Genomic DNA, 56,256 nt, shown 5'->3' with positions numbered 1-56,256 from the left:
GCCGCGCAACTCAACGACCCCCAAAGCACGCTCTCCGATACCCTGAGGGCCACCGCCCATGCCATCGAGGAGAGCCACATCAGCCTGCGCCAGATGCTGGCCCTGGTGGGCGAACAGGGCATGCTGCTGTTTTGCGTGCTGCTCACCGTTCCCTTCCTGCTGCCGGTCTCCATTCCCGGCGTCAGCACCCCCTTTGGCCTGCTGATCCTCTTCATCGGCATCGGCATCACCCTCAACCGGGTGCCCTGGCTACCCGCCTTCCTGATGGAGCGCCGCTTCGCCGCCGAGCACCTCAAGCCGACCCTGCACAAGGGGGCGGATCTGCTGGCCCGCATCGACCGCTTCATCCGCCCGCGCCTGCTCATCCTGACCGGCAGCGTGACCATCAACCGCTGCAACGGCCTGCTCATCATGCTGGCCGCTCTGCTGCTGATGCTGCCGCTGGGCGCCATTCCCTTCACCAACGCCATGCCCGCCTGGGCCATCCTGCTGCTGGCCATCGGCATGTTGCAGCGGGACGGGCTCTTCGTCGCCCTCGGCTATGCCCTGGTCGCCGCTACCCTGGTCTGGTTCAGCGCCCTGGCCATCGGCCTGCTGATGGCGGGGCAGAATATCTCGACCCTGTTTGGCTGATCTGGCCAGGCCAAATGAAAGAGGGCGACCCCGGGTCGCCCTCTTTCCTGTTCACTGCGCCCCTCAGGGTGCCCCATCGTGGGCCACCCGGTTGCGCCCGCCCCGCTTGGCCCGATAGAGCCACTCGTCCGCCCGGGCCAGCACGGTGCCAAGATCCTCTCCCGGCCGGATCAGGGTGGTGCCCAGGCTCACGGTCACCGGGGCGGGATCCGGCGCCATGGCCGCCACTGCGGCGCGGATCCGCTCCGCCACCTTCAGCAATATCCCCTCATCTATCTGCGGCAGCAGGATCAGAAACTCCTCGCCACCGCTGCGCACGAAGAGATCCTCCCCCCGCAACTGGGCAGAGACGCACTCGCAGACCCGGCACAGGACCTTGTCACCGGTCTGGTGGCCGAAGCGATCGTTGATCTGCTTGAAGTGATCGAGATCCAGCATGATGAGGCCGGTGAGATGCTGCCCCTGCACCCTGTGGTGATACTGGTCGAAGAAGAAGTGGCGGTTGTAGAGGCCGGTGAGCTGATCCGTCTCCCCGAGCCGCTTGAGCCGCTGTTGCAGCTCGTGCTGGCGGGTGATGCTGCGGGTCATCCAGGCCACCGCCCGCTTCCCTTCATATAAAGAGGGCAAGGGCGCTATCTTGCCCTCGAAACGCTGCATTCCCTGGGGCCCGGCGTCGGCGTCGATGCCGTCCACCTCGGCGGGGGAGAGGTCATACTCCACCACCTGCACCTGGCCGCTGGCGAGGGCCTGAGCCACCTGCGCCATCACCCACTGCGCCTTGTCCTCGGGCAGCACGTCCAGCAGTTGTCTGCCGATCAGCGGGTTGCCGTTCTGGTAGGACTGCTGCTCCATCCCGCCGATGTACTCGATGTAGTAGCCATCTTCGCTGAGGATGAAAACGGGATCCGGCAACTGGGCCATCACTTCGTAGAGTTGTGCCACTGAGAGCGCCATCCGAGCTCCTTGCTATCCGTGGGAGTGGGTCCCTGTACTCCTGTTATACAAGACTCATGGAGTATCGCACAGGGGCAGAAAGTTGCCTGCCGGGCGGGAAGGATGCGGTCGGTGACGTGTTCACCGGACAAGCCTCCGGCAAAGTGAATGGTAGCAATCGGGGATGCTGTCAGAACCAGGGTTGTCAGACAGTCAGGAAGGTATTTTTTCCTTCAGGCAGTGCGACATGCCAACCCAGTGACGTCAGGGGCGCCACAGGGGTATTCCCGCCCCCGGACAAGGGGGCAAGGCCGGATCCCGGTCAAGAGGGATCCGGCGAGCCGGCATCAGCGGGCAGCGGATCGGCTGGCGTTCCAGAGCAGTTCACCGCTCTTGAGATCCATCAGGCTCATGGCGAGCCGGTAGCGGCCCCCTTCAGAAAGGAGATCCCCGTAGAGCATGTAACCCGCCCCGGTCTGGCGACCCAGACGCACCAGGGAGGCGGGGTTCATGCCCCCCTGCTGGTATTCGAGCTGACCCGTGATGGCCGCCACCTGGCCCGGGTCTGCGAAACGAAAGCCGCTATTGGCCTGAATGCGCTGGATCATGGCCACCGCCAGGGGCTGGGTGCTGAAGGGCTCACCTGTACCGTTCTGGGGCGCCATCAGCAGCAGTACCGGGCTGCTGCCCGCCAGTGCCTGCACATCGGCGGCCTTCAGGAAGTCATCGGCCAGGGCGACCGCCAGCCCCGTCGGTGCCACGGGTTTGGGAGCAGGCACCGGCTCGGCCTTGTCAGGCTCGGCCACGGGTTTCTCTGGTTTGGTCACCGGCTTGTCCGGCTCGCCGACCGGCGCAGGCGTCCCCCCATAGGGATTGACCGCACATCCGCCCAGCAGCAGGGCACCCACCATCAACAAGGAACGCAGCTTCATCTTTTCTCTCCGCCAGAAGTCCGCAAGGCGCACTTCGTCCATCATCCATTTTGACGGAGCCAGACTCCGCCGCCCCTCCATGCTAGAGACAAACCCGCCCCGGGTCGATGCGCACATGGGCAGGGGGCGACAGAGACTGGCGAAGCGGAGGGCACAAAAGGGTGGCAAGGCTCCACCCGATTCCGTTAGGGTAGCCAGAGCCCAGACCCCAGAGGAGCCCCCATGCACGGACCCGATCCCGCCAATCCCCACCCCATGAACGGCTTCCCCCAGGTGTGCTTTATCAAGAACACCATCAAGGGGCCCAATATCGAGGTGGGTGACTACACCTATTACGACGACCCGGAGGATGCGGCGGGCTTCGAGCGCAACGTCCTCTACCACTTCCCCTTCATCGGCGACAAGCTCATCATCGGCAAGTTCTGCGCCATTGCCCGCGGGGTGAAGTTCATCATGAACGGCGCCAACCACCAGACCTCCGGCTTCTCCACCTACCCCTTCTTTATCTTCGGCAACGGCTGGGAGAGCGCCGCCCCCGCCCCGGGCAGCCTCCCCTACAAGGGGGATACCGTCATCGGTAACGATGTCTGGATTGGCTATGAGGCCCTGCTTATGCCGGGGGTCAAAGTCGGCAACGGCGCCATCATCGCCGCCCGCTCCGTGGTCACCGGCGACGTGCCCGCCTACGCCGTGGTCGGCGGCAACCCCGCCAGGGTGATCCGCTATCGCTTTGACGACGACACCATCGCCCGCCTCAACGCCATCGCCTGGTGGGACTGGCCGGTAGAGCAGGTCAGCCGCAACCTGCCGCTTATCAACGGCGGCGAGATAGCCGCGCTGGAAGCGGCAACCCGTTAGAGACAACCACCATCAAGCAGGAAGCACTATGCAACTCACCCCACCCCAACCGCCTCAGGACGATGAGATCGAAGCGCTGCGCATTGGCCTCTCGGGCTACAACAAGGATCACGCCGGCACCCATCTGCGCGAGCGGATCGCCAGCTTTATCAAGGATGAAGAGGGCAAGGTTCACGGCGGCATCATCGCCGACATCAAGTGGGGCTGGCTGCACGTCGACTGGCTCTGGATCGACGAACGCATCCGCCGCGATGGCTGGGGCGGCCGCCTGCTCGGCGCCATGGAGCAGTACGCCCAAAGCAAGGGCATCACCAACTACCATCTGGAAACCACCAGTTTTCAGGCCCTCCCCTTCTACCAGAAGCAGGGTTACGAAGTCTTTGGTCAGCTGCCCGATATGCCGCCGGGGCATATCAGTTACTTTCTGAAAAAGCAGTCATAAGCCGATGAGCGGCCGCAACAGCCCTGTAATAGACAAGGCGCCGGATAGCTGGAGTCTCTCCTTCTACAGACGCCTTGCCTTGATCTTTGCGCTGCTTGCAACCAGCTCCAGCGCCTTTGCCCTGTCACTACACGATCTGGATCCTGCGTTTGAGCGGTGCGAAGCCATCAAGTCACAACACAGCGCCACACTGCCTGTCAAAAGTGACCCCTTCTGGTCACTGGAGAGGGGACAACAAGTAACCGTGCTTATCTATCTGCATGAGAAAAGCATGGAGCGCTGCACCGCAGCAGAAGTGGATGCGCTGGCGCTCAAGGCGTTCCATCAAGCCGTAGAGGGAGACAGCAGTTTTCTCGACACCCTGATCAAGGCGAGAACCACCACGCTAACTCCCGCCCAGCAAGCTCGGTTGCAGCAAGTCGGCCAAGCAGAGCTGGATAGATTGGCCGGGATGAAAGAATTTGCTCAGCCCTTCTCGCTAACCAATTACCTCAAGCAACTACCCTAAGCACCATCTCGCATATCAACTGCACCCTCCACTATCTACCGGGCGGGCACGGTCTTGGTTACCCTCTTATTCGCTGAGGCGAGCACGCTTGTCCAGGCCGCGAGACAGGATGTCGAGCGAGCGGCGCCGGGCCATGGATGGCCCGTCGGCGCGTGCAGTCGGACAAGCGGGTGAGCCGAAGGAACCCGACGAAGTCGGGCGAATAAGCGGGGGAGAAGACCTTTGGTGACTTTGGGTCTTTCCAAAGTCACTCGCCTCGGCCCGAAGGGCGGGCGAAACCCTTCGAGGCCAGCGGCCTCGCGTCCTGCACGGCAAGGCCGTGCCACCACACAACGCCTCCTGCCGCCAACACCATGCCTCGGAACGGACGATTACGCCTGACGGCTAATCGACCCTACGATGGAGATGAAATGCCGCATAAAGACCCCTCCCCAGCCCTCCCCTTCGCAGGGGAGGGAGCCAAAGCATCGGCACCAGCAAGGTGTGTGGCCGAACGGCGCCCAATCGTTATGCCGGGCGCCACCCGGTAAAGGGGGGCGTGGCCGCCCCTATCGGCCCAGGAAGGGTTCCCAGTCCTTGAACACCGGCTGCAACCCCGCCTGTCGCACGGCGGCGGCCACTTCCCCCACCGGGCGGTCGTCGTGGATGGCGAACTGCTCCAGCTCCTCTTTATCCCCCTCGGCATACCCCCCCGGCTGGGTGCGCGACTCGGCCGACATCTGGGTGATGCCAAGGCGCACCGCGCCGTTGCGAAACGTAGCCGACTCGCGGGTGGAGAGGGACAAATCCAGCGTGGGCGAGAAGAGGCGCCAGGCGCAGATAAGCTGGGCCAGCTGACGATCCGACATGACCACGGCAGGCTCCAGCCCACCGGCGCAGGGGCGCAGGCGCGGGAAGGAGAGCGAGTAGCGGCTCTGCCAGTGATGGCGCTCAAGCCAGCTCAGGTGCTCGGCGACAAAGTAGCTGTCGGCGCGCCAGTCCGCAGAGAGACCGATGAGCGCCCCCAACCCTATCTTGTCGATACCGGCGCGGCCGAGCCGATCCGGCGTGGCGAGCCGCCATGCGATGTCCCGCTTGTTGCCGCGCAGGTGATGGCGGGCGTAGGCGGGGGCGTGGTAGGTCTCCTGATAGACCATGACCGAATCGAGGCCGAGGGTCTTCAGTTCGGCATATTCATCCTGCGAGAGGGGCTGCACCTCCATCCCCACCGTGCTGAAGTGACGGCGGATGATGGGCAACACCTGCCGAAAATAGGCGAGCCCCACCTTGTGCTCGTGCTCGCCGGTCACCAGCAGCACGCTGTCAAAACCGCGCGCCTTGATGGCCAGACACTCGCGCTCAATCTCCTCGCTATTCAAGGTCTTGCGCTTCAAGCGATTGCTCATGGAGAAGCCGCAGTAGGTGCAGTCGTTGGCACACAGGTTCGACAGATAGAGCGGCACATAGAAACCGATGGTGTTGCCAAAGCGCTGGCGGGTCAGGCGCTCGGCCTCGGCTGCCATCTGCGGCAGATACGCCTCGGCGGCCGGGGAGATCAGCGCCATAAAATCGGCCAGAGTGCGGCGCGGCGCGCTCAGGGAGCGTGCCACATCGGCGGCAGTCTTGGCGCGGATCTGCATGCCGATATCGTCCCACTCAAGCTCCTGCCATCTATCGAGAAAACTCTCCGACTTTCTCTCAACCCCCTCCCGGCCTCCCCCTTCACAAGGGGGAGGTGTTAATCCGCCCCCCCGACCTCCTACTTCACAAGAGGGCGGAGTCGACACTCCCTCCCCTGGCAAGGGGAGGGTCGGGGTGGGGTCATTGGCATGCTGACTCATAATGCCCCCAGAAAATCGGTAAGCGGGCTGGAGGCCTGGGCCTGCAGGGCGCGGGCGCCGAGGCCTGCCTTATAGGCGCTGCGCCCGGCAGTGCAGGCCAGCGCAAAGGCGTGGCCCATGGCGACCGGGTCGCCGCTCACCGCGATGGCGGTGTTGACCAGCACGGCATCGGCCCCCAGCTCAAAGGCGGCGGCCGCATGGCTCGGCGCACCTATGCCCGCATCCACCACCACAGGCACATTGGCTTGCTCGACGATGATGGAGAGAAACTCCCGGGTCACCAGCCCCTGATTGGAGCCGATGGGGGCGCCCAGCGGCATCACGGCGGCGCAACCCACCTCTTCGAGCCGTTTGCACAGCACGGGGTCGGCACCGCAGTAGGGCAACACCACAAAACCCTCTTTCACCAGTTGCTCGGCGGCTTTGAGCGTCTCGATGGGGTCAGGCAGCAGGTAGCGCGGGTCGGGGTGGATCTCCAGCTTGAGCCAGTTCGTCCCCAGCGCCTCGCGGGCGAGATGGGCGGCAAATACCGCCTCAGCGGCGGTCTTGGCCCCCGAGGTGTTGGGCAGCAGCTTGACACCGAGTTGCCGAAGGGGCGTGAGGATATCGTCGTGGGCCTTGCCCGGTTCGAGCCGCTTGATGGCCATGGTCACCAGCTGGGAGCCGCTCGCCTCGATGGCGGCGGCCATCAGTTCCGGGCGGGCAAACTTGCCGGTGCCGGTAAAGAGGCGCGAAGAGAAGGTGTGATCGGCAATGGTCAGCATGTCAGCCTCCTGCCACTGCGATAAGAAGAGATGAGGCCCCGCCGCAAAGCAGAGCGCTCGAAGATGGGACTGCGAGCATCATGGGTCAGCCTCCCGCAATGGCGGTGAAGAGGTGGAGTTCATCCCCGTCATTGAGACGGGTCTCGGCCCAGCGGCCTCGGGGCAGCACGGCGCCGTTAAGGGCTACCGCCACCCCCTGAGGGGAAATCTCCTGCACCGCCAGCAGCTCAGTCAGGCGCAGGCCGGTGGGCAGCGTCAGCTCGATATCGTTCAATCGGATCTTCATGGTTAATTCTCCAGGGCCGGGTGGGTGCTGCCGCAGACCGGGCAATCGGGATCGGGAGCCAGCGTGAGGGTCTGCCACTGATGGGTCAACGCATCGAAGCGGCGCAATGTGCCCGCCACCGGGCTCGGCATCCCGAGCAGCAGTTTCAGTGCCTCCAGCGCCTGCAAAGAGCCCATCACCCCCACCAGCGGGCCGGTGACGCCGCTGGTCTCGCAGCTTTCCCTGATCTCGGTATCCAGCGGATAGAGGCAGGCGTAGCAGGCGTGATCGCTGCTGGTGCGCGTCATCAGCTGCCCCTGCCAACCCACTGCGGCGGCACAGACCCAGGGCTTGCCCTGAGCAACGCAGGCGGCGTTGATGGCCTGGCGGGTGGCGAGGTTGTCGCAGCAGTCGACAACCAGATCCACCTCGGCCACAAACTCCGGCAGGCTGGCGGCATCGAGGCGCTGATTAATGGCAATCAGCTCCACCAGCGGGTTGTGTTGGCTAAGGCGCTCGCGGGCCAGTTCGGCCTTGGAGTGGTTGACCGCCTCGCTATCGAACAGGATCTGGCGCGGCAGGTTGCTGGAATCCACCGTGTCGCCATCAGCCAGCCACAAGGTGCCCACCCCGGCGCCGGCCAGATAGAGGGCGAGCGGCGAGCCGAGCCCGCCGAGGCCCACGATCAGCACGGATTTATCTTTCAGCCGCGCCTGACCGGCTTCCCCAATTTCCGCCAGCATCAGCTGGCGGCCGTAGCGCAGATACTCTTTGTCACTAAGAGAAGCGGCATCAGAGCGCATGTTCAGCCTCCCGTATCACGCTGGCCGAGAGCGGCTCATCCCCCGCCCCCACGGCGGCGAGCAGCCGTTCGGTCGCGCCCTGCCAGTCATCGCTCGCCGTGATGGCCGAGACCAGCGCGATGCTGCCGACCCCGCTTGCCTTGACCGCCGCCACCCGCTCCTCGCTGATGCCACCGATGGCCACCGTGGGCCACTGCGCCATCAGGGCGCGGTAGTGGTGCAGCCGCGCCAGCCCCTGAGGGCGCGAAGGCATCGCCTTGGTGTTGGTCGGGAAGATATGGCCCAGCGCGATATAGGAGGGGGCAAGCTCGCGGGCCCGCATCAGCTCGAAGTAGCCGTGGGTGGAGATGCCAAGACGCAGCCCCGCCGCCTGAATGGCGGCGAGATCGGCGGTCTCCATATCCTCCTGCCCCAGATGCACGCCCCAGGCGCCCGCCTCGATGGCTTGCTACCAGTAGTCGTTGATAAAGAGCCGCGCCCCATGGCGGCGACCGAGCGCGACCGCATCACGAATAGCCGGCGCTACCTCTGTGGCGGGCAGATTCTTGATCCGCAGCTGGATGGTCTTGACCCCGGCCCCCAGCAGGCGTTTGAGCCACTTGACCGAGTCCACCACCGGATAGAGGCCGAGGTTGTGTTCGGTCGGCGCAAAGGGGCCCTGCGGCAGACGGGCGCTGCTCGCTTCATACAATCCAAAGCGGCGATCGAGCGGTGAGCCCGCCAGCACGGCACGGGGGAAGTGGGCAAGATCGGCGGGCCAGCCGAGATGGGCGATGGGCCCCGGGCCTGCCCCCACCCCCTGTGCCGCCGCCAGCCCCTGTTGCAGGTAGGCACGCGCCAGGGTGATGGCGTCCTCCACCGGATAGTCCTGCGCCACCACGGCGGCGATGGCGCTGGCGTAAGCGCAGCCGGTGCCGTGGCCGTGGCGGGTATCGAGGCGTGGCGCGGCGAGCCAGAATTCGCGGCTCTCGTCCTGGTAGTAGTCGAGGCAGAGATCCCCGCCCCATTCAAGGTGGCCCCCCTTGACCAGCACGGCGCGGGCGCCGAGTTCGCGCAGCCGCCGGGCGGCGAGGCGCACCAGCTCGGGACTGGTGGCGGGCAGGCCGGTCAGGGCTTCCAGCTCGGGACCGTTGGGGGTGATGAGCGACAGACGTGGCAGCAGGTGCTCGCGCACCGCCACCAGCATGCCGGGCTCCGCCATGGGGGTGCCGGTGCTGGCGATGGCCACCGGGTCGTAGACCACGAAGGGAGCCTCGACGGTCGACAGGCGACGGGCCAGCACCTCCACGTGCAGCCGGGTCGGCAGCAGGCCTATCTTGATGGCAGCGGGTGGCAGATCCAGCCCCAGGGCATCGATCTGGGCGGCGAAGGTCTGCATCAGCACGGGGTCGACCATCTTCACCGCCACCGAGTTCTGGGCCGTGATGGCGGAGATGACGGAGCAGCCGTGCACGCCGAGGTCATGCATCGTGTGCAAGTCGGCCTGAATGCCGGCCCCGCCGCCGGAGTCGGACCCGGCGATGGTCCAGACCACGGGGCGGGCCTGCGTCACAGGCGACAGGTCGGCGGGGCTGACAGCCCCGCGCTCGCTGCTCACGCCTCCTCCCCTGCGGCCTGCTTCAGGGTCGCCGCCTGATGGTAGATCTCGCCGCCGGTCTCCTTGAAGGTTTCCGCCATGCGGGCCATGCCGCTCTCAACGTCGGCCTGCTTGAAGGTCTCCGTCTCCTTACGGGCCATGCCGCTCTCCACCTCGGCCACCACCCGCTCCTGCTGACCGTCCATGCCGACCAGCTTTATCTCTACGGCTTCCAGCTTGGCAGCGTAGTCGCGCACGTCCTGGGTGATCTTCATGGAGCAGAACTTGGGGCCACACATGGAGCAGAAGTGGGCCACCTTGCCAGACTCCTGAGGCAAGGTCTCGTCGTGGTAGGCGCGGGCGGTGTCGGGATCCAGGGCCAGGTTGAACTGATCCTCCCAGCGGAACTCGAAGCGCGCCTTGGACATGGCGTTGTCGCGGATCTGGGCCCCCGGGTGCCCCTTGGCCAGATCGGCGGCGTGGGCGGCGATCTTGTAGGTAATGAGCCCCTGCTTCACGTCCTCCTTGTTGGGCAGGCCCAGGTGTTCCTTGGGGGTCACGTAGCAGAGCATGGCGCAGCCGTACCAACCGATGAGCGCGGCGCCGATGCCGGAGGTGAAGTGATCGTACCCCGGGGCAATGTCGGTGGTGAGCGGGCCCAGGGTATAGAAGGGCGCCTCGTGGCAGTGCTCGAGCTGCTCGGTCATGTTGCGCTCGATCATGTGCATGGGCACGTGGCCGGGGCCCTCGATCATCACCTGCACGTCGTACTCCCACGCGATCTTGGTCAGCTCGCCCAGGGTGCGCAGCTCGGCGAACTGGGCCTCGTCGTTGGCGTCGTAGACGGAGCCCGGACGCAGACCGTCACCCAGCGACAAGCTCACGTCGTAGGCGGCGCAGATCTCGCAGATCTCGCGGAAGTGCTCGTAGAGGAAGTTCTCCTTGTGGTGCGACAGGCACCATTTGGCCATGATGCTGCCACCGCGCGAAACGATGCCGGTGAGGCGCTTGGCAGTCATCGGCACGAAGCGCAGCAAGACGCCGGCGTGGATGGTGAAGTAGTCCACCCCCTGCTCGGCCTGCTCCAGCAGGGTGTCGCGGAACAGCTCCCAGGTGAGGTCTTCGGCGATGCCGTTGGTCTTCTCCAGCGCCTGATAGATGGGCACGGTACCGATGGGCACCGGGCTGTTGCGCAGGATCCACTCGCGGGTCTCGTGGATGTAGCGGCCGGTGGAGAGATCCATCACGGTGTCGGCGCCCCAGCGGGTGGACCACACCAGCTTCTCCACTTCCTCTTCGATGCTGGAAGTGACCGCCGAGTTGCCGATGTTGGCATTGATCTTCACCAGGAAGTTGCGGCCGATGATCATGGGCTCCGCTTCCGGGTGGTTGATGTTGCTGGGGATGATGGCGCGACCGGCGGCCACCTCATCGCGCACGAACTCGGGGGTGATGTTCTGGGGCAGTCTGGCGCCAAAGCCCTGACCCGGGTGCTGGGTGCGCAGGAGCTCGGAGCGCACTCGCTCGCGGCCCATGTTCTCGCGGATGGCGATAAATTCCATCTCGGGGGTGACGATGCCTTGGCGGGCATAGTGCAGCTGGGTGACCCGGCGGCCCGGCTTGGCACGGCGGGCCTTATGTTGCGAAGAGTGCAAATGTTCGAAACGCAGGTGATCCAGCCCCTCGTCCGCCAGCCGCTCCTGAGTGAAGGCGGAGCTCAGCCCGTCCAGCGCGTCGGTGTCAGCACGCTCCTGCACCCAGTCTTCGCGCAGGCGCGGCAGACCGCGGCGCACGTCGATGGGGGCGGCCTCTTCCCCATAGGGGCCCGAGGTATCGTAAACCGGCACCGGCTCGTTGGGCTCGAACTGGGGAGCGTCCTTGGTGCCGCCGACGAAGGTGTCGGCCAACTGGATCTCCCGCAAAGGCACCCGGATGTCAGGGCGAGAACCCTGGATAAAGATGCGGCGGGAGTTGGGGTGAGCCATCCCCTTGAGGTTGTCGATAAAGGTCTGGGCGCTGGAGCGCTGCTCGCGGCGGCTGGATTTGGTGGTATCAGAAACATTGGTAGACATAGCAAAACTCACATTAACTGGTTGAAGTTATGGGTGTTTGCTTGTCTGGAGTTCGAGGAGAAGATGAACTTGCGGCGGGGTGTGCTCGGGGGAGTGAGCCGGGCATGGATCTTCCCTGCTCTGCCGTCCCGGTGTTTCCCTAGTCTGGAAACCCGGCGCCCTAAGGACAACCGGACGGGACAACCTCCCCCTGTGCGCCTGTGCCAGCCAGAGGCGGTCTGCCTCCAGCTGGCGGGAAGGTGTGCCTTCCCCGGCGCGGTAACCCGCAAGTTACCCTTGTTTCCCTTCGCAGGTCTTAACCTGATCAGGTTCCACGGATCCCGAATTAACGGTCTCAGCTTAGCGTCGTTCGACGGTCAGCACTCCGACAAGATGTGCGCCAGTATAAGTGGGGAAATTTAAAGTACAAGCCATTAACAAGGGGAAAGAGAGAGAGGTCTCACTCTTCGGCGTCGAGGGGATCCTCGGGGTCGGGAATGAGGATATCGGTGAGGCGGCCCTCTTCATCCCGGCTCAGCACCAGGCGGCGACCCGGTTGCAGATCGGCGGCGCTGCCGTTGATCCAGCGAGTATCAGCATCAAACACCAGCACGCCGAGTTCCTGTAGCAGCAATGCCTGCTGATTGTGGGTGAGCAGTCGATCCTCCGCCCGCCGCCAGTTGGCCCCGAGCGCCGGATCCGGCGCCCCGTCGAGCACCCGGATCGTCTCGGCGACGCCGTAGCGGCTCTGGATCGCGAGGTGCATGCCGGGCACGAGCCCGTCCGGCTGCGCCACGCCGTGCAGTTCGGCACTGCCGAGCTCCAGCTCAGCCCCCTGGAATTGCAGGCGCACCCCGTCGTTGTGCTCCAGCTCCACCAGCCAGAGCTCGGCGTCGTCGGCAAGGGTGCAGAAGGGCAACAGCAGCAGGCAGAGTGCGGTTCGGGTCATGGCTGGCGGTCCGGGGTCACGGGGTGAGGTTTAACTATGGCCCCGGACGGGCAATTTTTCCCGGTCCTCCCTGACCGGTCAGTCATCCTCCCGGCACTGGCTCAGGCGCATGCCGTCAAACTTGCACTCCAGCTCCAGCCAGCGTCCCTCGAACGGGGAGAGGCTCCCATCCGAGGTGACATAGCCCCAGATCCGTCCCCCTTCCACCGGCCCTTCCAGTTCCATCTCGTCCTCCTCTTCCAGCGCCTCCACCTCGCGAACGAGCCGCCGCGCCCCTGCCGCCGTCTCCTGCACGACCCCTTCCAGATCGACCCAGGTCCCGCCGAGATCGTCCTCATCCAGGCCATCCTTGAAGCGGGTGCGCTCATCGATCACGAAGGGAATGCCATTGACCATCAACTGGCCAAGCTGCCAGGTGGTGCGGCCCGTGAGCTTGAACTCGGCCGCCTGCACCAGACCAAAAGGCAATAGAATCAATAACCAGAAGGCGCAGAGAGACTTCTTCATCGGGGATCCTCGGGGTTACACTGGCACACAGGATGTCCCATCCGGTGTGAAATGGCCGTGAAATAGCGGCACAGACCAGGAGATCAGAGCATGAAAATACTGGTGGTGGAAGACAGTCCCCAGGTGGCGGAGACCATCATGGACTATCTGGCGCTGGCCGGGCACAAGGTGGACTGCGCCTATCATGGCCAGGCGGCCCTGCAACTGCTGGCCCAGGAGCGCTTCGACGTCATCATCATGGACGTCATGATGCCGCGCCTCGACGGCCTGCGTACCGTGGAGCGGCTGCGTGCGGACGGCATCGCGACCCCGGTGCTCTTTCTCACAGCCCGTGACAGCCTGGAGGACAAGCTGGCAGGCTTTCGGGCGGGGGGCGACGACTATCTGGTCAAGCCGTTCGCCATGGAGGAGCTGGAGGTGCGCCTGGAGGCCCTCAGCCTGCGTGGCCCCAGAGGGGACATGGGCGTGCTCTGCTTTGGCGATCTGACGGTGGATCCCGCCAGCGGCCGCGCCACCCGCGCCGGCGTCGAGCTCAAACTCGGCAAGATCCCGTTCCAGATCCTCACCCTGCTGGTGAAGCGCGCGCCACAGCTGGTGACGCGCCAGGAGGTGCTCGACACCGTCTGGGGCGACGAGGAGCCCGACTCCGACGCCCTGCGCAGCCACATCTATGCCCTGCGCAATGTCCTCGACAAGCCCTTCCCCACCCCCATGCTGGAGACCCTGCACGGCCAGGGCTACCGGCTGGTGACCCCATGACGAACCCGACGCCGCCCCTTGCCTCCGGTCTGCCGAGCCTGCGCCGGCGCCTGGTGCTGGCGCTGGGAGGGGCCGGTCTGCTGCTGCTGGTGATCCTGAGCCTGCTGATGGTGGTGGCCGAGAACAAGATGGAGGAGCTGAGCCTGCGCCACTGGCTGGAGGCGGAGGCAACCCGCTATGACGACGACTGGTTGCGCCTCGGAATGGCGGCCCCCGCCCCCAGCCCGCGCCAGTTCTCCAGCTACTGGACAGAGGCGGGCCGCCTGCCCGCCTGGCTCAAGGCCTACCAGAGCCCCGGCTTCTTCGAGCATCAGCTGGGCCGGGAGGACAAGCACTTCCTGGTACGCGCCCACCCCTCGGGTCAGGGGCTGCTCTATCTGGTGTTCAACGACGATGCGGACGACTACCTGGACCCTTACGAAGCCAAGCTGCATCTGGTGACCCGCCTCATCGGCCTGACCCTGCTGCTGGGGAGCCTCGCCTTCGGCATCTGGCTGGTGCGTCACATCACCAGGCCGCTGGAGCGGCTGCGCCAGCGGGTCGCCCACCTCACCCCGGATCAGGGGGACTTCGTGCCCGATGCCCCCTGGCAGGAGCTGCGAGAGATAGAGCAGGCGCTGCTGGCGGGCAAGCACGAGGTAGCCGCCGTGTTTGCCCGTGAACAGGAGTTCAGCCGCTTTGCCAGCCACGAGCTGCGCACCCCCAACATGGTAATCCAGGGATCCGCGGCCCTGCTCGGCAGAGTAAATGACCTGCCCGCCCCGGCAGCCCGCGCCGTCAGCCGCATCCGCGCCGCCGCCGACGAGATGGCCCTGCTCACCGAAACCTTCCTGCTGCTGGGACGCAAGGAGGCCGTGGAGCGCCCGCCCCAGCAAGTGGCGCCGCTCATTCGCCGGGAACTGACCCGCCTCGCCCCCCTGCTGCAACGGGAGACGCTGGACATTCGCCTGCAACTGGACGAGGAGAGCGAGGTGCAGGCCCCCCTCTCCCTGCTCGCCATCGCCCTCGGCAACCTCTTGAAAAACGCCCTGAGCTACGCCGAGGGGCACATCGAGATCACCCTGCACGAGCAGGTGCTCACCATCAGCAACCCCACCGCCGCCGCGCCGGATCAGATCCTCGGCTACGGCTGCGGTCTCACCATCATCCAGCGCATCTGCGAGAAGCTGGGCTGGCAGATTGAGACCCATCTGGTGGAGGGGGTCTTCAGCGCCCGGCTGGTGATGATCCCCGGCGCCCCCGGGGCGGCATAACCCCCTCATTCCCGGCCCTTCTTCCCGGCTGTTCAACACAGTGGGAGAAGGGAGACACTTCCCGGTAAGCCCGCTGCCTTCCAGCCCCCCCCAGATAGCAACAAGGCGCCCGAGGGCGCCCTGTGTTTACCTGTCTGACACTCGTTTGGGGCTCATTCCGCCGGCTTGTGCTTGCGGCTCGCCTTGAGCTCGAGGAACTCGATGATCTTGCCCGCCACGTCCTTGCCGGAGGCAGCTTCCACCCCTTGCAGGCCGGGGGAGGAGTTCACCTCCAGCACCAGCGGGCCGCGGGCGCTTCGCAGGATGTCCACCCCGGCCACGTCCAGCCCCATGATCTTGGCGGCCTGCACGGCGGTGGCACGCTCTTCCGGCGTGATCTTGATGGCTTCGGCGGTGCCGCCCCGGTGCAGGTTGGAGCGAAACTCCCCCGGCTGGGCCTGGCGGCGCATGGCGGCCACCACCTTGCCGTTGACCACCAGGCAGCGGATATCGGCGCCGTTGGCCTCGCGGATGTACTCCTGCACCAGGATGTTGTTGTTGGTCTGGATAAAGGCCTCGATGACGCTCTCCGCGGCCTTCTGGGTTTCGCACAGCACCACGCCAATCCCCTGGGTGCCCTCCAGCAGCTTCACCACCAGGGGGGCGCCCCCCACCATGGTGATGAGATCCGGTACGTCGTGGGTGCTGTGGGCATAGCCGGTCACCGGCAGGCCGATGCCGTGACGGGAGAGCAGCTGCATGGCGCGCAGCTTGTCCCGGGAGCGGGAGATGGCCACCGAGCTGTTGAGAGCCATGGTGCTCATCATCTCGAACTGGCGCAGCACGGCGGTGCCATAGAAGGTGATGCTGGCACCGATGCGCGGGATCACGGCGTCATAGCTCTCCAGCTCCCGTCCTTCGTAATGGATGGAGGGGCTGTGGGAGGCGATGTTCATGTAGCAGCGCAGGGTGTCGAGCACCTCGACCTGATGCCCACGGGCCCGGGCCACCTCGACCAGACGGCGGGTGGAATAGTTGTTGGGCTCACGGGATAAAATGGCAATATTCATGGAAATGGCAGACCTGATAATCGGACTGGAGAGTATAAGGTGCCATGAACGACTGGCAACGCCAATCCTTTCCCCTCACCATGCGTGGTTCTGCAAGAACGGGCAAAAACCGAGAGTGCCGCACTCAAGACGGACCAAAGCCAGAGACCGTTCTGCAAGACAGCGCCAGCCACCAGCCCTCATGCCGGATGGCGCCAGCGACGTCAATGGGGGCCGCGCAGCCCTTGCTGCAACTCAAGCAGCAGGGCGACCTCCTGCAAACGGCGCGCCGTGGTGTCGGCCCAGCCTCCCAAAGGCACAGGGGCCAGCAGGGTCTGGGCGATGCAGTGGCGATAGAGGGGCCCCTCATGTTGCCAGCCCCGCATCCCGTCGACGTCGTGATGGTGCAGCCACTCCAGGTTGCCGCGGCGAAGCAGCTCGATGCGCCGCCCGTCTTTGAAGTGCAGGCAAAGCCCCTTCTTCTCCACCCCGGGACCGGCATACTTGTCGAGCCAGAGGGTCAGGGGCACCCCTGCCGCCTCGCCGCGCAGGCAGGCCCGCCCCTCGGCGGTCTCCAGATCCCCGCGCCGGATGGGCTGCCCCAGCCGGTCGCAGACGCCCTCCGCGATCAGATGCAGGCGGTCGTCCCCACCCAGGGCCACCAGCAGTTCCCGGATCATCGCCAGCAGATGGGTGCCGATGTCGAGGATCACCCCGTCTGGATGGCGCAGGACCCGCCGATCCGGCTCGCCGGTGGCGAAGTTGAGGGCATAGGGATGCCCCGCCTCGTCCAGGCCGCAGGGTTCCAGCAAAAAGCCCTCCACCGCGCTGATATCGGCGAGGGTGGCCAGCCCGACCCCGGCGCAGCCTGGTTCCCGAGGCTGCCAGCCTTCATCCAGTTTGCCGCTCAGCAGCAACTGCTGGACGGCATTGCGGGCCATCCAGTGATCCAGTGCCAGCACCCTGGCCGCGACCTCGGGGTCCGCCAGCAGGGCGTGCAGGCGATCGTGCTGGGCCAGGGTGGCCACCACGGGTTTCTCCACCAGGATGAGGGGAATGGCGCTGGCCAGTGCCTGTTCCAGCACGGGCAGATGCAGCAGGGAAGGCGTGGCGATCACCAGCCGATCCAGGGGTTCGGCCAGCAGGGCTTCCAGGGTCGGCGCAGACATGACACCGGGCAGGGTGATGGCGGGATCAAAACCCCATATCTCGGGATTTTCCGCCAGGGCGGCAAGTGCAGGCAGATAGGCTGTCTGCACCACGGCCCCCAGACCGACAAATCCAATCTTCATGGCAACCTCGATATGGCGTGCGTACCCGGCGCCTGCCCCGCACCGCGTGAGACGGGGCAGACGGGGATCAATGCAGGTTGGGCCCCAGCCAGCGTTCGGCCTCTGCCAGGGTCATCCCCTTGCGCATGGCGTAGTCTTCCACCTGATCCTGCTGGATCTGGGCCACGGCGAAATACTTGCTCTCGGGGTGGGAGAAGTACCAGCCCGACACCGCTGCCCCCGGCCACATGGCGTAGGACTCGGTGAGCTGCATGCCGATGGCCTGCTCCACGTCCAGCAGCTCCCAGATGCTCCCCTTCTCGGTGTGCTCCGGGCAGGCCGGGTAGCCCGGCGCCGGACGTATCCCCTGATAATTTTCGCGAATCAGTTCCTCGTTGCTGAGCGCCTCGTCCGGGGCATAGCCCCAGTGCACTTTGCGCACCTGCTCGTGAAGGTATTCGGCAAAGGCCTCGGCGAGGCGATCGCACACCGCCTGGATGAGAATGGCGTTGTAGTCGTCGTGGTCCGCCTTGTAGGCCTTGGCGATGGCCTCCTCGCCGATGCCGCCGGTCACCGCGAAGGCACCGATCCAGTCGGGCTTGCCGCTCTCTTTCGGCGCCACATAGTCCGCCAGACAGTAGTTGGGGAAGCCCTGCTTCTCGCTCTGCTGGCGCAGGTGGTGCAGCACTTTTTTCACTTCAGTGCGGGACTCGTCGGTGTAAACCTCGATGCTGTCCCCCACGGCGTTGGCGGGGAACAGGCCGACGATGCCGGCGCAGCGCACGCTCTGATCCTTCTCCAGCTGGTCCAGCATGGCGTTGGCGTCGGCGTAGAGGCGCGTCGCCTCCTCCCCCACGACTTCATCCTCCAGAATGCGGGGGAACTTGCCCGCCAGCTCCCAGCTCAGGAAGAACGGCGTCCAGTCGATGTAGGGGCGCAGCACAGAGATGGGCACGTTTTCGAAGGTCTGCACGCCGGGCTCCCGGGGCGCCGGGGGCTCATAGCCCACCCAGTCCAGCTGATGGCGGTTGGCCCGGGCATGGGCCAGGCTGACCGGCTTGGAGCGCGGCTGCTTGCGGGCATGCTGATCCCGGGCAATCTCGTACTCCTTGTCGATGCGGGCCACGAAGGCGGGCTTGAGCTCCGGGCTCAGCAGGCTCTGGGCCACCCCCACGGCGCGGGAGGCGTTGGAGACATAGACCACGGGCTCGGAGTAGTTCTGCTCTATCTTCACCGCGGTGTGGGCCTTGGAAGTGGTGGCACCGCCGATGAGCAGCGGCAGCTTGAACCCCTGACGCTCCATCTCCTTTGCTACGTGCACCATCTCGTCCAGGGAGGGAGTGATCAGGCCCGACAGGCCGATGATGTCGGCGTTCACTTCCCGGGCCGTCTTGAGGATGGTCTCGCAGGAGACCATGACCCCGAGATCCACAATCTCGAAGTTGTTGCACTGGAGCACCACCCCGACGATGTTCTTGCCGATGTCGTGCACGTCGCCCTTGACGGTGGCCAGCACGATTTTGCCGTTGCTGGAACCGCCGGACTTCTCCGCCTCGATGTAGGGCTGCAGGTAGGCCACCGCCCGCTTCATCACCCGGGCCGACTTCACCACCTGGGGCAGGAACATCTTGCCGGCGCCGAACAGATCGCCCACCACGTTCATGCCATCCATCAGCGGCCCCTCGATGACGTGCAGCGGCTTCTCGGCCTGGGCGCGCGCCTCCTCGGTGTCCTCCTCGATAAAGTCGGTGATCCCCTTGACCAGGGCGTGTTCGAGCCGCTTGCCCACCGGCCAGCTGCGCCACTCCTGATCCCGCGGATCCTCCGCCTGGGCACCCGCGCCGCGATACTTCTCTGCGATGGCCAGCAGCGCCTCGGTGGCGTTGTCGTTGAGGTTCAGCACCACCGCCTCGACCTTCTCTTTGAGCTCGGCCGGGATGTCTTCGTAGATGGCAAGCTGGCCCGCGTTGACGATCCCCATGTCCATGCCGTTCCTGATGGCGTGGTAGAGGAAGACGGCGTGGATGGCTTCGCGCACCGGCTCGTTGCCACGGAAGGAGAAGGAGACGTTGGAGACGCCGCCGGAGATCATGGCGTGGGGTAGGTGCGTTTTGATGTCCTTCACCGCTTCGATGAAGTCCACCGCGTAGTTGTTGTGCTCGTCGATGCCGGTCGCCACCGCGAAGATGTTGGGGTCGAAGATGATGTCTTCCGGCGGGAAGCCGACGCGGTCCACCAGAATGCGGTAGGCGCGCTGGCAGATCTCGAACTTGCGGGCCCGGGTATCGGCCTGGCCCACCTCGTCGAACGCCATGACGATGACGGCGGCGCCGTAGCGGCGCAGCAGTTTCGCCTGCTCGATGAATTTGTCCTCCCCCTCCTTCATGGAGATGGAGTTGACCACCGGCTTGCCCTGCACGCACTTGAGGCCCGCCTCCAGCACCTCCCACTTGGAGGAGTCGATCATCACCGGCACCCGGGCGATGTCCGGTTCCCCGGCGATGAGGTTCAGGAAGCGCACCATGGCCGCCTCGGCGTCCAGCATCCCCTCATCCATGTTGATGTCGATGATCTGGGCGCCGTTTTCCACCTGCTGCTTGGCGACATCCAGCGCCTCGTCGTAGAGCCCTTCTTTTATCAAGCGCTTGAACTTGGCCGAGCCGGTGACGTTGGTCCGCTCACCCACGTTCACGAACATGGACTCCGCCGTGATGATGAGAGGCTCCAGGCCCGACAACCGACAGGCCACCGGCAGATCCGGCAGGGCGCGGGGTGTGATGCCCGCCACAGCGTCCGCCATGGTGCGGATGTGGGTCGGGGTGGTGCCGCAGCAGCCGCCCACCAGGTTGAGAAAGCCGCTCGAAGCCCACTCGCGGATATGCTCCGCCATCTCGACCGCGTCCAGGTCGTACTCGCCAAACGCATTGGGCAGACCGGCGTTGGGGTGGGCGCTGACATAGGTCTCGCTGATGCGGGAGAGCTCCTCCACGTACTGGCGCAGCTCGTCCGGCCCCAGCGCACAGTTGAGGCCGAAGGAGACCGGTTTGACGTGGCGAAGGGAGTGGTAGAAGGCCTCGGTGGTCTGGCCCGAGAGGGTACGACCGGAGGCGTCCGTGATGGTGCCGGAGATCATCACCGGCAGGCTGTAACCCAGCTCCTCGAACACCAGGTCCACCGCGAAGGCGGCCGCCTTGGCGTTGAGGGTGTCGAAGATGGTCTCGATCAGGATGATGTCGGCACCGCCCTCGATCAGGGCGTGGGTCGATTCGGTGTAGGCGGCCACCAGCTCGTCATAGGTGACGTTGCGCTTGCCCGGATCGTTCACGTCCGGCGAGATGGAGGCGGTACGGTTGGTGGGACCCAGGACCCCCGCCACAAAGCGCGGTTTCGCCGGGTCCTTGGCTGTCCACTCGTCCGCCACGGCGCGGGCCAGGCGGGCCGCCTCCCGGTTTATCTCGGCCGAGAGCGCTTCCATCTCGTAGTCCGCCATGGCGATGCGGGTGGCGTTGAAGGTGTTGGTCTCGAGGATGTCGGCCCCGGCGGCACAATACTGGTCGTGGATCTCGCGAATGACGGCTGGACGGCTCAACACCAGCAGGTCGTTGTTGCCCTTGATGTCGGTATGCCAGTCGGCAAACCGCTCCCCCCGATAGTCCGCCTCACCGAGTTTGTAACCCTGGATCATGGTGCCCATGGCCCCGTCGATGATCAGGATCCGCTCCTTGAGACAGGCTTCCAGCCTGGTTGTGACATCCGCTTTCTTGTTCGACTCTCTGCTCGACACCGCTCGTACCCCTTACATCCATGCAACTGCGTGATGCCCATCCTAGCAGCAATCAAATTAAATGGAAATCTAGCCGTCTATCTGTCCGTGATGACGATTAAATATAACCATAAATAGGTAATGAGCATGATCTAACCCGGGAGTACCCTATGCCCGTCCTCAAGAGGGATACGTGCTTGCTGTTTACCAAAGAGAAAAATAACTATGAGCGTCTACTACACACTCTGCTTCCTGGCAGCGTTGGCGATCTTCATCGCCTTTGCCAACCAGTATGTTGTGAAGATCCAGACCACCATCGCCATCACTGCGGGCTCCATGCTGATCTCCGCGCTGCTGGTGCTGTTTGGCAAACTGGGTTGGTTCAATCTGGAGCCTCTCGCCATCAAGACCATGGAGAGCATCGACTTCCAGAACTTCCTGTTGAAGGGGATCCTGGGCTTCCTGCTGTTCGCCGGCGGCCTTGGCATCAACCTCAAGGCGTTGCGTAGCCAGAAGTGGGAAATCACCATTCTGGCCATAGCCGCCACCCTGCTCTCCACCTTCCTCATCGGCTACGGCTTCTGGTTCATCGCCAAGCTGCTGGGCTGGGACCTGCCGCTGGTCTACTGCATGCTGTTCGGCGCGCTGATCTCCCCCACTGACCCGATTGCCGTACTGGCCATCGTCAAGAAGATGAAGGCGCCACCCCAGATCGCCATCCAGATCGAAGGGGAATCCCTGTTCAACGACGGTGTCGGCCTGGTGATCTTCGCCACCGTGTTTGCCGTGGCCTTTGGCGGCGTGGAGCCCACCTTCGGCAGCGTGGCCGGTCTGTTCCTGCATGAGGCTCTCGGCGGCATCCTGTTCGGGGCCGTGCTGGGTCTCATCGCCCACGTGATGATCAGCGCCACCGACGACGGCTCCCTGGAGCTGCTGCTGACCCTCTGCATCCCGACCGCGGGCTTCGCCTTCGCCAACATGATCGGCGTCTCCGGCGCCCTGGCCATGGTGGTGACCGGCATCATGATCGGCAACTGGACCCGTCATTCCGGCTTCTCCGAGCAGAGCCAGCACCACCTGGATCACTTCTGGGAGTTGATGGATCAGTTCCTCAATGCCCTGCTGTTCCTGCTGATCGGTCTGGCACTGGTGCTGCTGGATCTGGCCTGGCGCGACTGGATCCTGCTGGTCATCGCGGTGCCGCTCTGCCTCGCCGCCCGCTTCATCAGCGTCTCCCTGCCCTATGTGGCGTTCCGCAAGTTCCGCAGCTACAACACCTTCTCGGTGCGCATCCTCACCTGGGGCGGCCTGCGTGGCGGCCTGGCCATGGCCATGGCCCTGGCACTGCCATCCGGTGTCATGATGATCCCGGAGCACAACGTCGATCTGCGCCAGGTGATCCTGGTGATGACCTACTCGGTGGTGATGTTCTCCATCGTGGTACAGGGCATGACCATTACCCCCATGATCACCGCCGCCAAGAAGGCCTGTGGCGACGCCTGAGCCCGTCCCTGACCGGCAATGAAAAGGGCTCCCTCGGGAGCCCTTTTGCCGTCCCCGTGGCAGTGAAAAACAGGGAATGACTGGGTGAACGCACAATTAGTGTTTGCTTTTTACACATTTCGAGGAGATAATGCGCGCCGGCTAGTTAATCAGCCCTGATTATGTTCGCAATGCTTCACCTCACGATGAATCCTGCCAGTACCCGCATAACCTTCTTCTGATTTACTCGCCTTGAGAACCGTTCAGGCTGTCTGCCTGCGTTGCCCGGCTCTCACGGTGCAGACCCGATCTGCCCACTCCCAAGTAGCATCATGCATCCGCGTGGTCCTTGGCGCCTTCCTTGAAAGTGCAGACGCCCCTGAACCGGGCTGGGTATTCCTGCGCGCTCGTCCGCCATCGTGCTGACCGCGCCCATTGACCTGACATTTGCCAATACAAGGAGCAAACACTTAATTTATATAGAGAAATACCATGATGAAACACGTACAGATCCGCAAACCCCTGCGTCGCAGCAAACCCATCAACCTGCCCGTGCAAGAACACGACGACGATGCGTTCCTGATCCAGTTCAGCACCCGCTTCAGCGGCGGCTTCGCCATCTCCTGTGATGGCATCGCCGGCGAGTTCTCCATCGAAGAGCTCAACTGACCTTGCCTGCCCACCGGCAGCGCCCGATGCAGACAGGCCGCAACTCACGGCGGCCTCCTTGCCTGACGTCATAGTCGCATGGCCCCGCTCCCAGAGCGGTGGCTAGACCCCGCAAGTCTCCTTGTCCGGCGCCTCCAGCAGCAGGCACTCCTCCTCGCCGGCTCCCAGCCTGACCCGTTTGCCCTGACTCAGCCCCAGCTTGGCGAGTAGCCGGACCGAGCGCTCATTGCCCGGGGTGACGATGGCGACCACCCGCTCGATGCCGAGCCGTTCACGGCCATCTGCCATGGCCGCCCGCGCGGCTTCGATGGCATAGCCCTGGCCACGCCAGGCGGGCAGGAAGGCATAGCCGATGTCTTCACAGGGCAGGGTATCGCGCTTGATCAGACCGCAGATGCCGAGCCTGGCCCCGTCTTCCCGCCGCACCACCAGATAGAGTCCGTGACCGTGGCGGGCATAACTGACCGCAGGCCCCTGCTGGATGTAGTTTTCGGCATCCGCCAGGGTACGCACCCCGCGATCGCCGATGTAGCGGTGAAAATCACCATCGTTGAGCAGTTCGAGAATGAAGGGGGCATCGACAATGGTCAGTTCGCGCAGTTCCAGGCGCTCGGAGAGGATCATGACATGGGCTCGTTCGGCAGAGAGAGTGTCCAAGACTGCTCCCGCCCCGCTTCCTTGGCAAGACCCGGAGGATATTTTCGCCCCCGGGAGCCGCGTCCCCGCTATACTGCCCACCCCATGGAACAGGCAGGAGAACGGCCATGACCGATACCCCCGAATTTTTTGATGAAGAGACACTGCTGGAGATGGTGGAGAACCAGCTCGCCGACGGCCATCCCCTCCAGGTGAAAGCCACCCTGATGCGCCTGGTGATGAAGGGCACCCCGCGGGAAGAGGCGCTGCAATACATCGCCTGCGCCCTGGGCGCCGAACTCATGGCCATGGAAGCCGAACAGGGCCCCTTCAACCTCGTCCGTTACGGCGAGTTTCTCGACAGCCTGCCCGAGATGCCCTGGGCCGAATGACCCGGGCCGATTAGGCAAGCCCCGGCGCCAGCCATTATCATTACTGCCACCACCAATGACGGGAGTATGGGGATATGCGCTGGCAAGATCGCCGTGAGAGCAACAATGTGGAAGACCGACGCCAGCAAGGCGGCGGCAACGGGGGTCGCGGCCTGCCCATCGGCGGCAAGGGGCGCCTGATCCTGCTGGTGGTGGTCATGGTGGCGGGGTACTACGGCGTGGACCTCGGCCCCCTGCTGCAGGATCCGGCCCCGCAGAGCCAGCCCCAGCGTCAGAACTCGTCCCAGGCTGCAAACGATCCCCTCGCCCGCTTCACCTCGGTGATGCTCGCCTCCACGGAGGACGCCTGGGGTGAGATGTTCCAGCAAAGTGGCAACCACTATCAGGCCCCCAGACTGGTGCTCTATCGCGGTGCGACCCGCACCGGCTGCGGCCAGGGGCAGTCGGTGATGGGGCCCTTTTACTGTCCGGCCGACAGCACCGTCTACATCGATCTCTCCTTCTATCAGGACATGCGCGACAAGCTGGGGGCCGACGGCGACTTCGCCCAGGGCTATGTGATCGCCCACGAAGTGGGCCACCACGTGCAGAACCTGCTCGGCATCTCCACCAAGGTGCGCCAGCAGCAACAGGGGCTGAGCCAGGTCGCCCAGAACCGGTTGTCGGTCAAGCTCGAACTGCAGGCGGACTGCTTCGCCGGGGTCTGGGGCCACTATATGGAAAAAGAGCAGGTGCTGGAACGCGGCGATCTGGAAGAGGCGCTCAACGCCGCCCAGGCCATCGGCGACGACAGGTTGCAGCAGCAGGGTCAGGGCCGGGTCGTTCCCGACAGCTTCACCCACGGCACCTCGGCCCAGCGCCTCACCTGGTTCAAACGCGGTTTTGACAGCGGCAAGCCCGCCAGTTGCGACACCTTCGCCGCCCGCTGAAGGGGGCAAACGCAAAGGGGCCGATTCCTCACGGAGCCGGCCCCTTTCCTTTCTCACCCGAGGGGGTCTTCCCTCATTCGGGATCCTCCGCCAGCAGATCGGTGAAGACGAAGCCGTCTCGCAGCACAGTTTCCCCCACCCGGATGGGCAGGGGATGCAGGAACATGGGGCCGTCCCAGGCCAGGGTGTGAAATTCCCCGTTCTCGCCGCAGGGATCCACCCCGGCGGGCAGGGCAGCCAGGAAGGCCGGGCCGAATTCATGACCACCAAACCCGGCGTCCAGCTTGCCCGGATCCAGGGTGCAGACCCTGGCCTTGAGCCCGGCGTCGATCATCGCCTGCGCCAGCTCGGTCGTGTCGCTGCCCCAGAGCGGGAAGAGCGGCGTGATGCCGGTCCCCGCCAGTTGCCGCTCCCGATAGGCGCGCACATCCTCAAGAAAGAGATCCCCGAACGCCATGTGGTAAATGTCCTTGACCTGCACATCGGCGATGAAGCCCGTCATGATGCGCCCATACTCCTCGTTGCTGCAGGGCCAGGGCAGGTCGATGGTGATCAGCGGCAAGCCCACGCACTCAGCCTGTGCCAACAGCAACTGCTTGCGCACCCCGTGCATGGCCACCCGCTCGAACGCCTGGTTGAGGGTGGTGAACAGCCCCACCACCTCGATGGCCGGATCCTGGCGCAGGCGATGCAAGGCCCAGGCGCTGTCTTTTCCGCTGCTCCAGGAGAGCAGTACCTTTTTCTTCGTCATGATCTCTCCAGCTACTTGCCGCACCGTGCTGCAAGACAGTGTTGCGAATTGTGCGATTTACATTGCGGGACACAAAAGCATACCCTCGTGGGTGAGCGTATCCCCGCAGCACACCGGGGAGAATAACTAAAAAAACGATGGGAAACATAAGGATATGAGTAAAGTCAGCACATCGCACGACCACGGTCGCCCCCTCAATCGACAGGATTACAAGACTCTGAGCCTGGCGGCGCTGGGCGGCGCCCTCGAATTCTACGACTTCATCATCTTCGTCTTCTTCGCCGTGGTCATCGGCGAGCTCTTCTTCCCGGCCGACATTCCCGAGTGGCTGCGCCAGTTCCAGACCTTCGGCATCTTCGCCGCCGGCTACCTGGCTCGTCCCCTGGGGGGCATCATCATGGCCCACTTTGGCGATCTCATCGGCCGCAAGCGGATGTTCACCCTCAGCATCATCCTGATGGCCTTGCCGACCCTGCTGATCGGCCTGTTGCCCACCTACGCCGTGCTCGGCATCGCCGCCCCCCTGCTGTTGCTGCTGCTGCGGATCCTGCAAGGGGCCGCCATCGGCGGGGAAGTCCCCGGTGCCTGGGTCTTCGTGGCCGAACACGTGCCCGCCCGCCGGGTCGGTGTCGCCTGCGGCACCCTCACCGCGGGGCTGACCGCCGGCATCCTGCTCGGCTCCCTGGTGGCGACCGCCATCAACCGTGGCATGAGCCCGGGCGATGTGAGCGACTGGGGCTGGCGTCTGGCCTTCGTGCTCGGCGGCGTGTTCGGCATCGTCGCCATGTACCTGCGCCGCTGGCTGCACGAGACCCCGGTCTTCGCCGAGATGCAGGCCAACAAGTCCCTGGCCGAGGAGCTGCCCCTCAAGACGGTACTGCGTGAACACAAGGGCAGCGTCGTCGTCTCCATGCTGCTGACCTGGCTGCTCTCCGCCGGCATAGTAGTGGTGATCCTGATGACCCCGACCTATCTGCAGAAGGTCCACGGCATCAGCCCGGCCGATGCCCTGACCGCCAACTCCCTGGCCATCGTCGCCCTCACCCTGGGCTGCATCGTCTATGGTCGCCTGATCGATGCCATCGGCAGCGGTCCTACCTTCATCCTGGGCTCCCTGCTGCTGGCCGGCGCCACTTATACCTTCTACCACAGCCTGGCAGTCGGCACGGATCAGCTGGTGCCCCTCTACATGCTGGCGGGCTTTGCGGTGGGGATCGTCGGCGCCGTGCCCTACGTCATGGTCAATGCCTTCCCGCCGGTGGTGCGCTTCTCCGGGCTGTCGTTCTCCTACAACGTGGCCTACGCCATCTTCGGCGGCCTCACCCCCATGCTGGTCACCCTCTGGATGAAGGAGGACGTGCTGGCCCCCTCCCACTATGTGGTCAGCCTGGCCGCCCTCGGTTTCGTGCTCGGCATCTGGCTCTGGCTGCGCCAGCGCGGCCAACGCCAGGCCACCCCGCAGGCCGCCTGATCCTTCCCAAGCAAGCCCCGCACTGTCGGGGCTTGTTCTTTGCGGATATCATCGACCGGGTGGCGGTCCGCTGCGGACCTGCCAGCTCACCCCAATCCGTCCATCTGCCCGAGGTCCACTATGTTCTTCCAGGTCGTCTTTCTCGCCTTGCTGGCCCTGCTGCCCATGGTCAACCCGCCCACCACGGCCACCCTGCTGCTGGGATTGAGCAAGGGCATGTCCCGCGAGCACATCCGCCGCCAGATCAACCTGGCCGCCCTCTATCTGTTCGCCACCCTGTGCGTCAGCTTCTTCATCGGGTCCTCCATCCTGGATCTGTTCGGGATCTCCATTCCCGGCCTGCGCCTGGCCGGTGGCCTCATCATCGCCTTCATCGGCTTTCGCATGCTGTTCCCCTCGCCAAACCAGTCTGCGGGGGTCGAGGCCAACCAGAATATCGCCTTCGTGCCCCTCACCATGCCCAGCATGTGCGGACCCGGCACCATGGCGCTGGTGATCAGCGGCGCGGCCCAGATCGCCGAGCTGCCGGCCGAGGCCGATCGCGTCGTCATCTATGCCGCCATGGTCACCGCCTTCGCCCTGATGAGCCTGATCAGCTGGGGTGTGCTCAAGCTGGCAGATCCCGTGTGCAAGATCCTGGGAGCCACCGGCATCGACGCCATGACCCGCATCATGGGTTTCCTGCTGGTGTGCATGGGTATGCAGTTCTGCATCAACGGCGTCAAGGAGGTGGCGCAGGATCCCGTCTTCCATGGCCAGGTGATGGAACAACCCGCTGCAGCCTTGCCGACCCATGCCGGATCTACCGCCCTCGATCATCTCGCCGTGCCGCGCCAGCCCTGATTGAAAACGGTGTCATTTTTCGTGCAAATCCCTCCTGATCTTGCGCCTGATCATATTGCCTTCATCTTGATGGGGTAGTCTGGTTTTTGTACAGGCAGGGTTCAGAAGGTTGCCGCTAGCGTGGCATGTGCTGACCCCATCACTTGAGGAGATATGCAAATGGAAAAGATGCTGACCGAGATTGGAAGCTACAGCCTGTTTCATGAGTATCTGAACGTGGTCGGTGCCGCCAGCCCCGCGCTGACCCGGATCAAGACAGGATGGGAGTTCAAGCGAAAGGATCGCCTGCTCGCCCAGATAAGGGTGGATGACCACGGCCACGCCCGCTTCTTCATCGACGCCCGCGCCATTTCGGTCAACTGACCCGACCCCTTTCCCAGCCCCGGCGCCTGCCGGGGCTTTTTATTGCTTGCGCCTTCCAATAAAAACCCCGGCGCCGGGCCGGGGTTTACAAAGGTGTATGACCTTACTGGGTACCGCCCACTGTGAGCTGATCCAGCTTGAGGGTGGGCTGGCCAACGCCGACCGGCACGCTCTGCCCCTCCTTGCCGCAGACCCCGACCCCGCGATCCAGCGCGAGATCACGGCCCACCATGGAAACCTGGCTCATCGCCTCGGGGCCGTTGCCGATCAGGGTCGCCCCCTTGATGGGCGCGGTGATCCTGCCATCCTCGATGAGGTAGGCCTCGGAGGCGGAGAAGACGAACTTGCCGGAGGTGATGTCCACCTGGCCGCCACCGAAGTTGGGGGCATAAATGCCCTTCTTCACCGAGGCGATGATCTCCGCTGGATCGTACTGACCCGCCAGCATGTAGGTGTTGGTCATGCGCGGCATCGGCAGGGCGGCGTAGGATTCGCGGCGGCCGTTGCCGGTGAGCGACACCCCCATCAGACGGGCGTTCTGCTTGTCCTGCAGGTAACCCTTGAGGATGCCGTTCTCGATCAGCACGTTGTAACCCCCCGGCGTCCCCTCGTCGTCGATGGAGACGGAGCCGCGCCGACCCGGCAGGGTGCCGTCATCGACGATGGTGCAGTGTTTGGAAGCCACCTGCTCGCCGATGCGCCCGGCAAAGGCGGAGGAGCCCTTGCGGTTGAAGTCCCCTTCCAGACCGTGCCCCACCGCCTCGTGCAGCAGCACACCGGGCCAGCCGGCACCGAGCACCACCGGCATGGTGCCGGCCGGGGCGTCGATGGCCTCCAGGTTGACCAGGGCCTGGCGCACCGCTTCGCGCACATAGCCAAACGCCCGGCTCTCGAGCCCGTCCAGCTCGAGGAAATGGTCGTAACCGAAGCGGCCACCGCCACCCGCGCTGCCGCGCTCACGGCGATCCCCCTTCTCGGCGATGACGGTCACCGAGAGGCGCACCAGGGGGCGCACGTCGGCGGCCAGGGTGCCATCGGTGGCGGCCACCAGGATCTCTTCATAGACCCCGCTGATGGAGGCCATCACCTGATTGATGGCGGGATCCAGACTTCTGGCGAACTTGTCCATCTGCTCCAGCAGGGCAATTTTCTGCTGCTTGTCGAGGGTCTGCAGGGGATCCAGCGCCGGGTAGAGCAGGTTTGCTTCAGTGCGAGCCCATGCTTTTACCTTGCCGTGAGCACCGGCGGCGGCGATGCCGCGAGCGGCAGTCACCGACTGTTGCAGCGCCAGCAGGCTCAGCTCGTCCGAGTAGGCGAAACCGGTCTTCTCGCCGCTGACGGCGCGCACCCCCACCCCCTGATCGATGTTGTAGCTGTCATCCTTGACGATGCCGTCCTCCAGCATCCAGGACTCGTGCCAGCTGCGCTGGAAATAGAGGTCGCCGAACTCCACCTGATGGCTCATCAGGCTGCCGAGCAGCTGTTGCAGCCGCCCTTCGTCGAGATCGTTCGGGGCCAACAGGGAGGCACTAACCTGGCTCAATAGACTCAAATCTTTCTCTCCACTCTCATGCGAGATGTCGTAACGGTTAAATCCACGGCCGCGGGCTCACAGCAGGCGGGCGTGTTGCAGCACCGGCATGGTGCGTTTCAATTCATCGATCAGGGCCCCATCCAGCGGCGCCAGCACTGTGCCCTGCCCCGACGCCCGACAGGCCAGCACCCGGCCCCAGGGGTCGATCACAATGCTGTGGCCCCAGGTCTGGCGCCCCGTCTCGTGGGTGCCTCCCTGGTTGGCGGCCACCACGTAGCACTGGTTCTCGATGGCACGGGCCCGCAACAGGGGCTCCCAGTGCGCCTCGCCGGTGACGGCAGTAAAGGCGGCAGGCACCAGCAGCACCCGGGCACCGGCCCGGGCCAACTGGCGGTACAGCTCGGGAAAGCGCAGATCATAACAGATAGAAAGGCCGAGGGGACCAAAGGGGGAGTCCACCAGCACAGGCTGATCACCCGGGCTGAAGGTCTCCGACTCCCGGTAGCGGCCGTGATTGTCCGCCACGTCCACGTCAAACAGGTGGATCTTGTGGTAGTGCCCCTTGAGCTCGCCGTCGGGATCGAACACCAGGGTGCTGGTGTGGATGTGGTCGGCACCGGCGATGGCGGTGGGCATGGCCCCGGCCACCAGCCAGATGCCGTGGGATTTGGCCCAATCAGAGAGTTGCTGCTGGATTGGGCCATTTCCCAATGGCTCTGCCCCGTCCAGATACCCCTGCCGCTCGCCAAAGAGGGCGAAGTTTTCCGGCAGCAGCACCAGCAAGGGGCGCTCCCCGGGCAGACTCGCCAGCTCGGCGGCGATCCGCTCCCGGTTATCCTGCCAGGTACGACCCGATATCAATTGCATGGCGGCTAGCCACATGACGCGCTCCTTCTGTTGGGCGAGCCGGTGGCACAAGGCCTTCTCGGCTCGCAGGGCAATATCCGCACTCTTCTGTTGGGCGAGCCGGTGACCGGTGACAGAAGGCCTTCACGGCTCGCGGGCAATATCCGCACTCTTCTGTTGGGCGAGCCGGTGGCAGAAGGCCTTCTCGGCTCGCGGGGCAATATCTGCACTATGAGGGGTTTGGCGGTCGGGGGAAAGTCCCCCAGCCCGGTGCATGCCCTCAGCGCTGACCCGAGCCCTGATGCTTGGGATTGAGCAGGAAGGGGGTGACCTCCTTGGCGGGCAGGCCGGGCGCCACCGCATCCACCGCCTCCTTCTGGTGCTGGTTGAGCTTGATGCGGGCGCGATCCCGCCCCGCCTCCACCAGCCTGGGGGCGTCCAGCGGGCCGGAGACCCGAAAATCGATGCGGGTCACCACGTCCACCACGGGCTCCAGCAGCTTGGAGAGGGCCAGCACATAGAGCCCGGTGATGGGAGTCAGGGAGAAGGCCGCCACCACGGGCAGGGTGCCCCCCAGGTTCGGAGAGAAGCTCAGATCAAAGTCGAGCCGCCAGCGCACCAGATCAGCGATACCCTTGCCCCGCAGGTTGCCCGCGGCCCCCTTCATGTAGAAGTCGTTGTTCTCCACCACCCCCTGATGGACCTTGGCGGAGGCGGACATGGACTCGAAATAGAAGCCCTTGTCGAAGACGTCGCGAAAATCGAGGCGCAGCTTGCGCATCAGGGAATCGAGGCTCAGCAGGGAGAGCAGCCGGGCCCCCTTGTCGTTGACCTCTCGCAGGGTCCCCCCCTCCAGCTGGTAGTCGGCGCTGCCCGCCAGGGTCGGCAGGCTCAGGCGGTAGGGCACGTCACGCCAGTTCAGATCCAGCGCCAGCTTGCCCGGGGCATCCCCGATGGGCGAGGTGTAGCCGAGCCGCTTGAGCAGCAGCTCGCTGTTGCGGGTCTCGAGGTTCACCCTGGCACGGGTCTGCATCTGGCTGCCACGGGCCAGCCACTCGGCGCTGCCGCGCAGGGTGCTGCCCGCCAGGCGCATCTCCAGTCCCTTGAGATCCAGCCGGTTGGCCCCGGGCTGCAGCTCCCCCTTCACCTCCCCCAGGGGCAGCTCGCCGAAGCGGCAATCCACGCAGCTGAAGGTGAGCCAGGGAATGGCGTCCATGATGGCCCTGTCCTGGCGCTCATCGGGATCCGGGCTGAGATCGGTCCCCTTGCCGGACCAGTAGATGCGGGCAAACTTGGCATCGATGGGGCGCCCATCGGCCACCGGCACCCGCACCACCCCCATCACGTCGGGGCTGTCGATCATCACCTCGGTGGCCTGGTTCACCGGCCCCAGGGTGAAGTGCACCGCCTTGAGGCTGGCGCTGCCGATGTCGGCACGGGCCAGTTGGCCATCCACCCACCACTCCTGGGGCAAGAAAGCGGGACCCACCACCGCATTGTCACTCGGCGCCGTGCCAGCTGGCAGCCACTGCTTGAGACGTGCCAGCCAGCCGGCTACGTCCGCCTGCTGCTGGTTGATGGCGAGCAGCATGGGCTTGTCCTGCATCACCCGCGCCCCAGGCTGGCCGATGTTGACCCGCACCCGGCTGAGATAGGGCACGCCGTCGCCGTACACCAGGCGGCTCTGCATGTCGATGTCCGCCCCCAGCACGGCGCGGATGTCGGCGCTGCCATCCCGCCCACGGGCCGTCACCTTGAGAGGCAGCCGGGTACCCGCCGCCTTGGTCAGGGGCACAGGCAGATCCAGCCCCATGCCCTGCAGGTTGGAGTCCAGCGCCAGCTGGAAGCTGAACGCCTTGTTCTCGGGCAGGGTCAGCCCCAGGGTACCGGACCAGTTGCTGCGCCCCTGGAGCATCTCGAGGGCCGGTATATCCCGGCGCTGGCGGCGGCTGTCCCACTGCCCCTGGAACTTGAGGTCGGCCTGATAGCCGTGGGGCAGTTGCCGCCCCTGATAATCCAGGGTCAGCGGCTGGTTCCACAGGCTGGCCTTGAGGTTGTGAATGCGCGTCTGCTCGTTGTCATACTCGAGCGTCCCTGCAACCCCGTCGAGGGGCAGATCCAGGGAGGCGATCCTCACCTTGTTGTTCTTGAAGCTGGCTTCCCCGCTGGCCTTGACCTCCCCCTCGCCATCCAGCGGTATGTCGAGCTTCACCGTGCCCTTCATGGGACCGCGGATCTCCACCTCCCGCAGCGCCTGACCGACGGATCCCCCCAGCGGCGAGTCCTGCAAATAGTCGCTGATGGCCTTGCCCTCGCCCTCAACCCTGGCATCCACGTAGAGGTGAGCACCCGGATAGAGGTCCGGGATCCAGGCATGCACCGAGTCGGAGCTGGCCTTGCCGAGCTGGGTGGCGCGGCTGTTCATGTCGAGGCTGGCGTTCTGGAACAGCAGATCGATCTGCAGGTCGGTCAGCGGCTGCCAGCCCGGGAAAAACTCGTAGGTGGCCTGTTGCAGCGGCACCGCCACCTGGAAGACGCCCTTGCCGTTGTCGTAGGGGAAGTCACGGAATTCGCCGTACCAGAGCAGGTCGGCCCCCTTGGCCTTGCCCCCCTTGATGGCGCCGCTCAGGTAGCTCACCAGCCCCTCATCCATCACCGCCAGGGGGTAGTAGCGATCCGCATGGGCCGCGTTCTTGACGTCGATGCGCCCGGTCAGGGCGAGGAAGGGGTGCTCGAACAGCTCGAGGCGAAACCGGCTGGCGAGGCGCAGATCCGGGTTGTCCAGGGCAATGTCCTGGCCATAGAGCACCCAGCCTTGCGGCGCCCGCCACCAGTCGAGGGCCGCACTCAGACTGTCCACCGGGATGGGTTCCTTGAAGTGGCGGGCCGGATCCACCTTGCCCTTGCCCAGGGTCAGGCGGGCACGCCCCCCGTTCGGGGTCAGCCAGAAGTCACCGTCCAGCTTTTGCAGACCGGGCACATCGTGCCAGGCCCGGGTCCCGAAGCCGCGCAGTTGCCCCTGCAGAGAGAGCCCCTGCCAGTCCCCGTCGGCCTGCAGGACCAGCTCCTGCAACTGGCCCCTTGGCCGGGTGCGCTTGAGGGTCTCGGTCAGCTCGGGATAGAGGCCGGAGACCAGCTGGCTCAGGTTGGCAATCTGGTCGAGATCGATGGCGGGCACATAACCCTGGATGCGTGAGCCGATGCGCTCGAGCTGCAGGCGGCTGTGCAGCCAGGTGGCGCCATCGAGCTTGAAGGTGACGTCGTGGCTGGCGAGCTGCCACGCCTCGCCGTCCCGGCGCAGCTGGATCTTGCCCCCCTGCAGGTCGAGGCGGTGCGGCTCCCCCTTGATCTCGTCTTTCCAGATCAGGTGGTTGTTGCCAAAGGCCAGCAGGGAGTTGCCGAGCCTGCCCTTCTCGAACTCGCTCCAGAGCTGGAAGTCGAGCTGGCCGCTCACCGGCGGCGCGCCGGCGTGGATCCTGGCCAGCATGGGGCTGATGTCCAGCTCTCTGGCCCCCAGATAGAGCTGGCCCTTGAGGCGGTCGAGCCGCACCTCGGGGGCATCCACATCGATGATGAGGTCCAGGGTGCTCTCCCCCACCCCGTTGATGAGATAGGCCTTGCCGACCCCCTGATGCCGCTTGCCGCGGTTCTGCCAGCGCAACTGGGCGATGTCGAGGGCGCGCACCTCCCCCAGTGCCGTGGTGAGGCTCAGGCGAGTGTCGTGAATGTCGAAGGTGGAGAGCTGGGTCAGCAGGAAGCGCAGCAGGGCCTCCTGCTGGTTCGCGCTCTTCCCGCTGACGGGGGTGGCGGGCTGGGTCATGTCCAGCGCGATGTTGCCGTCGCTCAGGATCAACTGGCCAAACACCGGCCTGAGTTCGTTGAGGGAGCGCCAGAAGTCGAGGTGGGCCCACACCTTGCCAAGGCGCAGGGAGAAACGCCCCGAATCGGGGGCGATGGCCAGTCCTTCCAGCCCGATTGCCGGGCCGCGGGCAGTCCACTCCAGCCCGACGTGATCCACGCTCACCTCGAGCTGGCTCTCCCCGAGCAGGGTCCCTATCACGGCCGCCCGGTGCTGGTTGAGCAAGGGGCCGCCCAGTCGTACCACGCTGACCAGAACAGCCAGCAGCACGAAGAAGACTCCGAGGGCCAACCAGCCCCGACTCAGCCAGCGATAGACCAATTACATCATCACCACATCGAACTGTTCCTGCCCACAGAGCGGCTCGGAGACCACCCTGACCTGCTTGCCGATGAAGACTTCCAGCTCCGCCAGACTGTGGGACTCCTCCCCCCGCAGGTAATCGGCCACCGAGGGGGCCGCATAGACGGTGAACTGATCCGCGTCGTAGGCGCGGTTGACCCGGATGATCTCTCGCAGGATCTCGAAGCAGACCGACTCCACCGTCTTGACCCGGCCGCGCCCCTTGCACTCGGGGCACTCGGCGCAGAGCACGTGCTCCAGGCTCTCCCGGGTGCGCTTGCGGGTCATCTCCACCAGCCCGAGCTGGGAGAAACCGTTGACGTTGGTCTTGGCCCTGTCCTTGGCCAGCGCCAGCTCCAGGCTGTGCAGCACCCGGCGACGGTGATCCTCGGACTGCATGTCGATGAAGTCGATGATGATGATGCCGCCGAGGTTGCGCAGGCGCAGGTGACGGGCGATGGCGGCGGTGGCCTCGACGTTGGTGTTGAAGATGGTCTCTTCCAGATTGCGATGGCCGACGAAGGCTCCGGTGTTGATGTCCACCGTGGTCATGGCTTCGGTCTGATCGATGATGAGGTAGCCGCCGGATTTCAGCTCCACCTTGCGCTCCAGCGCCCGCTGGATCTCGTTCTCCACATCGTAGAGATCGAAGATCGGCGACTCGCCGGTGTAGTACTCCAGCTTGTTGGCCAGCTCGGGCACGTACTCCTCGGTGAAGCGCTTGAGCTGATCGAAGCTCTGGCGCGAGTCGACCCGGATCTTGTCGAGCTCGGCACCGACGAAGTCACGCACCACCCTGAACGCCAGGCTGGGATCCTCGTAGAGGATCTTGCAGGGGGGGTACTTCTGCTTGCGCTCGAGGATCTTGCGCCACAGACGCTTCAAGAAGGCGGCGTCCTGCTCCAGCTCCTGCTCCCCCACCCCTTCGGCGGCGGTGCGGATGATGTAGCCGCCCAGTTCGTCCACATAGCCGGCCACGGTGCGCTTGAGGCGCTCGCGCTCCGCCTCGGATTCGATGCGCTGGGAGACCCCCACGTGGGCACTGCCCGGCATGAAGACCAGATAACGGGATGGCAGGGTGATGTCGGTGGTTAGGCGGGCCCCCTTGGTACCGAGCGGGTCTTTGACCACCTGTACCATGATGTCCTGCCCCTGGCGCACCAGTTCGGCGATGTTGCCGGCCTGGAACTGCTCCTTCTCCTTGATCGCCACGCACTCGGTATGGGGGACGATGTCGGAGGCGTGCAGGAAGGCGGCCTTGTCCATGCCGATGTCGACGAAGGCGGCCTGCATGCCGGGTAGCACGCGGCTGATCTTGCCCTTGTAGATGTTGCCCACGATGCCGCGCTTGGCCTGACGCTCCACATGCACTTCCTGCAGCAGACCGTTCTCGACCAGGGCGACCCGGGTTTCGGAGGGGGTGACGTTTACCAGCAGTTCTACCGACATAAGTTACCTTGCCTTTCTAGTTTTGAATTCTGGCACGACGAACAACGGGTAACTCAGCAGCGCACTGCTGACGAGAGGATTACCGGGTCTGCTCGAGGTGCTGCTTGATCAACAGGTCCGTCTCCAGCAGGGGCAGGCCGACCACGGCACTGTAGCTCCCCTCGAGGCGACTGACGAATTTGCCGGCAATGCCCTGGATAGCATAGGCGCCCGCCTTGTCGCACGGCTCGCCGGTGCGCCAGTAGGCTTCGATCTCGGCCTCGTCCAGCTTGCGAAACGCCACGTTGGTGGTGACCAGCCGCACATCGCACCGCTCCGGGGTGGCCAGGGCCACCGCCGTCATCACCTGGTGTACCCGCCCGGAGAGGGCTTCCAGCATGTCCTTGGCGTCCAGCAGGTCGGAGGGTTTCTCCAGCACCCGCTCCCCCAGCACCACTATGGTGTCGGCCCCCAGCACAGGCAGCGCCGTGGGCGCCGCGGCCACACCGGCCATGGCCTTGTCGCGGGCCAGCCGGCAGACGTAATCCTGGGGCTTCTCACCGTCGTTGCGCAGCTCCGGCACATCCAGCTTGAGGACCTCGAAACGGTAGCCCAGGCGGGTCAGAAGCTCGTGCCGGCGGGGGGAGCCCGAGGCGAGATAGAGTTGCAGTTCGTTGTGCTTGTTCATACTTCACTCAATGAGACGATGCGCAGTTACAATGCGTTGTTTTTATTCACATTCACTTGATATTGAAGCGACGCCGCACCTTGCGCAAGACCATAAAAATCCAGGGCCATATTAACATCGTCGTCAACGTCGACCAAAAGTAGGCGAAGTTGAGGCTGGCCCGGCTGAACAGATGCTCCGCCCAGAACACGGTGATCTTCCCCACCAGGGAGAGCAGACCGATGATCAGCGCCTGCTGCCAGAGGGAGAAGTTGCGGATCTTCTGGAACTGGAAGGCCGCCAGGTAGGTGGTGATGGCCATGGCCATGGCCCGCACGCCGAGGGTGCTGCCGAGCAGCACGTCCAGCAGCAGGCCCGCCACCCAGGCGGTGCCGACGTTGGTCCGGTGCGGCAGCGCCAGCGCCCAGTAGATGAGCACCATGGCGAGCCAGTCCGGACGGAAGGGTTCGAATTGAAAGGGAAGCGGCAGGATGGAAAGGCACAGGGCCAGCAGGATCGAACACCAGATCCAGATCCTGCCGCTGGCGGGTTGCAGCATCAGCGCGTCGCCCCCGCCGCCGAGGTTGCCGTGGCCGCCGAGGCGCTCGCCGCAGGCTCAAGGGCATCCTTGTCGTGTACTTCCGGTTTCTTGTCGGTCCACAGCAGCAGCAGGTAGCGCAGACGGTCCAGCGCCACCAGGGGCTTGGCCTCGATCTGGGCGAAGGGCTTGCCCTCCACGTAGTCGGAGCGGGTCACGGTCGCCACCGGATAACCTTCCGGGAAGCGGCCGCCCAGGCCCGAGGTGACCAGCAGATCGCCGACCTGGACGTCGGTGTTGCGGGGCAGGTTGCGCAGCTCCAGCTTGTCCAGCTCGCCGCTGCCGGAGGCGATGGCACGCAAGTCGTTGCGCAGCACCCGCACCGGGATGCCGTGGCTGGAGTCGGTGATGAGCAGGACGCGACTGGTGGTAGAGCCCACGTGGAGCACCTGACCGACCACCCCCTGATCGTTGATCACCGGCTGGCCGTTGTAGACGCCATCCAGCGCCCCCTTGTTGATCAGCACCTGATGGCTGAAGGGGTCGGAATCCACCGACAGCAGCTCGGCCACCATCTTGCGGGACTCCTTGTGTACCGGCGACCCCAGCAGCTCGCGCAGACGCTGGTTCTCGTGCTCCAGCTGATCCATCTTGAGCAGGCGCGAGCGCAGGGTGAACAGTTGCTGCTCCTGCTGCTTGGTCTGCTCGATGAGATCGGCGCGGGTCTGCACCTGGGTCGACATGGTGTCGAGCAGGGTGCCGGGGGCGTTGGCGATGTATTGCAGCGGGCTCACCAGGGAGCTCAGATAAACGCGGACATGGCTGAACACACCGAAGCGGGAATCCGCGACGATGGCAGCGACGGAGATGATGACGGCGAGAAACAACCGTAACTGAAGCGAAGGGCCTCTACCGAAGATGGGTTTCATGAGTCGTCAAAAAAGAGCCGGCGCTCGGCCGGCTTTGGGTCTTATTCGTAGTGGAACAGATCGCCACCGTGCATATCGATCAGCTCCAGCGCCTTGCCACCGCCACGGGCGACACAGGTGAGGGGATCTTCAGCCACGACGACCGGGATGCCGGTCTCTTCCATCAGCAGACGGTCGATGTCTTTGAGCAGAGCACCACCACCGGTCAGCACCATGCCGCGCTCGGAGATGTCGGACGCCAGCTCGGGCGGGGATTGCTCCAGGGCCACCATGACGGCGGAGACGATGCCGGAGAGCGGCTCTTGCAGCGCTTCCAGGATCTCGTTGGAGTTCAGGGTGAAGCTGCGGGGCACACCCTCGGCCAGGTTGCGACCGCGCACTTCGATCTCGCGCACCTCTTCGCCCGGATAGGCGGAGCCGATCTCGTGCTTGATGCGCTCGGCGGTGGCTTCCCCGATCAGGCTGCCGTAGTTGCGACGGACGTAGCTGATGATGGCTTCGTCGAACTTGTCGCCACCGATACGGACGGACTGGGAGTAGACCACGCCGTTCAGGGAGATGATGGCCACTTCGGTGGTACCGCCACCGATGTCCACCACCATGGAACCGGTCGCTTCGGAGACCGGCAGGCCGGCACCGATGGCGGCAGCCATGGGTTCATCGATCAGGTAAACCTCGCGGGCGCCGGCGCCCAGAGCGGATTCCTTGATGGCGCGACGTTCCACCTGGGTGGAGCCGCAGGGTACGCACACCAGCACGCGCGGGCTGGGGCGGAAATAGTTGTTGTCGTGAACCTGTTTGATGAAATGCTGCAGCATCTTCTCGGTCACGTAGAAATCGGCGATCACGCCGTCTTTCATCGGGCGAATGGCGGAGATGTTACCCGGGGTACGACCCAGCATCTGCTTGGCGGCATGACCGACAGCAGCGACCGATTTGGCGTTCCCGCGCTCTTGGCGAATGGCGACAACTGAGGGTTCGTTAAGGACGATCCCTTGATCTTTTACATAGATCAGGGTGTTGGCAGTTCCCAAGTCGATCGACAGATCGTTGGAAAAGACGCCTCTGAGCTTTTTGAACATGGCTACGGGAAATCCTAAGAATTTGGAGGTGCAGAAAACCGGCTAACTTTACCAATGCCCACCCCAATGGGCAAGCGCTCAAACTGTCGCCAATCAATCAGGCGCGACAAAAATGCGAGTCATCACTCACCCGCTCAGGCCGACAAACACTACGAAACAAGGAGATAAGACGCCACTGTACAGCAATGCGTCTATCTCCCCGTGTCAGCCCGGGTGTCAGGGCATCACTTCGCGGCGATAAATAATTCTGTCATTACCCCGATCCCGGCCAAAAATGGCCTCTCCCAGCAGGTGATCCGCCGTGGCCGGATCCGCCAGCCAGAGGGGAGAGAGGGGCTGTTTGTCCAGACGGATCTCGTAGGGAATGCGCACACTCTGGTTCGGCGCGGCGAAATGGAACCGGGTCTCGCCTGCGTCGAAACCGACCTGAGTACCGCCCGGAGCCACATTGCCGAGACCAAGGCGAATGCGGGTACCGTCTTTGAGGATCAGATCCCCCGTCGCGGCGTCATAGCGTTGCTCCGCATCGGTAAAGACGATACCACCTCCCGCCAGGGAGATCTGGGTACAGATATCTTGCGAATTGGCTCGCCACAGGCCCCCTTCGAAATATTGCACCTGCAGGGGCAGCGCCAGCGGGGCGCTATCGACCCCCTGACGGGTGCTGGCGAGCAGGCGGCCGTAGTAGGCGATCATGGTATCGTCCGATCCCTTCGGAATGGAGAGCTGTTTGGCGGTGCAGTTCACCCCGCTCTGGCAGTTGCCGCTGACGGCCGGATTCATGTTCCGTCCGCTGAGGAAGCTGGTCTCAGGAGTCTCACCGTCCGTCACTCTGAGCCCTAGTCGCAGGAGCGGCAAGGGCTCTTCCGGTGCGGTCAGGCTAGGGGTCAGTTCGCGCAGCCGCATAAAGCGGGTTTGACCTGACTGCTTGCCTGTTCCTTCGGTCCAGCTGGCGGCCAGAGGTGCCAGCCGATTGGATCTGTCCACCCCGTCCTGATTGTTGGCGGCCACCAGGGTGAGGGCCCCTCTGGCAAAGGCATCACGGTAGTTCCTCGTGACATTCCCTTCCTTGTTGCGCGCCTCCACCACGGTCTGTACCCCGAATGGCTGGCTCATATAACTGAAACCACCGCAGGCCGGGGTGACGGTACCGCTCGTCATGTTGAAGTCCCAGGGTACGAAGCGCCCCAGCGGCACGCTGGTGGCGGGAGGGATGGAGTAACCGAAATAGCCCGTTGATACTGTGCTTCCCTCTGGCGACGTTGCCACCGGTGGCGTTGCCTTGATCCTGAAGACCCCGACCTCATTGAGGCTGAGGGCGGGTGTATTGAGGCTGGCACTGGCTGCAACATGGCTGTACCTGGTCGGAGTGACCTGGGCGGCCACACCACCCTGAGGGGCCACCAGCTCGCTGGTCAGGGCGATGTCGGACAACACGAAGTTGGGGGTGGTGCCATTGCCGATGCAGATATCCCCATCGCTGTCGCTCTGCCACGCCATGGCCTGGATATTGAGCGAGAAGCTGTCTCCCGTCCTCTTGAACACAGGGCAGGTGATATCCCCTGCCGCACAGGTCCCCTGGGTGGGCGTGATGCAGAGCCCTACCGGGCGGCTCACGAACAGATCCGAGCCCGTCATCACCAGCCCTGCGGTATCCCCGCTGCCATCGTGGCGGGCATTAAGCCGCATCTGGCCTGCATCCGGATAGCGAACACTCTTCAACGTCGCCTTGCCTTGACCATCGAAGGTCAAATTGAGGGTTGTCGCCGCTGGCGAGACTACATTGGCGGCATAAGTCGAAATCGTCTTGCCATCTATCGCCATCTGACTCCCGGCAGAATTGTCATTCGGGGTGACATACGTTCCCCAGAAGCCGACCGAACGCTCACCGGTAAAACCGGGGACACACTGCTGGGTCGCATTGTCCTTTTTGACGGCACTGATCACTACATCTTGGGGCCTGTTGGCCAGGGTATCCGGCACATTGAACACGAAGCCGCTGTCGGCGAAGCTCAAGGTACAGGCGGCGGCGCTCAGGGCACCACTGCCGGCGCGGCACAGGGTGGTGCTCAGGGGTTTGGTGGACGGCGTCGAGCCGCTCACCCCCACTGTGATGGCCGTCGCCAGATTGTTGCGCAGCTGCAATTTGGTGGTGCCGCCGCTGAAGGTCACGGTAGCGGTGTTGCCGCTGTAGCTCACCTGGCTGCCGGCTATCCAGCCGTTACTGCCATTCTTCAGGGGGGTCAGGACGGCGCTCACCGGGTCCGTGAACAGTTGGCTGCAACTGGCGTTGGCGCAGGCCCGGATGGTGAGGGTCTCGGGGTTGCAGGTCAGGGCCTGACCGGAGTGATCGAACTCGAAGTGATCGATCTGGGTCCCCACCGGATTGGATTTGAGGGCGCAGATCCGGACGTTGTCGAGCTCATGGTAGTTCGTCACAGAACCGGTGGAGCCGGTGAGCGACAGCAGGAAGTTGGCGGGCACCGCCGCCTGCCCCGTCTGGTTCACCATATTGATGGGCCCCACCAGCATGGTGTAGCCCGAGCCCGTGTTCCGCTCAACCGACGCAAGTGAACTGCCGGCAGTGCGCGAGTCAATGGTGATGCGGTAACGATGGGGGCGGTTGCCATTGGTTCCGCTGTCCACTGCCGGGCTCAGGTTGCTCGCCGTTCCCGCCAGATAGCGATAGCCCGAGGTCCCCGAACTGGCACCGGAGCCACGAATGGAAACGGCCTGAGGACGAGACCCGGGATTATAGGAGCCCCCCTCGTTGGCATAGTTGCCGTATTCGTCGATACCGACCCCCATCCAGCCACCGGCAAAACCGCTGATCCCGGTCTTGAAGCCATAACCCAGCGGGCCACCGAAGGCGCCGGGCTGGGGCGTGATCGTCGCATCGGAGAGCACCACCGCCATCCCGTCCGCCCCGCTCGAGCCGGAGGTCTTGTAGGCATACTGATCGAACTCGATAGTCACCAGATTGCTGGCCCCCGGGAAGAGGCGCTGGAAGGTCGCAGAGGTGGCCTGGTTGGTCGTATTCTGGGTCAGCCGCAGGCGACCGTTTTGCAAAGAGGGCAAGGTGCTGCCATTGCGTTGAGCCACCACCCAGTCGCTGCCAAGGGTGCTGGCGGAGAAGTCGTCGCTGAAACAGGTCAGTGGGTCTTCACACATGCCCGGCCAGTCGCCGTTGAAGGGCTCGTGGATCACCTTGCTGTTGTTGGTCATGGAGACGTTCACCGCCGACACGGCACCGGTCAGCACGGCCTGGCCACTCATGGCCAGATCCCCGGCGTTCACATAGAGAATGGCGTTGAGTTTGGTGTTGCCGCTCATGGTGACCTTGCCGAAGTGATACATCATCAGGTCGTTGGCCTTGCCCCCGGCATTGACCTCCATCTGGTCGCTCAGGGCCAGATCGCTTTTGATGTACAACCTCGCGGCACTGCCGCTGTCAAAGATCAGCCTGTCGTTCTGGCCGAGCTCCATCTTGTCTATCCAGTGGTTGCCGCCACGAAAGTAGAAATTGATGTTGGAGGTGCTCTGGTGTTTGAACGTCTTGAGGTAGCGGGCCTGCAGATATCCGTTGAGGGTGCCGTTGCCACTCACCTCCAGGGTCTGGTGAAGCTGGAGCGTCAGGTCGCTGCGACTCCCTGCGGCGGAGATCCGGCTCTCGTTTTCCATCTTGAGCCCATAGACGGCGAGGGAGCTCTGCCCCTGGAAGGTCATGGCACTGTTGCTCTTCATCCCCAGGCTTTTGATGAACCAGTCCCCTGCCCCCATGAGCACGCTCTGGCCACTGGCTGAGACCTCCATGGTGACCTTGTCCAGGTAGTGCGGCTGGAAGACGGCGGTCCCGGTATTGCCATTGCCCGAGACCTCAAGGGTGCTGTAGACGGTGACCCTGGCGTCATTGAGCTTGCCCTGACTCGTCACCGTCAGATCGTTCACATGAAGGTCTCCCGACCCGGTGACGCCACTGTTGTATTCATTCTTGATGGTCATCTTCTGGGCATAGACGGTCGCCCCGTTGAGGTTGAGCATCGCCCCTTGGCTGATAGACAAGGTATCGAAGCGATAGGTCTGGCCCGATTTCAGGGTCGCCACGCAGCTGTTGCCCCCCCACGAGGCGTTCTTGTAGTCACCGGCAGCAGGAGAGATGGCCCCGTCGCAAGCGAGATCATTTTTCCCGCTGTAGGAGGGGAAGCCCCCCGGGTTGGCCGGAAATGCGTCGGGGTCGCTGATGAAGGTCACATCCTTGAGCACACTGGCAAGGGCGCCGCTGACGTTGCAATTGGAGACCCAGGTGCCGTTGTTCCAGAAGCCACCGTTGTTGCAGTTGGCGTTGGGCTGGATTTTTTGGGTCAGGAAGGGGTAACTGGCCCCCACTGTGGTGCTGATGATCTTGCTTTCATTGTTCATGCTCAGCACGCCGGGGGAGGCGTGGCTCTGCACCGGGAAAAGGAAGGCTTCTGTACACTGGCTGGCGGCCTGCACCGAGGTGGATCCCAGCAAGATCCACAACAGGGCGCCGCGAAGAGGCTGGCTGGACTTCATGGGGTCTGGCTCCTTGGCAGGGGGCTCATGGCGTCGCTCCATCAAAGGCTTCCGCCACCAGGGTGCGGCTGACGGCAAAATCGGGGTTCGGGCCGCTGCCGGCATCGGGCTGGCCACAGCGCCCTTCGCTGCTGAATCGGTATCCGGTCTGGGTCCCTCCGGCCGCACTCACCGTCACCCTGTTGCAGGTGATGCTGGCCTGACACCCGGCAAGCCCGGGCTCGGTGAAGTCGAGCGCTATGGGGACGCACCGGCTGGCCTGCCCCTGCCACTCCCCATTGGGATAGAGCCGGTACAGTGCAACTTCGAGCCCGCTCTGGGCCGCCATCAGGGCACGCACGCCGCGCACCTCCACCGTGTGCTTCTCGCTGCTGTCCACCAGGAAACGCCCCATGGCCGCCGCCAGCAGGGCCATGATGACGATGACAAAGAGCGCGACCATGATGGCGCTGCCGCGCTGGTGCACCAGCCTGCGGGGGGGCCTAGGGAACATTGAGCGTCTCCAGCTTGTGGTTGAAGAGGACGCGCTCGCCGCGCTGCTCGAGCTCCATCCGCAGTCCCACCTCGCTCTGGCTGAAGGCGGCGGGCTCCCGGTAGAAGTAATAGGACGCGGGGCGGATATGCTCGGCCATGAGGGCCGAGGTGCCCAGGCTGATGTCAGCACCGATGGCGGCGCTGACCCGGGTCAGGGTGGCATTCGTCACGCAGTAGCGCACCTGCTGACGGGCAAAATAGATACGCTGCCCGGGGGACTCCTTGGCGAAGGTGCCATCCACCGTCAGCGGCAAGGCCCCCGAGACCGGGCTCCCCACCGAGGTGACGGCGGCCACGCAGTTGCCATGGAGACACCCCTGATCCAGGCCGAGTGCCGGATCGGCGAGAGGATAGACGATGGCCTGGTCCTTCTCTCGCGGCAGCGCGTCCGGCACCACTATGTTGAGCCCGGCGCTGGCCACTGAGCCCAGATAGCGGCTGGCGGTGGCGATGGGCCAGAAGCGCAGGCAGGTCCCCTGATCCGCCCCCTTGCCCGCCTCATCCTCGATGCGCACCGAACCGGGGACCGCATCGCGCAGCTCGCGATTGAGCCGCTCCAGGGCGAAACGGGCATCGCTCATCAGCTGCTCGCGGCGGCTGGCATCCCCGTAAATCTGGGTGCCGATGCCGATAAACTGGCTGGAGAAGGTCGCCATCACCCCGAGCAGCAGGATCACCATCACCAGCTCCACCAGGGTGAAGCCCCCCTCACGCCCGGATCGGGCGCGGTAACAGGCGAGTCTGGCACATGGGTGTTCCCACACGGCATCACGGGAATGTGGCTTGCCCATCAGTAGTTCCCCCGATAGAGGCCGAAGACCAGCTCGCTCCCGTCCGGCAGGCGCACGGTCAGGGTGATGCGCTTGCCGATGGACTCGCCCCCCGGCCCACTGCTACCAAACAGGGTATCCGGGGTGACGGCGATCCTGATCTGATAGTGGCGATACTCCTGGTCACTGACACCCTCGGCATCCGTCTGGGTAAACTGGTTGGCGTCCACCCAGTGACCCCCGGTGTCGAAATCGTCCACGTCGTTGAAGGCATAGGGGCGGGTCTCGCCCCCCTCCGGGCCGTAGTCGGCGACCGAGGTGCAGGGGGGATAGACCACGGGAGGCGTGCCGGCGGTCTCACCGCAGCGAAAACGGCCGCCATTGTGATCCGAGTGCTCATCGAAGGATTTTTGCAGTACCTCGCTTAAGATCCGCTGGGCCAGCTGGGCGGCCCGTACCTGCTGCACCGGATCCACCGCCTGGGGTGCCTGATTGATGAGAAGCCCCAGGACGCCGGTCAGGGCGATGGCCAGCAGCACAATACCGACCACGAACTCGATCAGGGTGAAGCCGCACCGGGCCTTAAGGGAGGGCATGGATATAACCTTCCGGCTCGATGCGCAGCCGGGCGCTCTCCTGCCCGCTGCTCACCGCCAGATTGCAGCCATTGACGCAGGTTGAGGGTGAAAGCGGACGGCCGCTGCGCTTGTCGAAAGAAAAGCTCCCTTGAGGCAGGGAGAGGCCGCCGGAGGCGGTGATGACTCGCCCCCGGCTCTGCTCGTCCGCACTCCAGCCGGAGATGGGCTTGGGGGTACAGCTGCCAAGCAGGGTCAGATGACCGAAGCGGCTCGGCTCAACCACCAGCTGGGTGCAGCGCGCGTCCCCTTCCTGCATGTTCATGGTCTGCACCAGCCGCAGCCGGGCCACCAGCTCGTCACGCAGGGTATGGGTTTCAAAGCCGCCTTTGCCCAGCCACTTGGGCACGGCAAAGGCGGCCAGAATCCCGAGCAACAGGATCACGATCACCAGTTCAATCAGGGTGAAACCATCACTTCGTGCCGCCATGACACAGCACTCCTTGGGAGGAAGATGGAGAGAGACCCTCTCTCCATCTTGATTGAAATTGACCTTACTTACAGGCTGTCACTTCAGAGGTCGGCAGGGATACCGAAGTAGCCTGGGTATAAGTGACGAAGCAATCGGTCGCGGTGGAGGAAGAAATAGCGGCCGGGAAGATCAGAATGCTGCTTGCACCGGAAGTTTTATAGCTCCAGTCACCAGAGCTCAGCTCGAGCACTTTGGAAAGATCATCCTGGGTTGCCTTGGGGTAACCAAACGCGATCCCCACGTTGACACCATTGCCTATGTCCAGCGTTTCGGATTCGGCAGCGTCTTTACCTGCAATGACGGCTTTGCTGTACACCATGGCGCCAGCAGAATTCAGGGAGCCCTCAACGCCTTTCAGGGTAGAAGTGCGCGCATCATCCTGCAGATTCAGGAACTTGGGTGCGGCGGTGACCGCCAGAATGCCCAGAATGATGATCACGATGACCAGTTCGATCAGGGTAAAGCCCGATTGCTTTTTCATTACGTCTTTCCTCGGTTTATCAATTGATATTGGTGGTCACCTGGCCGGAGGCCGGGCGATAACTGAAACTCATGAACGCATCCGTGCTCCCTTGCGGGTCCTGATAACGTCCATCACTTCCCTTGCTCAGGCTGTTGACCAGATAGTAACGGCAGACCGAATCCAGTCCATTGTTGCTCACCGTGGCATAGAACTTCAGGTCATTGCCGCTACCGCGCACCTCGTCAAAACGGGCAGTAGCCTTGGGAGGATTCTGCAACAACCCCTCCCAAATATTGAGGCAGCGGGCCGCCGTCAGACTGGCCGGATCCACATCGGGCGTGCCGCTTGACGCCGTGTCCATGGGATACCCGGGAGAGAGCTCGCCATTGCTGACCTGACTGTCGGTCGGCGTGGTCAGATAGAAACGCGAGCCGTCATAGAGCACGGTGTTGAGTCCATCCTGCCTGGCACGCCCTTCGGCCTCCCACTGGGCCCGCACCAGGGACACTCCGGTGGCGAAACCGCCAGACACCCCTTCCACGCTCGCCTTCTTCGCCTCGTCGGTCACATCGAGAAAACGGGGCAAGGCGGTGACGGCCAGGATCCCCAGGATCACGATGACGATCACCAGCTCAATCAGGGAAAAACCGGCCATCTGACCGGGCCCCTGGCCGGGTATCACTCTCTTTGTTGCCATGCTGCCTCCGTAATGTTCCGCATTATTTCATGCAGATAGAAAAAAATCATGTCGCCGAGACGCTAGAACGATACTGTTCAAGATTTGTTCAGCAAACTGCCGTCGGCGAAGCGATAGATCAACCAGTTAGCCTCCCAACCAAATTCGCATCCCTCCCCATCCGGGCTAGCCAGCACCTGCAGGGTGGGCATCGACAGCGCCTCCTGGCCGAGCAAGGCCGACCAGAGCCCGCGGCAGTTCTCGGACGGTGACTGTAGCGGCAACACCGCCAGCGGCCAGCCCCGTCCATCAAACTGCCAGGCCCGCCCCTCTGCATACAGCACGGCGGGGCGCCGCTCATCGAGCCAGCGCCCGTGCAGCCGCTGGACTCGCTCGGCAAACTGCTCCCCCAGCAGGGTCAGGCTGACCGCCAGCGCCGCTTCCCTGTGGCTGCGATAGCTCAGGGCCAGGGTGGCAAGGATGACCAGCAGCAGGATGCAGGCGATCAACCGCCTGTAGCCTCCCAGCCAGCGCTCATCCTGCTCGGACTGTCTGCTCATACCTCTCCCGCATCCTGTTTGGCAGTGAAAATAGCCCAGCTCATCACTGCCCCCGCACCGCTCTCATCATGTCCCCCACCAGGAGGAGTGAAGATACCGTCTATTGACCACGCACGGCCCGCATCATGTCCCACATGGGCGTAAAGATGCCGAGCGCCAGCACCAGCACCATGACGGCCACTATGCCGATGAGGATGGGTTCGATGCGGGCGGTGAGGCTCTTGAGGTCATAATCCACCTCACGCTCGTAATACTCGGCCGCTTCGTGCAGCAGCTCGTCCACCTGACCGGTCTCTTCCCCCACCGCGATCATCTGCATCACCAGAGGGGTGAACAGACCGCTGGCCCCGGCGGTACGCAGCAGGCTCTCGCCGCGCTCGATGCCGCCCCGCATGTCGCGGATCTGCCCCGCCATCCAGGCGTTGTCCACCGCATCGGCCACCAGGGTCAGCGCCGTGTTGAGCGGCACGCCAGCCTTGAGCATCATGGAGAAGCTGCGGGCAAAACGGGCAAGCAGGGAGCGCTCTATGATGGAGCCGACGATGGGCAGCCGCAGCTGCCATCTGTGCCAGGCCAACCTGCCTTTGGTGGTGGCGACCCAGCGTCGCCAGCCGACGACGGCGCCCACCAGGATGGCGAGCAGCAGCCACCAGTAGTGAACGAAGAAGTGGGAGGTGGCCAGCAGGATACGGGTCGCCAGCGGCAGCTCCACCCCGAACTTGGCAAACATCCCGGCAAAGACGGGGATCACCATGATGTTGAGGATCACCATGGCGACGGCGATGGCAATCAGCACGAAGGTGGGGTAGCGCATGGCGGTCTTGATCCGCTTGCGGGTCTCCAGCTCCAGATCGAAATAGTTGGCGAGCTGCAGGAAGGCCTCCTCCAGCTGACCCGTGTTCTCCCCCACGTGGATGATGGCCACGAAGAGGCTGCTGAACACCTTCGGGTGCGACTGCATCGCGCTCGACAGCGGCCGGCCGTTGGCCAGATCCTCCCCCAGAGCGTGAAGCGCCCGCTTGAGGGGCTTGCTGTGGGCGCTCTCCTCCAGCCCCGCGATGGCGCGCAGGATAGGGATGCCTGCACGGGTCAGGGCATACATCTGGCGGCTGAAGACTACCAGCTCCTCCAGCTTGACGCTCCCTTCCAGCAGCAGCGACCAGTCGATGCTGGCAGACCTGGCCTTGCCGGCCTTCAGCTCGGTGGGCATCACCCCGCGGCGCATCAGCTGCTCGGCGGCGGCCTGCTCGCTGACCGCTTCCACCACGCCGCTGACGGCCTGGCCCCGGCTGTCACGCCCCTTGTAGGCAAAACGATTCATGGGCGACCCCGGCAGAGTGATTCAGTACGATCCAGATGCCTCATGCGTTACCCCAGGTCCTCGGCCAGCCGAAGCACCTCGTCCACCGAGGTGATCCCCTCGCGGGCATAGTCGAGCGCCGTCAGGGCCAGGGGACGGTAGTGCTCGTGCGCCCGTGCCGCCCGGGCAAACCCCTCGGCATCGTTGCGGCGCAGGGCATCCATCATGGGTTGATCCAGCTCCAGCAGCTCGTACACCCCGATCCGGCCCGCGTAGCCGGTGAAGTTGCAGCTCTGGCAACCCCGCCCCTTGCGATAGCGATGCTGCCCCGGCGCTTCACCGGAAAGCACGGATAGCCAGGTGGCCTGCCCCTCGTCCGGCGCCGTCTCGCAGGCGCAGTGTTCACACACCCGCCGCACCAGGCGCTGGGCCACCACGGCCCGCAGGGCGCTCGCCACCAGATAGCCGGGCGCCCCCATGTCGATGAGACGCAGGGCACTGGTCACGGCGTCGTTGGTGTGCAAGGTGGTCAGCACCAGGTGGCCCGTCATGGCGCCGCGCAGGCCGATCTCCACCGTCTCGTTGTCCCGCATCTCCCCCACCAGCAGGATGTCCGGATCCTGGCGCAGGGTGGAGCGCAGCACCTGGGAGAAGGTGAGCCCTATCTTGGGATTGACCTGCACCTGGCTGATGCGGGGCAGACGGTACTCCACCGGGTCTTCCACCGTGATGATCTTGTGGCTGGCCTGGTTGAGCTCGGAGAGGGCGCCGTAGAGCGTCGTGGTCTTGCCGCTACCGGTCGGGCCCGTCACCAGGATCATGCCGTGAGGGCGTTTGAGCTGACGGCGGAAGCGGGTCAGGATGGCGGGTGGCATCCCGGTCTCGGCGAGCGACAAGATGCCGGAGGATTGATCCAGCAGCCGCATCACCACGGATTCCCCGTACTGCACCGGCATGGTGGACATCCGCACATCCACGTCGCGGCCGCGCACCTTCATGTTGAAGCGGCCATCCTGGGGCAGACGCTTCTCCGAGATGTCAAGCCCGGCCACCAGCTTGAGGCGCAGCACCAGCGCCTGGGCAATGCGCACCTCGTTGAGGATGTTCTCGTGCAGCACGCCGTCGATACGCTGGCGAATGCGCAGCACCTTCTCGTCCGGTTCGATATGGATGTCGGAGGCACCCACCTGTACCGCGTCCTCGAACAGGGAGCGCAGCAGCTTGGCCACCGTCGCCTCCCCCTCGTCGGTTGCGGCATTGAGGCTGCCGGCCCCCAGCTCGAAGCCGGTCTCCTGGTGCTCTTCGTGCAGTTGCACCGCGAAGTTCTCTATCTCCCGGGTGCGGCGATAGAGGCGGTCGAAATACTCCAGCAGCTGGCCTTCACGGGCCACGGCCAGCACCAGCTCCCGCGGGCTGAGCAGGGCAGCGATGGCGTCGAGGGCGCTCAGATCCGCCGGATCCGACATCACCACGGTGACCTTGTCGTCGCTCAGGTTGACGGCAAGCGCCCGGTAGCGACGCGCCTGCACCTCGGGCAACAGCGCCACGGCCGAGACGTCGATGGTGAGGTTGTTGAGATCGAAGAAGGGCACATCCAGCTGACGGGCGAGGAAGGTCAGCAGTTGCACCTCGCTGATGAAGCCGAGATCGATGAGGGTGGTCCCCAGCTTGCGGCCGGTCTGGCGCTGCTGCTGCAGGGCGAGCTGCAGCTGATCATCCGAGATGATCTGTTCCTGTACCAGCAGGTCGCCTAGGCGCATTTTCAGTCTGGGTTGTGCCATTGTTGCTCCGATCTCTGTTGCTTCACGCCCGCTGCCTTGTCCGATGGCATGGGCTCATCGAACAGCCGTTCTATCAATGGGTCAGTTGGCCAATTCGTTGTTCGAGCCATTGGGTGGAGGCCTCCCCCAGGTTGCCGTGCAACTGGGCATTGCGATAGGCATCCAGTGCCCGTTGACGGTGTCCCTGACCATCCTCCGCCACCCCCAGTCCCAGCCACCAGCGCCCCTGATCCGGCTGCTGGCGCAGCAGCCTGACGTACATCTCGGACGCCTGGACAGGCTGCCCCAGCTCCTGGGCAAGACCGGCCCAGGTGGCGTAATAATCCAGATTGCTGGCAATATCGGGCTGATAGCCGGTGAGCCAGTCCAGCGCCTTCTGCCGATCCCCGCCGCTGATGGCCACACGGGCCAGCAGCAGACGCAGGTCCGCCTGCGCGGGATCCAGCCTCAGCCCCTCTTCCAGCACCTGGGCGGCCTCGGTCAGCCGTCCGGCGCCATAGAGCAGGCCCGCCAGCTGTTCCCGCGCCCCCTGGTTGTGGGGATCGTGGGCCAGCACCTCGTAGTAGCCATCCTGCGCCTCCTCCATCCGCCCCTTGGCCATGGCCGTGGTCGCCTTGCGCTCGGCCAGGGTGGCCAGCTCGGCGTCGGAGAGTTCCACCGTCTCGATCTTCAGGATCCCGGGTTTGCGCGGCGCGGCGGGTGCAGGCGCCTCTTCGGCGCCCTGCTCAGCAGCCAGCTCGGCATAGAGGTCCGGTTGCAGCTCCTCGTCGCTCGGGATCGTCTCGTCCCCCAGCGCTTCCTGCGGATTGCCCTCATCGGCGAGCACGGCCTCATCGGCCGGAGCCTGCTCGGCTGCGGAGGGGGCCATTCTGGCGGCGGTCGACTCGGCACTGGCGGCGGGCACCTTTGCCACTGGCGCGGCAGAGGAGACCGCCTGTGTGGTGGCCACCACCGCCAGGGGCGCGGATGGCGCCACCGTAGGGGCGGTGCGGGGGGCCTCGACCTGCGCCGCTGGCAGGGAGGCTCGCTGGCTCTGCTGCCAGAAGATCCAGGTGCGCCAGCCGAGGATCCCCAGGGCCAGGGTACACAGCAGGGTCAGCACCAGCATCCACCAGCCTTGCTGGCGCACCGGCGCCACATAGACGGCGGCTCCCTCGGCCTCTTGCTGACGCCTATCCAGATCTTTCAGCATCTGATTGATCACGCTCATGACCAGACTCCATACGCCAGGGCGGTGCCCAGCAACAACAACAGGGGCCACCAGAGGGTGAGACGGCCACGGCGGGCATCATCGGTATCCCGGATGGCGAGCCGGACCAGGGCGCTGTCGATCCGCCGCACACCGCGACCATAGGCCAGCATCAGGCACTTCTGCGCCAGTATGTTGATGAGGCGGGGAATGCCGCGGGATGCGCGCCACAGCCTGCGCAGGGCGCGGCCATCGAACAGGGCGGCCCCGCGATAGCCGGACACCTGCAGCCGGTACTCCAGATAGGCGCGGGTCTCGTCGAGCCGCAGCGGCCGCAGGCGGTAGGAAAAACCGATGCGCTGGCGCAACTGGCGAAGACGGGGCTGCCCGAGCCTGGCATCCAGCTCGGGCTGGCCGAACAGCACGATTTGCAGCAGCTTGCTGGATTCGGTTTCCAGGTTGCCAAACAGCCGGATCGCCTCCAGGGTCTCGTCCGGCAGGGCTTGCGCCTCGTCGATCAGCACCACCACCCGGCTCCCCTGACGATGCAGGGAGATCAGATGGCGGTGAATACGATCCGTGAGATCCAGCTCGCTCTCCCCCGCCAGCGTCAACCCCAGCTCCAGGGCCAGGGCCGTGCGCAGCTCCCCCGGAGTGAGATGGGGGTTGGGCAGCCAGGCCAGGCGCACCGGGCAGGCCTCGGAGCCGAGCTCGCTCAGCAGTTTGCGACAGAGCAGGGTCTTGCCGGTGCCGACCTCGCCGGTCACCTTGATGAACCCCTCCCCCTGGGAAAGCGCCCAGTTGAGCACCTGCATGGCCTCCTCGTGGGGGGGCAGGCCGTAATAGAAACCGGTGTTCGGGGTCAGGCCGAAGGGGGCCTCCCGCAGTCCGAAGTGACTCAGATACATGCACCCTCCCGGCCAGAGTCCAGGGCGCGCAGCCGCAGACAGCCCCGGATCAGCGACATGGCGCCACCGCCGTCGGGCAGGGCAGAGTGGCGGCAGCCGGGAGGCGCCGCCACATGGGAGAAGGAGTGCTCAACAGGCGCGTCATCCCGGATCAGCCCTTGGGGGGATACCATTTGTCGAGCAGCTCGGAGGAGCGTTGCAGCTCTTTCTGCCAGGTGTCCTTTTCCACCACGGTGGGCTTGAGCAGGATCACCAGCTCCACCTTGCGGTTGCTCTCCCGGCGGTTGGTGAAGGCCTCGCCGACCCAGGGGATGTCACCCAGCAGGGGCACCTTGCTGACAATCTCCTGCCTGTCGGTCTTCATCAGACCACCGATGACGATGATGTCCCCATTGTTGGCCTGCACCACGGTATCGGACTCGCGGATGGAGCTCTTGGCCAGCGGCAACACCAGGGGATCGGCGGTGCCGACGTTGATGGTCTTGCTCTGCTCCTCGGTGTCGATGACGGAGGGGTGGATATGCAGCAATACCTTGCCCTGCTCGTCGATCTGGGGCGTCACGTCCAGGGCTATCCCCGAGAAGAAGGGGGTCAGCTCCACGTTCGGGGTGACGATGGGGGCCGAAGTCCCCGAGGTGGTGGTGGTGGTAGAGGCGTTGGTGACGAAGTATTCGTCCGTCCCCACCTTGATCACCGCTTTCTGGTTATTGGTGGCCGTCACGCGCGGGCTGGAGAGGGTGTTCACGTCCCCCTGGGTCTTGAGCAGGCTGACCGCGACGTTGAAGTTGCCATCGGAGATGGTGAAACCGGCGCCGCCCCCCAAAGCCCGGAAGATCTGGTTGGGGGTCGAAGCGATGGGGCTGTCCATGAGGGAGCCGCCCCCCGTGATGCCCTTGCCGCCGTCCCAGCTTGCGGAGAGGCCGCTCCAGTCCACCCCCTGCTCGTAACCCACACTTCCAGGATCCGCGCCTCCAGCACCACCTGGCGCTTGAGGTGTTCGCCGGACTGGTCCAGGAACTCGCGCACCGCCTTGAGCTCCTTGGGATAGGCACGCACCGTGACCAGGCCCGCCTGGGGACTGGTGATGACGGCCCGCCCTTCCCCTGTGCCAATCAGGGTCTGCAGGGCATCCCGCAGATCGGTCCAGTAGTCGTTGTTGCTGTCCGTCTCGATGCGGGTGCCGTTGCTGTTGGTGTTGTTGTCACCGCTGGCGGTGTTGCCCTGGCTGTTGTTGTTGCCGCTGTTGTTCAGGCCGTTGTCGAAGTTGTTGTTATTGCCATTGTTGTTGTCGTTGGCCGTCACCCCGCCTGTGCTCACCGAGGTACGGGAGAGACCGCGCCGGGCCATCATCAGGTAGTTGACCGGAATGGTCTCGGTACGCAGACCGGCGGGATAGACGTGGAACACGTTGCCCTTGCGCTGCACATCGAAGCCGTACATGTCGCCGACGGTCGCCAGCGCCTCCTGCAGGGTCACGTCCTTGAGCTCTACCGAAATGACGCCCGCCACACCGGGATGGACCGCCACGCTGTAGCGGGAGCCCTTGAACAGGGAGCCGAAGAACTCCACCGCGTCCACGTCATGGGCCGCGATGCGCATCCGCTTCTCGGGAATGGTCATCGGCTGCTGGGGACGATTGAGCTGCAACAGCTCGCTCTGCACCGAGGGCGGCAGGGAAGTCAGGGGGGCGGTCGGGCTCTGCTCGCTCATCGCCTGCTTGAGTGCATCTTTGGCCTGTACCGGCTCGGGGTGACGATAGGTAGTGCAACCCGCCACCGCCAGCGCGAGGGGAAGCAGACAAAAAGGGTGTTTTTTCATGTTATTCGTGCACCTGACTCGCTAAGAAACTCGACAAACCTGGCCCGCACCATCCGTGCGACACCCACTTCACATCCGGATCTTGCTGCCAAACAGGGTCAGTGTCTGGCGTTTGCCCGCTTTTTCCAGCACCACGCTGTCGGCGCTGATCCCCACCAGCCGGAATCCGTTGACCTGCTGGCCGACCCGGTAGCTTTGACCGTCGAGCACCGCCAGGGCGGGCCCGCTCCCCAGGATGACGCTCTGCAACCTGGGCAGACCGGCCTCCTTGGCGACACTCGCCGCCGAGCCGGATCCCGCCAGGGGCAAGGTGGGATCCTGCAGCACCTCGGCCTGGGCCTGCAGCGCGAGCAGGCTCCCCCACAGGGCCAGCCAGCGCCAGGATGGGAAGGCAAAAATGCGGGATCCCGTCCCGCCGACATGCCGCTTAACCACGGATGAACTCCTTGCTGGTGCTGAGGGTGTAGATCTCCATCGCTACCGCCGCCTTGGGATGCTCGACCACCCGGTAGTCAAAGCCCTTCCAGTAGAAGTGGCGAGGCAGGGCTTCGAGCGCTTTCAGGTACTGGTAGACATCGAAATAGCCGCCCTCCAGCTGAAGCCGGATGCCGTGCCTGAACAGGTTCACCTTCTGCTCCCCGGCCATCAGCGGCTCGGGCTTGAGGGAGGTTAGCGCCAGCATATGCAGGTTGGCGGAGCGGGACAACAGGGCCTCCAGCA

General features: G+C 64.4%; 50 protein-coding genes, 2 pseudogenes and 1 riboswitch (2 of these 53 running past the window's edge). Of the genes and pseudogenes, 13 read left to right on the top strand and 39 right to left on the bottom strand.

Annotated features, from left to right (window positions below):
- Positions 1-633, top strand: partial view of an exopolysaccharide biosynthesis protein gene (locus tag H7R73_RS01555; RefSeq protein ID WP_010672675.1) — the 3' portion only. Its footprint begins 6 nt before the window's first position; 633 of the gene's 639 nt are visible here — the last part of the coding sequence; its start codon lies off the left edge, out of view; it ends in the stop codon at positions 631-633.
- Between the two features lie 63 nt (positions 634-696).
- Here H7R73_RS01555 and H7R73_RS01550 read toward each other — a convergent pair whose 3' ends face one another.
- Together H7R73_RS01550 and H7R73_RS01545 are read right to left on the bottom strand one after the other, a co-directional pair.
- Positions 697-1,587, bottom strand: coding sequence for a sensor domain-containing diguanylate cyclase (locus tag H7R73_RS01550; RefSeq protein WP_042015352.1), 891 nt, complete (start codon positions 1,585-1,587; stop codon positions 697-699).
- 326 nt (positions 1,588-1,913) lie between these two features.
- A complete protein-coding gene (locus H7R73_RS01545; RefSeq protein WP_010672673.1) occupies positions 1,914-2,498 on the bottom strand; it encodes a hypothetical protein in 585 nt (194 codons plus the stop codon).
- Between the two features lie 222 nt (positions 2,499-2,720).
- Between H7R73_RS01545 and H7R73_RS01540 the strand changes: the two genes are divergently transcribed.
- The 3 genes from H7R73_RS01540 to H7R73_RS01530 are packed head-to-tail and all read left to right on the top strand — an operon-like array spanning position 2,721 to position 4,306.
- Positions 2,721-3,356, top strand: a complete 636-nt coding sequence (locus tag H7R73_RS01540; protein ID WP_103259387.1) for a Vat family streptogramin A O-acetyltransferase — start codon at positions 2,721-2,723, stop codon at positions 3,354-3,356.
- 28 nt (positions 3,357-3,384) lie between these two features.
- On the top strand, positions 3,385-3,798 hold the full coding sequence (locus H7R73_RS01535; RefSeq protein ID WP_042015349.1) for a GNAT family N-acetyltransferase: 414 nt from the start codon (positions 3,385-3,387) through the stop codon (positions 3,796-3,798).
- Positions 3,799-3,802: 4 nt separating this feature from the next.
- Positions 3,803-4,306 (top strand): hypothetical protein, encoded by a 504-nt coding sequence (locus H7R73_RS01530; protein ID WP_232092730.1) that lies wholly within the window; start codon positions 3,803-3,805, stop codon positions 4,304-4,306.
- A gap of 548 nt (positions 4,307-4,854) precedes the next feature.
- Here the strand turns inward: H7R73_RS01530 and thiH are convergent.
- The 8 genes and pseudogenes from thiH to H7R73_RS01490 all read right to left on the bottom strand — a co-directional run bounded on the left by thiH (position 4,855) and on the right by H7R73_RS01490 (position 13,041).
- Entirely contained in the window at positions 4,855-6,126 is a 1,272-nt protein-coding gene (thiH, locus tag H7R73_RS01525) for a 2-iminoacetate synthase ThiH (RefSeq protein ID WP_103259386.1), read from the bottom strand.
- On the bottom strand, positions 6,123-6,890 hold the full coding sequence (locus H7R73_RS01520) for a thiazole synthase (RefSeq protein ID WP_103259385.1): 768 nt from the start codon (positions 6,888-6,890) through the stop codon (positions 6,123-6,125). The genes thiH and H7R73_RS01520 overlap by 4 nt, the downstream gene beginning before the upstream one ends.
- Before the next feature lie 85 nt (positions 6,891-6,975).
- Entirely contained in the window at positions 6,976-7,176 is a 201-nt protein-coding gene (thiS, locus tag H7R73_RS01515) for a sulfur carrier protein ThiS (protein WP_103259384.1), read from the bottom strand.
- Between the two features lie 2 nt (positions 7,177-7,178).
- Complete coding sequence (locus H7R73_RS01510; RefSeq protein ID WP_103259383.1) at positions 7,179-7,958, bottom strand: HesA/MoeB/ThiF family protein; 780 nt, start codon at positions 7,956-7,958, stop codon at positions 7,179-7,181.
- Positions 7,948-9,555 (bottom strand): annotated as a pseudogene (thiE, locus tag H7R73_RS01505) (thiamine phosphate synthase). Before thiE ends, H7R73_RS01510 begins: the two are co-directional and overlap by 11 nt.
- A complete protein-coding gene (gene thiC / locus H7R73_RS01500; protein WP_103259381.1) occupies positions 9,552-11,606 on the bottom strand; it encodes a phosphomethylpyrimidine synthase ThiC in 2,055 nt (684 codons plus the stop codon). Before thiC ends, thiE begins: the two are co-directional and overlap by 4 nt.
- A 263-nt stretch (positions 11,607-11,869) precedes the next feature.
- Positions 11,870-11,983, bottom strand: a riboswitch (TPP riboswitch).
- Positions 11,984-12,045: 62 nt separating this feature from the next.
- Positions 12,046-12,534 carry a hypothetical protein gene (locus H7R73_RS01495; protein WP_052815863.1) on the bottom strand — a complete coding sequence of 163 codons (489 nt, stop codon included), beginning with the start codon at positions 12,532-12,534 and terminating at the stop codon, positions 12,046-12,048.
- Positions 12,535-12,612: 78 nt separating this feature from the next.
- Complete coding sequence (locus H7R73_RS01490) at positions 12,613-13,041, bottom strand: hypothetical protein (RefSeq protein ID WP_029313554.1); 429 nt, start codon at positions 13,039-13,041, stop codon at positions 12,613-12,615.
- Positions 13,042-13,131: 90 nt separating this feature from the next.
- Between H7R73_RS01490 and H7R73_RS01485 the strand changes: the two genes are divergently transcribed.
- Together H7R73_RS01485 and H7R73_RS01480 are read left to right on the top strand one after the other, a co-directional pair.
- Positions 13,132-13,800 (top strand): response regulator transcription factor, encoded by a 669-nt coding sequence (locus tag H7R73_RS01485; RefSeq protein ID WP_103259380.1) that lies wholly within the window; start codon positions 13,132-13,134, stop codon positions 13,798-13,800.
- Positions 13,797-15,053, top strand: coding sequence for a sensor histidine kinase (locus tag H7R73_RS01480; RefSeq protein WP_103259379.1), 1,257 nt, complete (start codon positions 13,797-13,799; stop codon positions 15,051-15,053). The genes H7R73_RS01485 and H7R73_RS01480 overlap by 4 nt, the downstream gene beginning before the upstream one ends.
- Positions 15,054-15,205: 152 nt before the next feature.
- Here the strand turns inward: H7R73_RS01480 and rimK are convergent, their stop codons facing one another.
- The 3 genes from rimK to metH form a co-directional block, all read right to left on the bottom strand.
- The gene (gene rimK / locus H7R73_RS01475; RefSeq protein WP_010672657.1) at positions 15,206-16,102 is read right to left on the bottom strand and encodes a 30S ribosomal protein S6--L-glutamate ligase; all 897 of its coding nucleotides are present in this window, start codon (positions 16,100-16,102) and stop codon (positions 15,206-15,208) included.
- Between the two features lie 203 nt (positions 16,103-16,305).
- A complete protein-coding gene (locus H7R73_RS01470) occupies positions 16,306-17,373 on the bottom strand; it encodes a Gfo/Idh/MocA family oxidoreductase (RefSeq protein WP_103259378.1) in 1,068 nt (355 codons plus the stop codon).
- A gap of 67 nt (positions 17,374-17,440) precedes the next feature.
- The gene (gene metH / locus H7R73_RS01465) at positions 17,441-21,136 is read right to left on the bottom strand and encodes a methionine synthase (RefSeq protein ID WP_103259377.1); all 3,696 of its coding nucleotides are present in this window, start codon (positions 21,134-21,136) and stop codon (positions 17,441-17,443) included.
- A 204-nt stretch (positions 21,137-21,340) separates the two neighbouring features.
- Between metH and H7R73_RS01460 the strand changes: the two genes are divergently transcribed.
- Entirely contained in the window at positions 21,341-22,618 is a 1,278-nt protein-coding gene (locus H7R73_RS01460; RefSeq protein ID WP_042880492.1) for a cation:proton antiporter, read from the top strand.
- A gap of 471 nt (positions 22,619-23,089) precedes the next feature.
- Positions 23,090-23,266 (top strand): hypothetical protein, encoded by a 177-nt coding sequence (locus H7R73_RS01455; protein ID WP_010672653.1) that lies wholly within the window; start codon positions 23,090-23,092, stop codon positions 23,264-23,266.
- 102 nt (positions 23,267-23,368) lie between these two features.
- On the opposite strand, the gene H7R73_RS01450 is transcribed toward H7R73_RS01455, so the two are convergent.
- Positions 23,369-23,890 (bottom strand): GNAT family N-acetyltransferase, encoded by a 522-nt coding sequence (locus tag H7R73_RS01450; protein WP_010672652.1) that lies wholly within the window; start codon positions 23,888-23,890, stop codon positions 23,369-23,371.
- Between the two features lie 140 nt (positions 23,891-24,030).
- Between H7R73_RS01450 and H7R73_RS01445 the strand changes: the two genes are divergently transcribed.
- Positions 24,031-24,294, top strand: a complete 264-nt coding sequence (locus H7R73_RS01445) for a hypothetical protein (RefSeq protein ID WP_039040440.1) — start codon at positions 24,031-24,033, stop codon at positions 24,292-24,294.
- A 74-nt stretch (positions 24,295-24,368) separates the two neighbouring features.
- On the top strand, positions 24,369-25,223 hold the full coding sequence (ypfJ, locus tag H7R73_RS01440; RefSeq protein WP_042864556.1) for a KPN_02809 family neutral zinc metallopeptidase: 855 nt from the start codon (positions 24,369-24,371) through the stop codon (positions 25,221-25,223).
- A 73-nt stretch (positions 25,224-25,296) separates the two neighbouring features.
- Here ypfJ and H7R73_RS01435 read toward each other — a convergent pair whose 3' ends face one another.
- On the bottom strand, positions 25,297-25,974 hold the full coding sequence (locus H7R73_RS01435; RefSeq protein ID WP_103259376.1) for an ATP-binding protein: 678 nt from the start codon (positions 25,972-25,974) through the stop codon (positions 25,297-25,299).
- A 154-nt stretch (positions 25,975-26,128) separates the two neighbouring features.
- Between H7R73_RS01435 and H7R73_RS01430 the strand changes: the two genes are divergently transcribed.
- From H7R73_RS01430 to H7R73_RS01420, 3 genes are all read left to right on the top strand, one after another.
- Positions 26,129-27,445, top strand: coding sequence for an MFS transporter (locus H7R73_RS01430; RefSeq protein WP_103259375.1), 1,317 nt, complete (start codon positions 26,129-26,131; stop codon positions 27,443-27,445).
- A gap of 120 nt (positions 27,446-27,565) precedes the next feature.
- The gene (locus tag H7R73_RS01425) at positions 27,566-28,288 is read left to right on the top strand and encodes a MarC family NAAT transporter (RefSeq protein ID WP_103259374.1); all 723 of its coding nucleotides are present in this window, start codon (positions 27,566-27,568) and stop codon (positions 28,286-28,288) included.
- Between the two features lie 159 nt (positions 28,289-28,447).
- Positions 28,448-28,651: a hypothetical protein gene (locus H7R73_RS01420; RefSeq protein WP_041212219.1), complete on the top strand. Its 204-nt coding sequence runs from the start codon at positions 28,448-28,450 to the stop codon at positions 28,649-28,651.
- A gap of 103 nt (positions 28,652-28,754) precedes the next feature.
- On the opposite strand, the gene tldD is transcribed toward H7R73_RS01420, so the two are convergent.
- From tldD to H7R73_RS01300, 24 genes and pseudogenes are all read right to left on the bottom strand, one after another.
- On the bottom strand, positions 28,755-30,203 hold the full coding sequence (tldD, locus tag H7R73_RS01415; RefSeq protein WP_182951453.1) for a metalloprotease TldD: 1,449 nt from the start codon (positions 30,201-30,203) through the stop codon (positions 28,755-28,757).
- Between the two features lie 57 nt (positions 30,204-30,260).
- The gene (locus tag H7R73_RS01410; protein ID WP_103259373.1) at positions 30,261-31,067 is read right to left on the bottom strand and encodes a carbon-nitrogen hydrolase family protein; all 807 of its coding nucleotides are present in this window, start codon (positions 31,065-31,067) and stop codon (positions 30,261-30,263) included.
- 244 nt (positions 31,068-31,311) lie between these two features.
- On the bottom strand, positions 31,312-35,211 hold the full coding sequence (locus tag H7R73_RS01405) for a YhdP family protein (protein ID WP_182951452.1): 3,900 nt from the start codon (positions 35,209-35,211) through the stop codon (positions 31,312-31,314).
- Positions 35,212-36,681 (bottom strand): ribonuclease G, encoded by a 1,470-nt coding sequence (rng, locus tag H7R73_RS01400; RefSeq protein ID WP_010672637.1) that lies wholly within the window; start codon positions 36,679-36,681, stop codon positions 35,212-35,214.
- Between the two features lie 79 nt (positions 36,682-36,760).
- Complete coding sequence (locus H7R73_RS01395; RefSeq protein WP_010672636.1) at positions 36,761-37,348, bottom strand: Maf family protein; 588 nt, start codon at positions 37,346-37,348, stop codon at positions 36,761-36,763.
- A gap of 52 nt (positions 37,349-37,400) precedes the next feature.
- A complete protein-coding gene (gene mreD / locus H7R73_RS01390; protein WP_010672635.1) occupies positions 37,401-37,886 on the bottom strand; it encodes a rod shape-determining protein MreD in 486 nt (161 codons plus the stop codon).
- Entirely contained in the window at positions 37,886-38,794 is a 909-nt protein-coding gene (mreC, locus tag H7R73_RS01385) for a rod shape-determining protein MreC (RefSeq protein ID WP_029313545.1), read from the bottom strand. The genes mreD and mreC overlap by 1 nt, the downstream gene beginning before the upstream one ends.
- A 41-nt stretch (positions 38,795-38,835) precedes the next feature.
- The gene (locus tag H7R73_RS01380; RefSeq protein ID WP_005308111.1) at positions 38,836-39,876 is read right to left on the bottom strand and encodes a rod shape-determining protein; all 1,041 of its coding nucleotides are present in this window, start codon (positions 39,874-39,876) and stop codon (positions 38,836-38,838) included.
- A gap of 216 nt (positions 39,877-40,092) precedes the next feature.
- A complete protein-coding gene (locus tag H7R73_RS01375; RefSeq protein ID WP_232092728.1) occupies positions 40,093-44,472 on the bottom strand; it encodes a DUF6701 domain-containing protein in 4,380 nt (1,459 codons plus the stop codon).
- Positions 44,456-44,923, bottom strand: coding sequence for an MSHA biogenesis protein MshP (locus H7R73_RS01370; RefSeq protein ID WP_232092727.1), 468 nt, complete (start codon positions 44,921-44,923; stop codon positions 44,456-44,458). Before H7R73_RS01370 ends, H7R73_RS01375 begins: the two co-directional genes overlap by 17 nt.
- Positions 44,913-45,755 carry a PilW family protein gene (locus H7R73_RS01365; protein WP_103259371.1) on the bottom strand — a complete coding sequence of 281 codons (843 nt, stop codon included), beginning with the start codon at positions 45,753-45,755 and terminating at the stop codon, positions 44,913-44,915. Before H7R73_RS01365 ends, H7R73_RS01370 begins: the two co-directional genes overlap by 11 nt.
- On the bottom strand, positions 45,755-46,330 hold the full coding sequence (locus tag H7R73_RS01360; protein WP_103259370.1) for a prepilin-type N-terminal cleavage/methylation domain-containing protein: 576 nt from the start codon (positions 46,328-46,330) through the stop codon (positions 45,755-45,757). The genes H7R73_RS01365 and H7R73_RS01360 overlap by 1 nt, the downstream gene beginning before the upstream one ends.
- The gene (locus H7R73_RS01355; RefSeq protein WP_103259369.1) at positions 46,317-46,799 is read right to left on the bottom strand and encodes a prepilin-type N-terminal cleavage/methylation domain-containing protein; all 483 of its coding nucleotides are present in this window, start codon (positions 46,797-46,799) and stop codon (positions 46,317-46,319) included. The genes H7R73_RS01360 and H7R73_RS01355 overlap by 14 nt, the downstream gene beginning before the upstream one ends.
- Before the next feature lie 64 nt (positions 46,800-46,863).
- Entirely contained in the window at positions 46,864-47,322 is a 459-nt protein-coding gene (locus tag H7R73_RS01350; RefSeq protein ID WP_041214309.1) for a prepilin-type N-terminal cleavage/methylation domain-containing protein, read from the bottom strand.
- A 19-nt stretch (positions 47,323-47,341) separates the two neighbouring features.
- The gene (locus tag H7R73_RS01345) at positions 47,342-48,001 is read right to left on the bottom strand and encodes a type II secretion system protein (protein ID WP_103259368.1); all 660 of its coding nucleotides are present in this window, start codon (positions 47,999-48,001) and stop codon (positions 47,342-47,344) included.
- Between the two features lie 77 nt (positions 48,002-48,078).
- Positions 48,079-48,540, bottom strand: a complete 462-nt coding sequence (locus H7R73_RS01340) for a hypothetical protein (protein ID WP_103259367.1) — start codon at positions 48,538-48,540, stop codon at positions 48,079-48,081.
- Between the two features lie 100 nt (positions 48,541-48,640).
- Entirely contained in the window at positions 48,641-49,861 is a 1,221-nt protein-coding gene (locus H7R73_RS01335; RefSeq protein ID WP_103259366.1) for a type II secretion system F family protein, read from the bottom strand.
- Between the two features lie 47 nt (positions 49,862-49,908).
- Positions 49,909-51,621, bottom strand: coding sequence for an MSHA fimbrial ATPase MshE (mshE, locus tag H7R73_RS01330; RefSeq protein WP_103259365.1), 1,713 nt, complete (start codon positions 51,619-51,621; stop codon positions 49,909-49,911).
- Positions 51,622-51,694: 73 nt separating this feature from the next.
- Complete coding sequence (locus H7R73_RS01325) at positions 51,695-52,831, bottom strand: tetratricopeptide repeat protein (RefSeq protein ID WP_103259364.1); 1,137 nt, start codon at positions 52,829-52,831, stop codon at positions 51,695-51,697.
- Positions 52,828-53,718: an ExeA family protein gene (locus H7R73_RS01320; RefSeq protein WP_010672622.1), complete on the bottom strand. Its 891-nt coding sequence runs from the start codon at positions 53,716-53,718 to the stop codon at positions 52,828-52,830. The genes H7R73_RS01325 and H7R73_RS01320 overlap by 4 nt, the downstream gene beginning before the upstream one ends.
- Entirely contained in the window at positions 53,709-53,891 is a 183-nt protein-coding gene (locus tag H7R73_RS01315; RefSeq protein WP_141651384.1) for a hypothetical protein, read from the bottom strand. The genes H7R73_RS01320 and H7R73_RS01315 overlap by 10 nt, the downstream gene beginning before the upstream one ends.
- Positions 53,870-55,536: pseudogene (mshL, locus tag H7R73_RS01310) on the bottom strand (pilus (MSHA type) biogenesis protein MshL). The gene H7R73_RS01315 and the pseudogene mshL overlap by 22 nt, the downstream one beginning before the upstream one ends.
- Positions 55,537-55,605: 69 nt before the next feature.
- Positions 55,606-55,935, bottom strand: a complete 330-nt coding sequence (locus H7R73_RS01305; RefSeq protein WP_042015443.1) for a SctD/MshK family protein — start codon at positions 55,933-55,935, stop codon at positions 55,606-55,608.
- A gap of 28 nt (positions 55,936-55,963) precedes the next feature.
- Positions 55,964-56,256, bottom strand: the end of a protein-coding gene (locus H7R73_RS01300) for an MSHA biogenesis protein MshJ (RefSeq protein WP_103259363.1). Its footprint extends 355 nt past the window's final position; 293 of the gene's 648 nt are visible here — the last part of the coding sequence; the start codon falls outside the window, past its right edge; it ends in the stop codon at positions 55,964-55,966.

This window comes from Aeromonas sp. WP2-W18-CRE-05 (assembly GCF_014168615.1).
Lineage (GTDB): Bacteria > Pseudomonadota > Gammaproteobacteria > Enterobacterales > Aeromonadaceae > Aeromonas > Aeromonas caviae.
The sequence above is the reverse complement of the archived record's forward strand: the minus strand, read 5'-3'. Positions and strand labels throughout refer to the sequence as shown.

Excerpts from the sequence above, each read along its gene's own strand:
- H7R73_RS01340 (WP_103259367.1), bottom strand. The coding sequence starts at position 48,540 with ATGAGCAGACAGTCCGAGCAGGATGAGCGCTGGCTGGGAGGCTACAGG.
- H7R73_RS01430 (WP_103259375.1), top strand. The coding sequence starts at position 26,129 with ATGAGTAAAGTCAGCACATCGCACGACCACGGTCGCCCCCTCAATCGA.
- mshE (WP_103259365.1), bottom strand. The coding sequence starts at position 51,621 with ATGGCACAACCCAGACTGAAAATGCGCCTAGGCGACCTGCTGGTACAG.
- H7R73_RS01350 (WP_041214309.1), bottom strand. The coding sequence starts at position 47,322 with ATGAAAAAGCAATCGGGCTTTACCCTGATCGAACTGGTCATCGTGATC.
- H7R73_RS01315 (WP_141651384.1), bottom strand. The coding sequence starts at position 53,891 with ATGGTATCCCCCCAAGGGCTGATCCGGGATGACGCGCCTGTTGAGCAC.
- H7R73_RS01490 (WP_029313554.1), bottom strand. The coding sequence starts at position 13,041 with ATGAAGAAGTCTCTCTGCGCCTTCTGGTTATTGATTCTATTGCCTTTT.
- H7R73_RS01510 (WP_103259383.1), bottom strand. The coding sequence starts at position 7,958 with ATGCGCTCTGATGCCGCTTCTCTTAGTGACAAAGAGTATCTGCGCTAC.
- H7R73_RS01450 (WP_010672652.1), bottom strand. The coding sequence starts at position 23,890 with ATGATCCTCTCCGAGCGCCTGGAACTGCGCGAACTGACCATTGTCGAT.
- H7R73_RS01435 (WP_103259376.1), bottom strand. The coding sequence starts at position 25,974 with ATGACGAAGAAAAAGGTACTGCTCTCCTGGAGCAGCGGAAAAGACAGC.
- rimK (WP_010672657.1), bottom strand. The coding sequence starts at position 16,102 with ATGAATATTGCCATTTTATCCCGTGAGCCCAACAACTATTCCACCCGC.
- H7R73_RS01325 (WP_103259364.1), bottom strand. The coding sequence starts at position 52,831 with ATGAGCGTGATCAATCAGATGCTGAAAGATCTGGATAGGCGTCAGCAA.
- mreD (WP_010672635.1), bottom strand. The coding sequence starts at position 37,886 with ATGCTGCAACCCGCCAGCGGCAGGATCTGGATCTGGTGTTCGATCCTG.
- H7R73_RS01520 (WP_103259385.1), bottom strand. The coding sequence starts at position 6,890 with ATGCTGACCATTGCCGATCACACCTTCTCTTCGCGCCTCTTTACCGGC.
- rng (WP_010672637.1), bottom strand. The coding sequence starts at position 36,681 with ATGTCGGTAGAACTGCTGGTAAACGTCACCCCCTCCGAAACCCGGGTC.
- H7R73_RS01545 (WP_010672673.1), bottom strand. The coding sequence starts at position 2,498 with ATGAAGCTGCGTTCCTTGTTGATGGTGGGTGCCCTGCTGCTGGGCGGA.
- H7R73_RS01535 (WP_042015349.1), top strand. The coding sequence starts at position 3,385 with ATGCAACTCACCCCACCCCAACCGCCTCAGGACGATGAGATCGAAGCG.
- H7R73_RS01375 (WP_232092728.1), bottom strand. The coding sequence starts at position 44,472 with ATGGAGCGACGCCATGAGCCCCCTGCCAAGGAGCCAGACCCCATGAAG.
- H7R73_RS01425 (WP_103259374.1), top strand. The coding sequence starts at position 27,566 with ATGTTCTTCCAGGTCGTCTTTCTCGCCTTGCTGGCCCTGCTGCCCATG.
- H7R73_RS01495 (WP_052815863.1), bottom strand. The coding sequence starts at position 12,534 with ATGACCCGAACCGCACTCTGCCTGCTGCTGTTGCCCTTCTGCACCCTT.
- H7R73_RS01455 (WP_010672653.1), top strand. The coding sequence starts at position 23,090 with ATGATGAAACACGTACAGATCCGCAAACCCCTGCGTCGCAGCAAACCC.
- H7R73_RS01355 (WP_103259369.1), bottom strand. The coding sequence starts at position 46,799 with ATGGCGGCACGAAGTGATGGTTTCACCCTGATTGAACTGGTGATCGTG.
- mreC (WP_029313545.1), bottom strand. The coding sequence starts at position 38,794 with ATGAAACCCATCTTCGGTAGAGGCCCTTCGCTTCAGTTACGGTTGTTT.
- H7R73_RS01470 (WP_103259378.1), bottom strand. The coding sequence starts at position 17,373 with ATGAAGATTGGATTTGTCGGTCTGGGGGCCGTGGTGCAGACAGCCTAT.
- H7R73_RS01550 (WP_042015352.1), bottom strand. The coding sequence starts at position 1,587 with ATGGCGCTCTCAGTGGCACAACTCTACGAAGTGATGGCCCAGTTGCCG.
- H7R73_RS01540 (WP_103259387.1), top strand. The coding sequence starts at position 2,721 with ATGCACGGACCCGATCCCGCCAATCCCCACCCCATGAACGGCTTCCCC.
- H7R73_RS01410 (WP_103259373.1), bottom strand. The coding sequence starts at position 31,067 with ATGTGGCTAGCCGCCATGCAATTGATATCGGGTCGTACCTGGCAGGAT.
- H7R73_RS01420 (WP_041212219.1), top strand. The coding sequence starts at position 28,448 with ATGGAAAAGATGCTGACCGAGATTGGAAGCTACAGCCTGTTTCATGAG.
- thiS (WP_103259384.1), bottom strand. The coding sequence starts at position 7,176 with ATGAAGATCCGATTGAACGATATCGAGCTGACGCTGCCCACCGGCCTG.
- H7R73_RS01460 (WP_042880492.1), top strand. The coding sequence starts at position 21,341 with ATGAGCGTCTACTACACACTCTGCTTCCTGGCAGCGTTGGCGATCTTC.
- H7R73_RS01530 (WP_232092730.1), top strand. The coding sequence starts at position 3,803 with ATGAGCGGCCGCAACAGCCCTGTAATAGACAAGGCGCCGGATAGCTGG.
- H7R73_RS01395 (WP_010672636.1), bottom strand. The coding sequence starts at position 37,348 with ATGAACAAGCACAACGAACTGCAACTCTATCTCGCCTCGGGCTCCCCC.
- H7R73_RS01335 (WP_103259366.1), bottom strand. The coding sequence starts at position 49,861 with ATGAATCGTTTTGCCTACAAGGGGCGTGACAGCCGGGGCCAGGCCGTC.
- H7R73_RS01485 (WP_103259380.1), top strand. The coding sequence starts at position 13,132 with ATGAAAATACTGGTGGTGGAAGACAGTCCCCAGGTGGCGGAGACCATC.
- H7R73_RS01445 (WP_039040440.1), top strand. The coding sequence starts at position 24,031 with ATGACCGATACCCCCGAATTTTTTGATGAAGAGACACTGCTGGAGATG.
- H7R73_RS01480 (WP_103259379.1), top strand. The coding sequence starts at position 13,797 with ATGACGAACCCGACGCCGCCCCTTGCCTCCGGTCTGCCGAGCCTGCGC.
- H7R73_RS01320 (WP_010672622.1), bottom strand. The coding sequence starts at position 53,718 with ATGTATCTGAGTCACTTCGGACTGCGGGAGGCCCCCTTCGGCCTGACC.
- H7R73_RS01345 (WP_103259368.1), bottom strand. The coding sequence starts at position 48,001 with ATGGCAACAAAGAGAGTGATACCCGGCCAGGGGCCCGGTCAGATGGCC.
- H7R73_RS01370 (WP_232092727.1), bottom strand. The coding sequence starts at position 44,923 with ATGTTCCCTAGGCCCCCCCGCAGGCTGGTGCACCAGCGCGGCAGCGCC.
- thiH (WP_103259386.1), bottom strand. The coding sequence starts at position 6,126 with ATGAGTCAGCATGCCAATGACCCCACCCCGACCCTCCCCTTGCCAGGG.
- H7R73_RS01365 (WP_103259371.1), bottom strand. The coding sequence starts at position 45,755 with ATGGGCAAGCCACATTCCCGTGATGCCGTGTGGGAACACCCATGTGCC.
- H7R73_RS01360 (WP_103259370.1), bottom strand. The coding sequence starts at position 46,330 with ATGCCCTCCCTTAAGGCCCGGTGCGGCTTCACCCTGATCGAGTTCGTG.
- thiC (WP_103259381.1), bottom strand. The coding sequence starts at position 11,606 with ATGTCTACCAATGTTTCTGATACCACCAAATCCAGCCGCCGCGAGCAG.
- ypfJ (WP_042864556.1), top strand. The coding sequence starts at position 24,369 with ATGCGCTGGCAAGATCGCCGTGAGAGCAACAATGTGGAAGACCGACGC.
- H7R73_RS01380 (WP_005308111.1), bottom strand. The coding sequence starts at position 39,876 with ATGTTCAAAAAGCTCAGAGGCGTCTTTTCCAACGATCTGTCGATCGAC.